Genomic DNA, 55,455 nt, shown 5'->3' with positions numbered 1-55,455 from the left:
CGCTCGACCTCGTCGGCCAGCAGCATCACCCCGACCTCGCGCTCGACGGCGTCGGCGGCCCGCTGCTTGGCCCGGTCGCCCAGGCGCAGGTGGGCGAAGCTCGTGTCCGGCCCGATCTCCTCCGGTGCCACCTCCGCGCATCCGGCGACCACCCTGCGCACGATCCCGGCGACGTCCTCGGCCATGTCCCTCTCCCCTCCGGTGCGGTGACTGCCCGATACGTCTACCCCGCCGAACGGCGCAGGACCGCACCGGCGCGCCGGGCCGCGCGGCCCCGCCCCCACCCGTACCCGGTGACCGTCACGGCCGGCGCGGCCGGCCCTGCGCGTAGGGCGCGAGGACGTCGGCCAGCGTGCGGTTGCGGGGCGTGGGGACGCCCAGTTCGTGCCCGAGGTCGGCGACGTCTCCGCTGAGCCAGGGCAGTTCCAGGCGGTTGCCCTGCTCCAGGTCGTTGTGCATGGAGGAGGTCATCGTGGCGGGCAGAGTGTCGCAGAAGGCCAGCTGCCCCTCGACGAAGGACTCGTCGAGGTGGACGCCCGCGGCCCGGCCGACGGCGACGGCCTCCGTCATCACGTCGCGCAGCAGCCCACGCGTCGCGGGATCCGCGCGGACGACGCCGATCGGCTGGCGCACGGCCGAGGTGGTGCCCGACAGGGCCGTGAGGAACACGAACTTCTCCCACACCACCCGCGCGATGTCGGCACTGACCTCCGCCTCGACGCCGGCCTTCTCGCACGCCTCGCGGAACTCCTCCGCGCGGGCGGTGCCCTCCTGGTCGTAGGGGCCGAAGACCAGCTTCTGCATCGTGCCGCGGTGGGAGACCACGCCGGGCTCCTCGATGACGGCGGAGATGTAGCAGACCCCGCCCCACACGGCCTCGTGCGGCAGGTGCCGGCGCAGGACGGTGTCCTTGCGGACGCCGTTCTGCAGGGAGATCACCCGTGCGCCCCCCTCGGCGAGCCCCCGCAGCCCGGCGGCGACGTCCTCGGTGTCCCACAGCTTGACCGCGACCAGCACGACGTCGACGGGGCCGAGGTCGCCGATGTCCGGCACGAACCGGTCGGTCGGCGCCCGGAACTCCCCCAGCGGGCTGTGGACGACCAGGCCGCCGTTCGCGCGGATCGCCTCCAGGTGCCGGCCGCGGGCCACGAAGGTGACCTCCTCGCCCGCCTCCGCGAACCGCGTGCCGAAGTAGCCCCCGACCCCGCCCGCTCCCACGACCGCGATGCGCATCGCGTGCTCCCTTCCCGGTCCGACCGCCTTGATAACCGTCTTCAGGGTTACCATCGTCACATGAGCGAGCCCGCAGCGGCCACCCCCCGCCCCCGTGTCACGGCCAGGGTCCGTGAACTGCGGTTCGACGCGGGCTCGTTGTCGCTCGATCTCGTCGCCACGGTGGGCCGCCGCCCGAGCACCCCCGTGGAACGGCTCGGCGATCACGAGCGGCTCCGCGCCTGGTGCCGCGGCGTCGGCCTGTGCCTGCGCGAGCGTGAGGACGCGACGGCCCTGCTCGGAGCCCTCCACGAGCTGCGCTCCGCGGCCACCGACGTCGTCACCGCGGCCGTGGAGGCCCGCGCGCCCAGGCAGGCATCCGTCGGTCTGCTCAACGACCTGGCGCGCGTCGACCCACCGGCGCCGCGCCTCCGTCTCGGTCCCGACGGGCGCCCGGACGGCGGCACGGAACCGCTGTCGTCCGCCCAGTTGCTCTCCGTCGTCGCCCGCGACCTGATCGCGCTGGTGACCGACCCGCGCCTGCGGGACCGGCTGCGCACCTGCGCGGCCGGGATCTGCGGCATGGTCTACCTCGACCCCGGCAACGGCAGGCCCCGCAAGTGGTGCTCCATGGAGCGCTGCGGCAACAACGCGAAGGCCGCCCGGCACCGGCGGCGCGCCTCCGCGCCGGCCGTCCCGTCCGCCTCCCCCAGGTAGCGGGCCGTTACGGCGACGCCGGCTGCTCGAACGCGGCGATGAAGTGGCCGAGGTCGCGCCGGCGGCAACTCGACGGCCACACGGCCCACGTCCTGCGGACCAGGGGATCCCCGATCAGCGGCCACCACGTCACGGTTGCGGGGATCGGCTGCACCCAGTTCGGCGGCGCCAGCGCGAAGGCCCGTCCCGTCACCACGGCCGCCAGCTTGACCTCCGCGATCAGCGGATCGCCCGCGCCCGTCTCGGGACCCACGTCCAGCCCGTGGCTGCGCAGTACCGCCGTCAGCTCGTCCCACCAGGCGGGGCTGCCGTCGCGGGGGAAGCCGACCCACTCCAGTCCCGCCAGGGACTCCAGGCGCACGCCGCGCGGTTCCGCGAGCTCGGCCGCCTGCTCGGCCGCCAGCAGCACCCCCAGGTTCTCCCTAACCACCAGCATCGCGTCGAACTCCGGCCCGGCCGGGCGCTCACGCACCAGGCCGACGTCGAGCTCGTCCGCGTGCAGCGCCTCCAGCTGGGCCGCCGTGGACAGGTGACGGGCCTGCACCCGGGTGTCCGGGTAGGCCCGGGACAGCTCGGTGAGCACGGGGGTCAGCAGGTCGGGCGGCAGCTCCAGGGGGACACCCAGACGCAGGGTGCCCTCTCCGTGCGCCGTCATCGCCGCCATCGCCCGTACGGCCTGGTCGTGGCGGGCGAGCACGGCCCGCGCCTCGGAGAGCAGCACCGCCCCGGCCTCCGTCGTCCGCACGCCGGAGCTGGACCGCACCAGGAGCTTGACGCCGAGCTGCCGCTCCAGGGCGGTGACGGTCTGTGACAGCGCCGACTGGCTCACGTGCAGGCGCCGTGCCGCGGCGGACATCCCGCCCTCCTCCGCCACGGCGACGAAGACCCGCAACTCCCGCAGTTCCATCCGGTCATCTCACCCAACGCGGCACGGCGGGGGCGCCCCGACAGGCCGTACGGGTTCCTTATGGCCGAACGCGCCGCCCCCTGGGGGTGACGCGCCGGGCCGGCGGGCTCCCGGGAGGCGTCCCGGGGGCCCGCCGCGGCTCAGTGCGCGGCCGCCAGTTGCGGCAGGACGTTCACCAGGGGCTCGCCCTGCGCGTAGCGGTGCAGCTGCTGCGTGATGAAGGCGAGGGACGCGGGGGTGAAGGCGTCGGTGAAGGCCCCGACGTGCGGGGTGATCAGGATGCCGGGCAGGTACCACAGCGGGTGGCCGCTGGGCAGCGGCTCGGGCGCGGTGACGTCCAGGGCGGCACGCAGCCGTCCCCGTCCGGCCTCGCGCACCAGCGCCTGCGTGTCGACCAGTTCCCCCCTGGCCACGTTGACCAGGACGGACCGGTCCTTCATCAGGGCGAGGCGGGGAGCGTCCATCAGGTCGCGGGTCTCGTCCGTCAGGGGCGCGCACAGCACGACGGCGTCGGCGGAGGGGAGCAGCCCGGGCAGCTCGGCGAACCCGTGCACGTGGCCGTCCGCGGTGTCGCGCGCGGTGCGGGCCAGCCGGACCACCCGGCAGCCGAACGGGGCGAGCCTGGCCGCCACGGCCCTGCCGACCGCGCCCTGGCCGACGACCAGGACCTCCTTGCCGGAGAGCGTGGGGAAGACGCGGGGCCGCCACTCGCCCTGGGCGTGCCGGCGGGTGAAGTCGTCGAGGCCGCGCTCGGAGGCGAGCAGCAGCGTCACCGCCAGCTCGGCCGTGGCCTCGCCGTGCACGCCGTTCGCGGTGGCGACGCGGGTGCCGGGGGGCAGCAGCCCGAGGAAGGGGGCGAGGTAGTCGTGCCCGGAGCTGAGGAGCTGCAGGACCTCCAGCCGCTCGGTGGCGCGCAGCAGCCGGTCCAGGATCTCGTGCTGCTTGGCGGGGACGGGCGGGACGACGGCGAACGTCACGTCCCGGGGATCGGAGGGGAAGGCCGAAAGGCCGTCCCAGAAATGGTACGAGAGGCCGTCGGGCAGCGGTCCGGGGAATTCACCGGACCGGTACGGGAGCCAGACCGCGTGGCTTTCTTGCATGATTCGCAGTGCTTTTCTGTGGAACTCGGAGAACGGGCGTGCCACGCCGCGCCCCGGGAGGGCCACCCTGCCGAGCAGGGGCTTTTCCATCGCGGACGGATCACGTCCGTGGGCCCGGAGCGTCTGACATCGTTGTCACACGTGAACCACAAAAACGCTAGCACACGCCCCGGCAACACAATCGGGCGGAGGGCGGCCGGAAATGGCGGTGCGTCAACGGGAGGTGAATTCCTCTGCCGGGAAAGGCAAAGCCGGGGTCACGGCACGGCAGCCGGAATCGAGGTCCCGGCACCGCTCGGCCGGTCCCCGCCGACCGCGGAAACCGGGCGCACAGGGGTCCTCCCCCGCGCCCACGCCCCGGCCGGGAGGACGCCGCGCTGTCAAACGCGTCACACACGATCCCGGCGGTCCCGCCCGAGGCCCCCATCCCGCACCGGTGCGGGGCCGCAAGGGGTGCCGGGGCCTCATCGGGGAGTCGCCGCAGGGGCGCGAGCGCGCCGGGCCCCGCGACGCGCCGGGCGAGCGGCCGTCCGGCCGCGGCGAGGCATCCCCCCGGTGCCCCGCCGCGGCGTTTCCGGCCCCCGTTCCCCCGTCCCACGGCGTCCGTACTGCGCGACACCGCCGGGCGGAAGTCACATGGGCGCGGAGATCAGCGCCCAGACGGACTTGCCCGCCTCGTCGGGCGGTGTCCACCCCCAGGACTCGCTGAGCGAGTCGATGATGTGCAGTCCCCGCCCCGTCTCGGCGAACCAGTCCGGCTCCTTCACCACCGGGATACCCGACCCCGGGTCGGCGACCGTGCAGAGCACGGACTCGTCGCGGCGGAGCAGCCCCAGCCAGACCGGCCGGCTGGACAGCGGTTCGTACGCCGCGTCGTCGAGGCCGTAGCGGACGGCGTTGGTCAGCATCTCCGACACCACGATCGAGGCGGTGTCGACGATCGCGAGCATCCCCCAGTTGCTCAGGGTGGCACGCGTGAACTGCCGTGCGGAACCTGCGGCATGGAGGTCGCCGCTCAGGCCGCACGCGGCGAAGCGTGACCCTGAGTCCTCGGTCAGACACAGGTCGAGGGGGATCACCGGATGCGTGGTCATCGGGAACTCCGCAGAGCTGTCGGGCGGGGGGCGCGGTGCTGTCTGCGTCCACCACTATCCCCGTCGGATCCCTACCCGTGCAAGCACATCTGCAATTACAGTCGTAAGTGCAAGGGTAAGTACATCTGCACGTGCATCTGCACGTGCAGATGGCCCGTCAAGGAGGCGTAGCCATGCGGGAGTTCGACAACGGCGTACCGGCCACCGACATCGAGGGCGCGGTCTGGAGGAAGAGCGGCCGGAGCAACCCCAGCGGCAACTGCGTCGAGCTGGCGGCGCTGCCCGGCGGGGGCTTCGCGATGCGCAACTCCCGCCACCCGGGCGGACCTGCGCTCATCTACACGCGCGCGGAGATCGAGGCCTTCCTCGGGGGCGTCAAGGACGGGGACTTCGACGACATGACGGACTGACAAAACGTCGGCATGCCATGGGATGCGGCTGTATTCGGGCGCCACTCGGTGAGACACTGGCGGTTCGCCCAGTCACCACGGGAGCCGGCATGACCGCGACGCGGCCGAGCAACGAACCGTCGATAAGGCAGTACCTGGAGCACCCGCGCGGTGGTCCGACGGTGCTGCGCATCGTGCTCGGCACCCAGTTGCGGAGGCTGAGGGAGTCCCGGGGCATCACCCGCGAAGCGGCGGGTGACGCGATCCGCGGCTCCCACGCCAAGATCAGCCGCCTCGAACTGGGCCGCGTCGGCTACAAGGAGCGCGACGTCGCCGACCTCCTGACCCTGTACGACGTGACCGACGAGACCGAGCGCGCGGACTTCCTCAAGCTCGCCCGGAACGCCAACACGCCCGGCTGGTGGCACCGCTACGCCGATGTGCTCCCCGGCTGGTTCGAGACGCTCGTGGGCCTGGAGGAGGCCGCGTCCGTCATCCGTACGTACGAGGTGCAGTTCGTCCCCGGTCTGCTGCAGACCGAGGAGTACGCCCGCGCCGTCATCCGGCTCGGGCACCCCAGGGCGTCCGGGGTCGAGGTCGAGCGCCGGGTCGCGCTGCGCATGGAGCGCCAGCACCTGCTGCACGGGGCCAACCCGCCGAGGCTGTGGGCGGTGGTGGACGAGGCGGCGCTGCGCCGTCCGCTGGGCGGCACGGAGGTGATGTCGCGCCAGCTGGAGCGGCTCATCGAGGCGGCCGCGCTGCCCAACGTGACGTTGCAGGTCGCGCCGTTCAGCGTCGGCGGTCTGGCCACCGCGGGCGGTCCGGTGACGATCCTGCGTTTCCTCGAACCGGACCTGCCCGACATCGTCTACCTGGAGCAGCTCACCAGCTCGCTGTACCTGGACAAGCAGGACGACGTCGACAACTACCTGGCCGTGATGGACCGCCTCAGCGCCGAGGCCGAGCCGCCGGTCCGCACGCCGGAATTCCTCGGGGACTTCCTCAAGCAGCTGTCGTGAGCCGACGCGGACGCCCCCCGGGCCGGCCCTGCCGGCCCGGGACCGTCGCGTGACTCAGGCCTTGCGGCCGACCCCGCCGAACTCGATCCACTCCTGGGTGGCCTGACGAGGTGCCAGATCGGTGTCGGGTCGCCACGTGGACACCTCGACCAGTCCCGGCTCGAGGATCTCCAGGCCGTCGAGGAAGCGGTGGACGTCCGCCTCCTGACGCACCCGGCCCCAGTTGCCCTGGGTGCTGGCGTCCATGAACTCGGTGACGAAGTCGCGCACCGACTTGTCCTCGCTGACCAGCTGGCACACCACCAGGAAGCTGCCCGGCGCCAGTCGCTCCGCGACGCGCCTGACCAGGGCTGCGGGGTCGTCCTCGTCGGGGATGCAGTGCATCACCGAGACGAACAGGGCCGCCACCGGCTGACCGAAGTCGATCAGCCGCTCCACCTCCGGGTTGCCGAAGATGCCGTCGGTGTCACGGAAGTCGGCCTGGATGACGGCCGTGTTCTCGTTCTCCTCCAGCAGCGCGCGGCCGTGCGCCAGCACGATCGGGTCGTTGTCGACGTAGACCACGCGCGCGGCCGGGTCGACGCGCTGGGCGACCTGGTGGACGTTGTCCTGCGTCGGGAGGCCGGACCCGTGGTCCAGGAACTGGCGTATCCCGTACTCGCGGGCGAGCACGCCCACGACGCGCTGCAGGAACCTGCGGTTGTTGACCGCGAGCTCCTTCGTGCTCGGGACGACCTTGAGCAGCTCCTCGGAGGCCTCGCGGTCGACGGCGTAGTTGTCCTTGCCGCCGAGCAGGAAGTCGTACATCCGGGCGACGCTGGGAATCCCGGTGTCGATCGCGGTCGGCAGCGGCTCTCGCTCCTGGCTCATCCGGTCCCTCACAGTCCTGCCCACGCCCTGGACGCGGGGTGATCGCGGAGCCTCCATTCTAGGCTCAAGTCACCCTGTTGCCCTGCGCTTTCACCCAGGGGAAGTGAAATTGATCGCCACCCCGTCCGGCTCCTGAAACGCCATCAGTCACCACGGAAACGGACCAATCCCCCCGCTTCCGGGACCCGTCGGTACGCTGGGGCGGTCTCGCCGCCCTCCAGGAAGAGGACCGACCCCATGGAGCTCGTCTTCGCCGGCCGCGTGATCGAGTGGCGCGGGCCCGCGCCGTACTACTTCGCGGCCGTGCCGGACGAGGAGTGCGCCCACATCCGCGAGGTGGCCGCGATGGCCACCTACGGCTGGGGCGTCATCCCGGTGGAGGCCCGCATCGGCGACACCGCCTTCACGACCTCGCTCTTCCCCAAGGACGGCGGCTACCTGCTGCCGCTGAAGGCCGCCGTGCGCCGGCCCCAGGGCATCACCGCCGGGGACGACGTGACCGTGGAGATGACGGTCCGGCTCTGACGTCCCCTGGGCGACGCCCTCCAGCGGGGCCCCCGAGGGACGAGCCCGCCGGCGAGCGGCGGACTGCGGAGTACCGACAACTGTTGGGCCGGTGAGCCGACGTGACACGCGCTCAGGTGACGCAGGCTGCCTGACCATTCGTCCTCAGAGAGGCATGTGGCGGCCCCAGCATCTGACGGACGTAGCGCGGCCCCAGGGCCACGGGACGACACAGGGTGCGGTGCCCGGCGGGCCGGCCCGAGTCTGTAGACCCTGAGCACTCCTCTCCGGTCAGAGTCGGTAGCGCTTAGCGTTTTCCGAGACCAGGGATATCCTGAGATTGAATCGCGCAATCGCGGACGCACCCCGACATTGCGACTGCCCCGAATGCATTTCATTCGTCAACTTCCCCAGCGTTGTGGATCGCCACCCGAGATGCGGGAGGTCGGCGGAAACATGCGGTACCGCTACAGCAATGGGGGTGTCGCCATGGACTCCCCTGGTCAAGCTGATCGGCCGGCACTTGCCGAGGTAGGTCACCATGCGAAATCGAAAGACGCTCGTAGCTACAGCGGCGATACTGACGCTGATGGGGAGCTTTCCCGCGGCATCAGCAGCTGCAACGCCTCGTACAACTGAAGAGGCAGCAGCGGCCGGGACCGCAGTCGACCTGGCGCTCCCCGCTGCAAAGCTCACCTCCGTGGGGCTCACCGTACGGAAGTCGACCGGCGAATGGTGGGAGGTGACAGCCAAGTGGAGTCTTAGCTACACCGCGTCAGATGTTGCGGCGCAAAACACATACAAGACTTGGGTGGAGCTATGGGAGAACGACAACATCTACGACGACTTCATCGCGAGCACCGCATCAAAGCCGGCATTCCCCACCGCGCGATCACAGCCGCACAGCATCACGCAGAAAATTCTCGTGACCAACGGCGCAATTGGCACCGAAATGGGAGACGAGGAACTTTACGTGAGGACTTATGCCCAAAACCGCAAAACCGGGTTTGAATTCGAGTTGTGGTCCCTCACGTTCGTCATCGACGACTGACTCCCGCCCAGGAGTCGTTGGGGCAGGCCAGCCCTGGGTCTCGCGTCCCCAAGGGGCCGGGTATCACCTGCGGTCCTGCCCGGCGCGGACGCGGACGATCTCCGCCACGGCCCGGATGCCGACAACCGTTGAGGAGCTTGTCGGCCGCCCCATCAACTCCCTGGCGAGCCGCCACTTCGAGCGAGCATCGAGCGAGCAGACGATCTTCGAAGAGGGTGCCCCCGAATTCCTGGAGCGGCAGGAACCAGGCCCACCCAGGTCCCCGGGCTGGGGCCGCGTCATCGTCTGCAGGGGCGGCAGGATTTGAACCTGCGGCGTGCGGGTTTGGAGTCCGCTGCTCTGGCCGGGCTGAGCTACGTCCCTTCGGTGGCTCCACCTTGGCACCTACGGCGACGGACAGGCCACGCATTTTCCGGGGCGGCTGTCAGACTCGTGCCCGTGGAGGAAGCCATCCCGCTCGGCCGGGGCGATGTGCACTGGGTGTTCCCCGATCCGGAGGCCGCCGGCGCCGTACGCGCGGCACTGGCCGAGGCCGATGAACACGTCCGCCGACTGGCCCGGCACCTCGGCGTCGAGGCCGGTCGCACCGGCGGCGGCCTGGAGTTCCGCCGCCTCGACGGCTTCCCGCTCGCTGGGGTCTTCGGCTCCGTCGAGGTGCCCGAGGTCTCCTTCCATGCGCGGCTGTACGTCCCGAGGCGCGCTGCCTCTGGGATCGGCGCCAGGGTCCGCCGTGGGAGGTCGAGGCGGAGGTCGGTGTGCCGTGCGAGCGCGAGCCGGACTGCGGCGGGCACACCGTCGCCGAGACCTCGCGCTCCCACCACTCCCCCCTCGACTCGGCACGCGGCCTGGCCGGGGCCACGACATGGCTTCTCGCTCACGGCCTGAGCCGGCCGCCGGGCGCGTGGCGCTCCCGCGACCCCGGATGCCCCGCCTACCCGGCACGATGAGAACGCGGCCCCGGCACCTCAGGGCTTGAAGTACTCCGACATCAGGCGGCCGACCCTTTCGGGCTGCTCGACGTTCTCCGGGCGGAACTCCCGCATCGTCGGCTTCAGGTCGATGACCGGGGTGCCCGAGACCGCGTCGAGGCCCACCACCGTCAGTTCGCGACCGCGGACGGACTCGATGGCGCAGGACGTCACCCCGATGCGGTTCGGTCTGCGGGGGCCGCGCCCGGCGAAGACACCGACGGGCGGCAGGTCGGAACGGCCGCGGTAGGGGCGGGGTTCGCGGTGGTCATCACCGTCCTCCGGGAAGCGGTCGAAGACGAAGAGGACGTCCACGTGGGAGAAGCCCTCCAGGCCCTGGAGGCATGCCTCGCCGAAGCGCTCGTCGACGGTGATGGTGCTGCGGACGGCACCCCAGTTGTCGGTGTGCTGCACGTCCGTCCGGTCGTTGCTGACCGTGCCTATCGGGGTGATCTCGAAGCTCGGCATGGCCCGAGGCTATCCCCGCCGCTCCCCGCCCGCGCCGGCGTCGGGACGACCGACCGGGCCCAGCCGGGCATCCGGACCGCAGGGGGAGATCCCGGTGTGCCAGGATCTGCTGCCGTGACGGAAGACGATCCTCTCGCCGGCCTGTACGACGTGCCCTGGTCCCGGTTGTGGCACTCCTACGGCGCGGCGGACGACGTCCCCGGACACCTCCGGGCCATGCAGGCCGGGGTGTGGGAGGGCCCGTACCCACCACATGTGCTGCTCGCCGGCCGCATCGTGCACCAGGGCACACGCTCGCAGGCCGCGGTGCACACCGTTCCGTTCCTCGTGCGGATGGCGCTCGACCCGAGGATCACCGGCAGGCACCGGATGGTCGGACTGCTGGGCGCCATCGCGATCGGACTGGACAACAACCACCTGCCGAACGGGTACGACCCCGCGGAGGACCGCGCCGAACTGGAGAACCTGCGCGGCGAGGCCGACAACTGGGCCCGTTGGATCGGCAAGGCGGCGGACGATGAGCAGCGCCAGGACCGTGCGGAGACCTGGGAGCACATCCTCAGCGCCGCCGAATCGGTGGTGCGTTGCTACGACGCCGTCCGGGAAGCGCTTCCAGCGCTCTCCGTCCTGCTCGCCTCCGACAGCCCCGAACTGCGGGCCGGGACGGCGAACCTGCTGGCATGGTTCCCCGAGTCCGCCGCCACGTCGGTACCGCTCCTGAAGGCGTTCGTCGCCGATGAACGCTCACCGGGAGCGGCGGCGACCGGCCTGGTCGCCCTCGGACTGCTCGGCGAGCCCGCGGCCGTCCCCTTCATCGGGCGCCACCTGGACAGCCCGGTCGCCGAGCTCCGTTGGGCCTCCGCCTTCGCGCTGACCCGGTTCGGCATCGCCGGCCCGGACGTGGTCGACGCACTGACGGAAGCCTCCGCCCGGCCGCCCGGGAAGACCGGGACCATGTCGTTCCTGAGCGGCTCCTACATCGGCCTCGCGGCGATGGCCCTGGCCGAAGCGTCCGGAACGTCCGAGGCCCCGCCGCTCCGGGCGGTCGATGCCATGCTGACCGGCCTGGCCGGCTGCACGGGCCGCGAAGGGTTCCAGGACAGGTACTACACGGCGCAGACGCTGTTCACCCTGGTCTTCCCGGGTGATCCCGCCGAACCGCCGCAGTCCTTCGGCGACCTGAGCGAGGCGCAGCAACGTGTCGTGCGTTTCGTCGCCGAGCAGGAGGCGACCGCGTGGCCGGACGGTGCGAAGGACGCGCTCCGCCGATGGAAGGTGCCGACCGGACCCTCCGAACTGCGCCTCTACGCGGGGATCGTCCGGCCCGGCCGGTAGACCGACGGCAGGCAGCCTCCGCACGGACCGGACCGGAGGCCGCCTCTTCCTCCTCCCCCGGCAGAGGCGGCTCCGTTCGGCGGGGCCCCGGGGTCAGTCGCTCACCCGCGCGCCTCCGGCCCGCGTGGGCGGGACGACGCAGAAGGTGAAGTCCTCCCGGACCCTGGCGTCCACGGCGCCCGGCAGGCGCAGCCGCCCGGACGCGGCCATGCCGCGCACGGTGGACCGGCTCAGGCCGAAGCCGGCCGTGAGGAGCCTCTCGACCCGGATGGGCGCGGGGAGTTCGAACCTGACAAAGACCTCGAGCGGCACCGGGAGTTCAGGGTCGGTCTCATGGAACGGCATGTCGGTCTCCAGCTCCCAAGTGCCGCTCCAGTCGAGCCGGTACGAGGCCCTGCCGGCCGGCGCCCCGTCCATCACCAGTCGGCGCACCATGGCCGGGTCGTTGTTCTCGAACATCAGCAGCCGCTCGCTGTCGAGCGCCTGCACGTGGACGCGCTCGTGGACGGGGAGCTTCGACGTACGGCCGCACAGCTCGCAGCAGATCAGCAACCAGACGTCGAGGAGTTTGCCGTTGGCGTTCACGCGGATCTTCCCGGTGGGACGGTGACGCGTGGACCTGCACGAGACGCACGCCTTGAGGACGGCGGGCAGACCGAGTTCCCGGACCACCCACAGGGCTTTCCGGTCGATGTCGACGTCGACGACGCCGCCGGCGTCAGCGGGCACACGGGTACTGCGGATACGGGATCGACTCATGGCTTCGGCGGGCTCCAGGGCATGCGCGGGAGGCATCGCGCTTCGCCGTGCGGCGTTGTGGGATGCCTTCCGGAATCAGTGGCGTACGGCCGGCGCCGCGGAACGCGGCACGCCGGCCGGCGCGACGTCGTGGATCACGTCGCGTGAAGAAGCCCGCAGGCCGCGTCGGTCACGCGGTGCGGGCTTCGAGCGGTATGGCGGAGCGGGACGGGGAGTGACTCGACCCGTCCTCGTTCCGCACATGCGCCACTGGTCACAGATCCATGCCGGAGATGATGGGCGAAGGGCGGGCGGTGGGGCAACGGGTTTTCCGGGAGGCGTGGGGGCCGGGGTCGCCGCAGCCGGGTGGGTGGCGGGACGGCCACGGCCACCCCACGCCCCGGCCTGGCAGGCCCACTTGTGGGGGCAACGGGGCGCCCCGTACCGTCCCGACGTGTCGGCCCGGCACATCAGGACGACGCTTGCGGTCACCCGGCTGACGCGGGAGAAGCGATGAGGCCGATCGACTACGACAGGGAGCAGTACCGGGACTACGCGCGCGGCCGCGCCCTGTCCGCGCACCAACTGCGGGTGTGGACCGACGCCTTCGAGGCCGTGCTGCCCGAACGGCGGCCCTTGGCGGGGCTGGACGTGGGCTCGGGGACCGGCAGGTTCACCCCCGCGCTGGCACGGACGTTCGGGCCGGTCGTCGGCGTCGAGCCGTCCGTCCGGATGCGCGAGGTCGCGCGGACCCGGTCCGGGCATCCCGGCGTGCGGTATCTGTCCGGCAGCGCGGAGGAGATGCCCGTCCCGTCCGGGAGCGCCGACTACGCCCTGATGTTCCTCTCCTGGCACCACGTCCGGGACAAGCCCCGGGCGGTCCGGGAACTGGCCAGGGTGCTCAGGCCCGGCGGTCGGCTGCTGCTGCGCGGGAACTTCAGCGACCACCATCCTCGGCCCTGGTGGCTGGAGCACTTCCCTCGCGGCTACGAGGCCGACGCCGCGATCTTCCAGCCGCTGCACGAGGTCATCGCGATGTTCACCACGGCCGGCTGGAAGGTCGTCGGCTACCGCACCGTCACCGAGCCGTCCCCGGGCACCCGCGGCGACGTGCTGGAACGGCTGCGCCTGCGCACCCTCTCGTTCTTCGCCCAGCTCACCCCCGAGGAGGTGGAGGCCGGCTTCGGCCGCCTCGAACAGGCCGTCGCCGCGGATCCCGACGCGCCGTCGCCCGTGTTCGCCGAACCGCTGCTCACGCTCGAACCGCGATGACGCGGTTCCCCGCCCCGCGGGGAACCGGGACGCCTCGTGGTGGGCGACGGCTCGCGGGAGGTCCGACGGGGCGGCACGGGCGCGGGCCGTACGGCGGGCGGGGTGGTCACGGGGTGCGTAGGGTGGGGGGCGCCGGGACAGCCGGGCCGACGGGAGGCTGGGATGAGCGCACGGGGCACGGACACCTACACCGACGGCAACGCGCTGGCCGGACCGCTCCGGGAGATCTTCGCGGTGGACATGACGGCCGCCGAGGGCCGCTGCACGGGCTGCGGGCTCACCGGGCCGGTGGCGGGCCTGCGCGTCTACGACCACGCCCCGGGGCTGGTGGCGCGCTGTCCCGGTTGCGACACCGTGGTCCTGCGGCTGGTCCGCGGGCCGTCCGCCGCGTGGCTGGACCTGCGGGGCTCGGTGAGCATGCGCATCCCGCTCCCCGGGTGACCCCGCGGGGCACGTCGTGGCGCGTTCCGTCCGCCGCACGTGTCTTGGCTCTTCGCGCCGGGTGCCCGACACTGTGCCGATGACGACGCGAGCGCGGTGGGAGACCCTGCTGGACCGGCTGGCGGTGGACGAGCTGATCAGCGGTTACGCGGCGGCCGTCGACGACGGCGACTGGGCGGCGTACGTCGCGCTGTTCACCCCGGACGGCCGGGCCGACTACACCTCCGCGGGCGGCATCGCCGGTCCCGCCGTCGAGGTCGCGGACTGGCTCGCCTCGACGATGCGGCTGTTCCCCGTGCGCCAGCACCTGATCGTCAACCGCCGGATCACCCTGGCCCCGCCGTCGGCCGGGGCGGAGGCCGAGGCGGAAGCCGAGGCGGACTACGTCAACCCCATGCGGCTCGCCGGCCCGGGGACGGAGTCGACCGCCCCCGATTTCGTGTGCGGCGGCCGTTACACCTTCGGCCTGCGCCACACCACGTCGGACTGGCGCGTCCACGCCGTGGTCGTCCGGGAGAAGTGGCGTTCCTGAAGACGCCGGACGCCGCGGGCGGGCAGGGCCGCGGACGCGGGTGTATCCAAGAGTCATGGACGTTGCACGACGCCTCGAGCAGTGGGGGCGGTCGGGTGGCGGCCCGGGCACCTGCTGGTGGCCGCCATGCTCGTGCTGGTCCTGCTGGTCACCGTCGTCGACGTCATGGCCCCGCCCGAGGTCCATCTGGGCCCGTTCCTGGTGGCGGCCCCCGCGATCACCGCGTCGTTCGCGGGGGTCCGGACGACCATGGTCGTCGGCGGGGTCGCGGTCGCCGCGCAGATCGTCGTGGCCGGGTTGCGCACGACGCCGCTGGACCTCAACCACTCCGCGCAGATCGCCGTCCTCGCCCTGATGTCGGTGCTGGCGACGTTCTTCGCCCATCTGCGCGTCACGCACGAACGGCAGGTGACACGGCTGCGATCGGTGGCCGAGACCGCGCAGCGGGTGCTGCTGCGTCCCATCCCCGGGCGCATCGGACCGCTGCGCATCGCCTTGGTGTACCTGGCCGCGGAGGAGGAGGCGCAGATCGGCGGGGACCTGTACGCGGCGGTGCGGACGGACTCCGGGACCCGGGTGATCGTGGGGGACGTCCGCGGCAAGGGCATGGAGGCGGTGAACGAGGCCGCGCTGAGCCTCGGCGCCTTCCGGGCCGTGGCCCATCGGCAGGCGGAGTTGCCGGCCCTCGTGCTGTGGCTGGAGCAGGCCCTCTCCTCGGAGCTCACCGATCCCGCAGAGGAGGCCGCTCCCGCCGGGGACGAGGCGGAGTCGTTCGTCACCGCGGTCGTCGCCGACATCCCGGACGACGATCCGGTGGTCCACGTCGTCACCTGCGGTCATCCCCCTCCGCTGCTGCTGCGCGACGGCGGGGTGAGCTCGCTGGACATGCCCGCGCCGGCCCCGCCGCTGGGGCTCACGCACTTCGCCGGCGGGGACGGCCGCGAGCCCACGGTGCGCACGTTCGCCTTCCAGCCGGGCGACACCCTGCTGCTGTACACCGACGGGGTCGTCGAGGCGCGCGACGTGTCCGGGACGTTCTACCCCCTCACCGGGCACCTGGCGGGACAGCCGCCCGGTGATCCCGAGGCGCTGGTGGAGCGCCTGTGTGCCGACCTCCTCGCCCACGCGGGCGGCTGCCTCGGCGACGACGCGGCCGTCCTGGCGATCAGCCGGGCGCCCGCCCTGGTGCCGGCGACGGGACGTGCGGGCGGTGGCCCGCGCCCGGCGCCACCGCCGCCTCCTCAGCAGGCGGCGCCGCCGAGTTGACCGACACGGGGTGGCGGTCACCCGCATTCCGGGGGGCGCTCGGGGTATCCGGTCTGTGACACGGGGAGACCACGACCGGAATGACCACAGGAGGGGGAAGTCGGTGGCTCGATGGGCGGTGCGCGGGCGTGCGCCGGAACGAACGGAAGAGGTGCGGCGGTCACCACTGGCCGCGCTCGTCCGATGGGCGGCGATGGCGCTGGCGTTCGTGGCGATGGTGGCGTTCGGGGCGGTGCTGGCCCGGGCGACGCTGGCGCCGTCGTACGCCTCCGAGGGGCTCGCGCACGCGAACCTGCAGCCGGGTGCCTCGCTGCGGCAGTACTACGAGCGGTACACGGTGGCCGGTGCGGTGCGGCAGGTCGGCGGGAACGTGCTGCTGGGCATGCCCTTCGGCGTGCTGCTGCCGGTGCTGGCCCCGAAGGCGCGCGGGGCACTGCGCGTGGTGGTGACGACCGGCCTGGTGATGGTCCTCGTGGAGCTGGCGCAGGGGGCGGTGGTGCAGGGCCGCGCCTTCGACGTCGACGACGTGATCATGAACACCGCGGGAGCGCTGCTGGGCTACCTGCTCTTCGGGCGGCGTCTCGCCCGGGCCGTGCACGCCGTCCGCCCGGCGGCCCCCGCCGAGGCCCCGGCGGCGAAGACCGCGGGCGGCGGCAGGACGTCGAGGATCACGAAGCGGTTCCGGGGCCGCCGAGCCGGCACGGACGGGACGTCCGGGAAGACCGGCGGGAGTGGGCGGACCGCGCGGGCCGGCAAGCGGACCGAGGCCGCGGAGCCGGCCCCGCGCAAGCCGTTGCTGTCCTTCGGGACGGTGCGCCGCAAGGCCGCCCGGCGCTCCTGAGCGGCAGCCGGGACCCGGGCCCCGGCCTGACGGCCGATGCCCGGCCCTGGCGCCCGGCCCCCTGGCGCTCCGCCGCTGGTACGTCCCTGACCAGCGGCGGAGCCGCATGGAGTTCGTCACATCGGGACCGCAAAAGCTTTCCCCCGGGCACGACACTTTGTTACACAGAGTGGATTCATCCCCGATTGCCCCGGGAGCGGGCGACATGAACGACGACGACACCCCGGACCGCCTCCACGCGTTCGAGCTGGACTTCACCGACCACGAGACCCGGCGCCGGGCCGAGGTCCTCGCCGCCCTCGGCGACGACTGGGACCCGGTGGCCGTGCTCCGCGAGGAGGACGCGGCGTACCGGCTGCTCTACTCCGGCCTCGACGAGGAGCAGGAGGCGGTGTACCGCACGCTCGTCGCCGCCGGTGTGCTGCTGCCCCGCGAGACGCCCGGGGAGGACGACGGTGCTGATTCCGATTGACCCCACGGCCGACCCCGGCCGGCGGGCGTGGGTCCCCTGCCCGCGCTGCGCGGACCACCGTGAGTGCGCCACCTGCGCCGCGGGCCGCAACTGCCCGGACCACTGGCGGTACTTGCTGTCGAACAAGGGGCCCGTGGTGCATCTGCAGTGCCCCGGCTGCACCCACATGTGGGCGTGGGACTCCGGATTCGGCGCGCAGCACCGCAACGGCGCCTGAACGCCGCTCCGCCCGGGCCGTCCCCGGCAGGCGGCGGCCCGGCTGGTGTGCGAGTCTCGGAGTGTGGGCCGCACCCGTCCGCGGGGAGCGACCGCGGACCCCTCAGGGAGGCGATCATGGAAACCGATGCCCTGACGGTCGGGGCCCTGCGAGAACTGCGCGCGACCAGGCCGTATCCGGCGGTGTCGCTGACCATGCCGACGCACCGGCGCGAACCGGACAACGCCCAGGACGCCGTGCGGCTGCGCAATCTCCTCGCCGAGGCCGAGCGCCGGATCGAGCATGACCCCGAGGCGTCCCGCCGGGCCCGGATGGCGATCAAGACCCAGCTCAAGGCGGCCGCCGCCGAGGTCGACCTGCGCTACTCGCTGGACGGGCTCGTCATGTACGCCACCGAGCGGGACCACCAGATCTGGACGCTGCCCCGGGCCGTGCCCGAGCGGGTGGTGCTCAGCGACAGCTTCCTCACCCGCAACCTGGTGGCCGCGAAGGCCAGGGCACGCCCGTACTGGGTGCTCACGGTGGCGGCCGACCGGGCCACCCTCTGGAGCGGCACCGGCCAGGCGCTGCACCCCCAGGAGGCACAGGGCTTCCCGCTGGAGCCCGATCCCGTGCAGTGGGACCCCGAGCGGCAGGAGCAGGTCGGGGACCACCCGAGCACCTTCCGGGACGAGGAGACGCGGCGCTTCCTGCGGTCCGTCGACAGCGCGCTCGCCTCGCTGCTGGCCACCGAGGACCGGCCGCTGTACGTGGTCGGGCTGCCGGACGCGGTCGCCCTGCTCAAGGAGGTCGGCAACGCCGCCGACGCCGCGGTGGCGGTCGTGCACAAGGGCGGTCTGGCGAACGGCCCCGTGCAGGCCCTGCTCCAGGAACTCGCCCCGGCACAGCGGGAGTTCGCCGAGCGGGAGGCGGAACGGATCGGCCGCAGGCTGGTGGACGCCCGCAGCCGCAGGACCTTCGCGGCCGGGCTGGACGAGGTGTGGGAGTCCGTGTGCGAGGGCCGCGCCGAACTGGTCGTGGTCGAGGAGGACTTCCAGCGCGCGGTGCGTCTGAGCGAGGGTCACCTCATCCCGGTGGACGGTGACGCGCCCGAGGCGGGCGGCTTCGAGGAGGGCGTCCGCGAGGACATCGTGGACGAACTGGTGGAGAGCGCGCTCGACAAGGGCGCCGAGGTCCACTTCGTGGCGCCGGACAGCCTCGTGGAGCACGACCGGATCGCCGCGGTGCTCCGCTACTGAACCTTCGCGTGGACCTTCGCGCCTCCCGGCCACCGGCAGGCGCGGGCGGGCGGGCGCGAGCGCCGAGTACGTCACCCGGGTCCGCTGTCGGCGGCGGGCCCGGGTGACCCGTGCCCGCCGCCGGCGGCGACGCGGCCGGGCGGCGGCGGACGAACCGGAGGGCGGGGTCAGGAGGCCTCGACGGCGGCCTTGATCCGCTGACCGAACGCCGGGGCGTCCTTGCGCGCGGCGCTCAGGGCCAGTCCCACCAGCAGCTTCCCGAGGCCGTGCCCCTCCAGGTGGTTGAAGATCCGCACCCGGGTGGTGGTCTCGGACACCGCCTCCAGGTCGTAACCGCCTTCCGCGGTGACCAGGTTCTTCGACTGCTCGGTCCAGCGGATCCGGTGGGACGCGTCGAACTCGGTGATGCGGAACTCCCGGCGGGACTTCATACCGGCGTCCTTCACGGTGCTGGTGAACACCGTGCCGACCGCGGTCGGCGCGTCCGGCGTACGCACGATCTCCTGGACGCGGGGGCTGAACTTGGGGTCGTTGCGCCCGTCCGCGAGGAAGGCGAAGACCTCCGCCACGGGTCGCCCGACCTCGACGACCGCCTCGAACTGACCGCCCATGCCGCTCCTCGATGGCTCGATGGATCGCCGGCTCCGGCGACGCAGCCACGATAGGGCCGTTCCCCGCCCCCGGCACCCGGGCGCGTTCCGCATCCTCGCCGCGAGCGGTGAGCACCGCGGCTCCCCCGCACGTATGGAAGGCCGGGTCCCCGCTCGGGACCAGCGGCAGCGGATGCCGGTGACTGCAGGTACGGAAGCGGATATTGGGGGCACGGTGAGGCGCAAACGGCGTCAGGTGCAGCGCGCGCTGCGGCTCGTGGCCGTCGCGGGAGTCGTCTGCGGCGGAGTGTTGATGTCGCAGGCCTTCGGGGCGGCCCCCGACGGCACGCGGACCGGGGGCGGCAGCCAGGTGCTGGACGCCCCGGACGGCGCGCGGGGCGCGACGGACGCGGCGGGCCTCGCCAGGGACCTGGCGGCGCGCCTCGGCGAGGCCCGGACGGGCGGGAGCTGGGTGGACGACCAGGGCCGCCCGGTGGTCGCCGTGACCGACCAGGCGACCGCGGCCGAGGTCGCCGAGGCGGGCGCCCGGGCGGAGGTCGTCCGCTACAGCACGCGCGACCTGCGGGACGCGGCGGGCGAGCTGGGCGAGGCGCCGCGCGTGCCCGGCACGGCCTGGTCGGTCGACCCGGTCTCCAACGAGGTCCTCGTGCTGGCCGACAGCACGGTCTCCGCCGAGGAGTGGGCGCGGCTGAAGTCCGTGGCGGACGGCATCGGCGGGCAGGTGCGCATGGAGCGCACCGAGGCGTCCTTCACGACCAGGACCGCGGGGGCCGCGCCGATCCTGACCCGGGGCAGCCGCTGCTCCGCGGGCTTCAACGTCACCAACGGGACGACCGACTTCATCCTGACGGCCGGTCACTGCGGCCCGCCGGGCACCGGCTGGTTCGCCGACAACCAGGGCACCAAGCCCGTCGGCACCACCGTCTCGACCTCCTTCCCCGGCGGCGACTTCTCCCTCGTGCAGTACCAGAACGACGGCTCCGACCACAGCAGCGTGGTCGGGGTGGGCGCCGGCCGCGTGGTGCGGATCACGGGCGCCGCCGATCCGTTCGTGGGGCAGGAGGTCTTCCGCAGCGGCAGCACCTCGGGGCTGCACTCCGGTCAGGTCACCGGGCTGAACGCGACGGTCAACTACCCCGAGGGAACGGTCGGCGGTCTCATACAGACCTCAGTGTGCGCCGAGCCCGGCGACAGCGGCGGCCCGCTCTTCGCGCAGGGCTTCGCGCTGGGGATCACCTCGGGCGGCAGCGGTGACTGCACCGCCGGCGGCATCACCTTCTTCCAGCCGGTGACCTCGGCGATGGCGGCGCTCGGTGTGAACCTGCCGCGCGCCGCGGACAGCGGCGACGCGGCGACGCCGGCCGCCGGCGGCGGGACTCCGGACGGCGCGGCGCCGCCCGCCTCCGCCGGCGCGCCCACCCGTGCGGCGGCCGGGGGCGCCGGAGGCGGTACCGGCGGCGCCGGAGGCGGCCAGGGTGGGCAGCAGGCGGCCCCGGGCGTGCCGGCCGCCCCGACGGCTCCGGGCGGCGCGCCGGTGTACCCGGGTACGGCGAGCGATTCGACGTCGCTGGGTGCGATCGGCAGCGGCGGCGGCATCGGCCCCGGACTGCTGATCGTCGCCGTCAGCTGCCTGGCGTTCCTGGCCACGCGGTGGATCCGTCCCGCCGCGGGGGCCGGGGGCCACGGCTCGGCAGGCTGGGACTGACCGGCCGCCGCGGGCGGCCCGGGGCGGGGGATCATGGGGGCATGAGCAGTTCACCTCGTGCCCGCTCCTTCGACCGGGCCGCCGGACGGTACGCGGCGAACCGGCCCTCCTACCCGCCGGCCCTCCTCGACGCCGTCGAGGAGCTGGCGGGGCGGCGGCTGAACGGTGCCCTGGTCGCCGACGTGGGCGCGGGCACGGGCATCGCCACGGCACTGCTGCACGGGCGCGGCGCCCGGGTCGTGGCCGTGGAGCCGGGCGACGGCATGGCCGCGGAGCTGCGCCGCAACCTGCCGGACGTCGGCCTGGTCCGCGGCGACGGCGACCGGCTGCCGCTGGCGTCCGGCACCTTCGACTTCGTGACCTACGCCCAGGCGTGGCACTGGACCGATCCGCGGCGGTCGGTTCCGGAGGCCTTGCGGGTGCTGCGGCCGGGCGGCGCGTTCGCGCTGTGGCGCAACGACCCCGACACCTCGGTGCCGTGGATCGCCGCCGAGCAGGCGCGGCTGCGCGGCTTCTTCGCGGCGCTGTCCCATCCCCGCTCGGGGCGGCTGCCGGACGGGCCGGGGTTCACCGAGCTCCAGGTGCCGTGGTCACGGCGGGTGCCCGTCGAGGTGCACCTGGCGAACATCGGCACCCAGTCGGCGTTCCTGGTGATCGGCGAGGAGCGCGCCCGGGCCTTCCTCGCCACCGAACGGGACCGGCTGACCCGGCACTTCCCCGACGGCACGGTGGAGGAGCACTACGTCGTGCACCTGGTCCTCGCGATCCGCTGACGCGGGGCCCGGGCGCGGGTCCGCCGGAGCCTTGGGTGGCCGTGGCGGGGCGACGGGCCTAGCGTGGGCGCAGGGGCGCCGCGGGCCGCGGCCGCCGGGCAGAGGAGACCGAGGGAGCACGTATGAAGAGCGCGGAACTGCTCGCCGACGCCTTCGGCAGGATCCAGGAGGCCGTGCACGAGGCCGTCGAGGGCGTGCCCCTGGAGGGCCTGCACGCGCGTCCCGACGAGGGCGCGAACTCGATCGCCTGGCTGGTCTGGCACCTGACGCGCATTCAGGACGACCACGTGGCCGACGTCGCGGGCACCGGGCAGCTGTGGACCGACGCCGGCTGGGCCGACCGCTTCGACGTGCCCTTCGCGCCGTACGACACCGGGTACGGCCACCGCCCCAAGGACGTCGCAGCGCTGCGCGTTGACTCGGGCGAGCTGCTGACCGGCTATCACGACGCGGTCTGCGAGCAGACCCTGGGCTATCTGCGGACGCTGCGCGAGGCCGACTTCCCCCGGGTCGTCGACACCAGCTGGGACCCGCCGGTGACGCTCGCGGTGCGGCTGGTCAGCGTGGTGTCGGACGACCTGCAGCACGCCGGGCAGGCCGCGTTCCTGCGCGGCTGCGTGGAGCGCGGCGCGCTCTAACGGCCGGATCCCGCGCCGGTGGGGTCCGCGTCGGCCCGCTCGTACCGCAGCAGCACGACCCCGTTGCCGAAGGTCTCGGTCCCGGTGAGCCGGAGGGCGGTGAGGGCGCCGGCGTCCGGGAAGGGCGACCTGCCCCGGCCCAGCAGGACGGGGTGGACGTAGATCCGGAACTCGTCGACCAGGCCCAGCCGGAGGAAGGACGCGGCGAGGTCGGCCCCGCCGAGCGCCAGGTCGCCGCCCGGCCGCGCCTTGAGCTCCATGACCTCCTCGGCGACGACGTCGCGCACGATCGTGGTGCCCCAGTCGGCCCGTTCCAGCGTCCGCGAGTAGACGACCTTCGGCATGTCGCGCCAGATCGCGGCGAACTCCGCCTCGGCGGGACTGCTCTGCGGGTCGGCGTCGGCGGTCGGCCAGTGGGCGGCCATGAGTTCATGGGTGACGCGGCCGCTGAGGAAGCCGCCCATCACCTTCAGCCGTTCGTTCATGTGGAGGTGCAGTTCCTCGTCCACGAGGTGCCAGTCGATCTCGCGGTCGGGACCCTCGAAGTAGCCGTCGAGGGACACCGACATCTGCATGATGATCTTTCGCACGGACGTCCTCACTCCGGTCGGCCACGACCCGTCGGACGATACGCCTCCCGGCCCGCCGGTGAGGCGCTTCAGGGCCGCGCGCCGGTCGTACCGCTCGTACCGCCCTTCCCGCCGCCCGCACCGGGGGCTCCCGCCGGTTCCTCGACGGCGCTCAGCGGGGTGGCGAGCGACTCCAGGCTGCGCCGCTCGGCGCGGACCCCGATGGCCGCCTCGACCAGCCCCGCGAGGATCATCACGGCGGCGCCGAGACAGAAGGCGAGGGTGGTGTCGGCCGGCTCGCCGCTGCTGACCAGGCCGTTGAAGAGCAGGGGGCCGGTGATGCCGCCGAGGGCGGTGCCGACGGCGTAGAAGAAGGCGATGCACAGCGCCCGTGTCTCCAGCGGGAAGATCTCACTGACCGTCAGGTAGGCCGCGCTGGCACCCGCGGACGCGAAGAACAGCACCGCCGTCCAGCAGGCCGTCATCGTCACCGCGCTGAGGACCCCCTGCTGGAACAGGTAGGCGGTGCCGAACAGGAGCAGGCCGGAGCCGACGTAGCTGCCGGTGATCATCGGCTTGCGGCCCACGGAGTCGAAGAGGTGGCCGAGCAGCAGCGGGCCGAGGAAGTTGCCGACCGCGATCACGGCGAAGTAGTAGCCGGTTTCGCCGTTCGGCACGTCGAAGAAGGTGGTGAGGATGACCGCGTAGCCGAAGGTGACGGCGTTGTAGAGGAAGGCCTGGCCGGAGAAGAGCGCGAGCCCGAGCACGGTGCGGCGCGGGTAGGCTCGGGTGACGGTGCGGGCGATGGTGAGGAAGCCCAGCTCGCCGCGGGGGCGGATGAGGATGCTCCCCTCCGGCTCCGGCAGGGGCTTGCCGCTCTCCTCGGTGACCGTGCGCTCGACGTCGGCGACCAGGCGTTCGGCCTCGTCGGCGCTGCCGTGGGTGAACAACCAGCGCGGGCTCTCCGGCACATGGCGGCGGACCAGCAGGATGACCAGGCCCAGCACGACGCCGATGCCGAAGGCGAGCCGCCATCCGACGTCGGTGGCGAACAGCGAGGTGTCCAGCAGGGCGATGGACGCGAACGCGCCGAAGGCGGCGCCGATCCAGAAGCTGCCGTTGATGATCAGGTCGATCCGGCCGCGCACCCGGGCCGGGATCAGTTCGTCGATCGCCGAGTTGATGGCGGCGTACTCACCGCCGATGCCGAACCCGGTGAAGAAGCGGCACAGGATGAAGAACCAGGCGGTCCACGACACCGCGGTGACGGCCGTGGCCGCGAGGTAGACGGCGAGGGTCACCATGAACAGCTTCTTGCGGCCGAGCCGGTCGGCCAGCCTGCCGAAGAACAGCGCGCCCAGGCACGCCCCTGCGACGTAGACCGCGGCCGCCAGCGTGGTGACCTGGGCGGTGCTGATGTCGATGCCGCTGCCCCGCTCGGCCAGCCGGCCCGCGATGTTGCCGACGATGGTGACCTCGAGGCCGTCGAGGATCCACACGGTGCCCAGGCCGATCACGATGCGCCAGTGCCAGCGGGTCCACGGCAGCCGGTCCAGGCGGGCCGGCACATCGGTCCGCAGTGCTCCCGGCGGGTCGGCGTGCGCCGTGGACGCTGACATGGCCACCTCCGTGAACGATCCGTTCGGTCCGGAGGCGCGCCTTCCCCCGGCCGCGGCGTTCATGCTGCGGGCGCCCGGTCGCGGGGGCCGGCCGGGGCCGCCCGGCGCCGGCCGGTCAGCCGTAGAAGTTGCGCTCCCAGCGGTGCCGGGCCAGGACGGCGAGCTGCTCCGGCGTCAGCGGGCGTCCGTCGCTCAGCGCGGTGTTCCGCTCGACGTTGCGCACCGACCGCATGCCGGGGATGACGGTGGAGACCGCGGGCGCGCTCAGCACGAACCGCAGGGCGGTCTCGGCCATGTCGTCCCGTTCGATGCCCAGGTCGGCGACGATGGCGCCCACGTGCCGCTCCACCTGCGCGGGGCGGTCGTCGCGGAAGTAGCGGTTGCGGAAGTCGCCTTCGGGGAAGGTGGCCCCGGCGGCGATCCGGCCGGTGAGGCCGCCCTCGTCCAGCGCCACGCGGACGATGACGCCGACGCCGTGCTCCTGGCAGGCGGGCAGCAGCGCGTCGGCGGGCGCCTGGTCGAAGACGTTGTAGATCACCTGCACCGTGTCAACCAGCCCGCTGCGGACCAGGGCGAGGGCGTTGTCCGGTTCGTGGTCGTTGACCGACACGCCGAAGAGCCGGATCTTGCCCTGCTTCTTGAGGTCGGTGACGGTCTCCGCCCAGTCCCCGCGGCCGACCCACTCGTCGCTCCAGACGTGGAACTGCAGCACGTCGACGTGGTCGAGGCCGCTCGCCCGCAGGCTGGTGTCGAGGCTCTCGCGGATGTGGTCGCCGGGGAAGGCGTCCGCGGGGTCGACCCCGTCGGGGGCGGGCCACAGCCGGTTCCTCGGCGGCACCTTGGTGGCCACGAGGACCTCCTCGCCGGCCCGGGCCCGCTCGCGGACGACGCGGCCCACGATCCGCTCGCTCTCGCCGTAGCCCCGGGCGGTGTCGACGAGGTTCACCCCGAGGTCGACGGCCCGGTTCAGGGCGCGTACGGACTCGTCCTCCGTCGCGCCCACCCAGGCCGACTCGCCGATCCCCCAGGCTCCGTAGCCGATCTCCGACACACGCAGCCCGCTGCGTCCCAGTTCCCGGTAGCGCATGCCCGTCCTCCACTCGGTCCCGTCGTCCGCGGAGCGCTCTCCGCAGCCACGACGATAGGCGACCGGCCCGCCCGGGGTCACCGGGCCTCCGCGCCGGCGCCGGCGGAGGCGGCCCGCCGCATACCCCAACGGGTCCCGGGCCGCGCCGCATTCGGCGATTCCGGGCCTTCTCCCGGCGACACGGCCTAGCGTGGTCGGCCCGTAACGGATGACCGGGGGGAGAACAGGGGGACCGCTGTGCCGAATCCGTCCGGCGGAGGACCGTCACGGCGCCGCATGATCGAGCCGACGCGCGTCATCCCCGCGCGGGAGACGCCGGGAGGACCGGACGAGCCGTGGGAGGAGTCCCTCGACCTGTTCCGCCCGACCGGCGGCTCCGTCCCGCCCCCGGAGGACGGCCCCGACACCCAGCCGATGCCCCGCACCGTACCGCCCCCACGGCGGCCCGCACCGCCGCCCACGGACCCCCGGGCCGGGGCCCGTACGGCACGGCCCTCCACCCGCACCGCGCGCGCCCTGCGCGTCGCCGTGCTGACCGGCACGGGAGGTGCCGCCGGATTCGCCCTCGCGCTCGCCCTGTTCTCCCCCGGGGTCCTCCACCCCGGCGCGCCGCGGGACGCCGCCCCCACCGCCACCGGCACGCCCACGGCCGCCGCTCCGGGCTCCCCCGGCACGGGCGCCCGCCGCGGGGTGCTCCGCGAGGGGGACACCGGACCGGCCGTCAGCGAACTGCAGACCCGGCTCCTGCGGATCCCGGACGTGTACACGGGCGGTGCCGTCGACGGCCGCTTCGACGGGCGCCTCACCGCGGCCGTCGCCCGCTTCCAGGTCTGGTACGGCGTCCGCGGCGACGAGAGCGGCGAGTACGGCGACGCCACGCGCCGCGACCTGGAGTCCCGTACCCCGCTCGCCTCGGGCTGAGCCCGCGGCGACGGCGGGTCCCCGGGCACCGCCGGGCGCCTCCCGTTCGCGACAGGTGAGGACGCCGGACGCCTTATAGATTGGTGGGATGGGCCTGCCCGACAGGGGGGACGACCAGCAGCACGCCGTGGCGGCACCGCGGATCGACTACGCGGCACTGTTCGCGGCGACGCCCAGCCCGTACCTGGTACTGGACGAGGCGCTGGTCATCGTGGGCGTCAACCGGGCGTACCTGAGGGCGACCCGGCGCACCCGGAACGACCTGATCGGCCGGTACATCTTCGACGCGTTCCCCGACAACCCCGCCGACCCGCTGGCGGACGGGGTGCGCAACCTCAGCGCCTCCCTGCACCGGGTCCTGGCCTCCCACGAGCCCGACACGATGGCACCGCAGAGGTACGACATCGAGCTGGTGGCCGAGCCCGGAACGTTCGAGGAGCGCTGGTGGAGCCCGATCAACACCCCCGTGCTCGGCGCGGACGGCACCGTGGCGTGGATCATCCACCGGGTGGAGGACGTGACGGCGTTCGTCCAGGCCCGCCGGCACCGGCACGGGCTGCAGGGCGCCGACCTCAGCGAGCGGGAGCAGGCGATGGAGGCCGAGCTGTACGCGCGGGCCCGCGAGCTGCAGCGCCTCAACGAGCAGTTGCGCGAGGCCCACTCCCGGGAACGGCAGGTCGCCTTAACACTGCAGGAGGCCATGCTCCACTCGCCGGACCTGGCCCAGCACGAGGACATCGCGGTGCGCTACCTGCCGGCCGCCGGCTCGCTGAACGTGTGCGGCGACTGGTACGACGTGGTCAACCTCCCCGCGGGCTGCTACGCGGTGGCGGTCGGTGACGTCGTGGGCCACGGCCTGGAGGCCGCCAGCGTCATGGGGATGCTGCGCAGCGCGCTGAGCGCGGCGATGCGGACCGTGGAGGGGCCCGCGAAGGCGCTGGAGGTCGTCGGGCAGTACGCCCGCTGCGTCGAGGGCGCGCTCGCCACGACCGCCGTCAGCGCGCTGATCGACAAGGAGCGGCACACCATCAGCTACAGCAGCGCCGGGCATCCGCCGCCCGTGCTGCTGCACGGCGACGGCCGCTGCGAGCTGCTCGACCAGGCCACCGACCCGCCCCTGGGGGCCCGTCCGGCCCATGTCCCGCGGCCGCAGGCGGCCGTGGCGTACCGCCCGGGGGACACACTGGTGCTCTACACCGACGGGCTGATCGAACGCCGCAAGGAGGACATCTACACGGGCCTGGCCCGGCTGACCTCCGTGCTCGCCGAGAAGCCCGGACTCGGCGCGGAGCCGCTCGCGGACACCCTGCTGAACCGGCTCGGGGTCATCGGCGGCTCGGCGGACGACATCGCGCTGGTCACCGTCCGCCTGTGAGGCACGCGGGCGGGCCCGGGCCGCGCGGTGGCCGGGCGGTGCGGCCCGTCCTACGGTGATCTGAGGGGGTCCGGCGTGTCGCGGACCCGAGCAGCGAGGAGGCCGCGGGTGCCCGGTCGCGGTGGGCTGGAGTGGGTGCGGGCCCGTGATCCGGGTCTCCGGGCGGTGCGCCGTTCCGCGCGGGTGACGCTGGTGGCGTGCCTGAGCTTCTACGTGGCGCGCTACGGTTTCGGCGACCCCGTCGTCGCGATCTACGCCCTCTTCGGCGCGGTCGCCTCCGGCGCCCTGTCGTACGTGCCCGGTACACCGCGCGATCGGGCCCGCACGCTGCTGGCCGCGCTGCCGGTGGCCGCCCTGCTGGTGGCCCTGGGCACGGCGCTGGCCGTGAGCGACTGGACGGCGGCACTGGGGATGCTCGGGGTCGGCTTCGCCGTGACGTACGCGGGGGTGGGCGGACCGAAACTGCTGGGGCTCGCGAACGGCCTGCAGTTGTTCTACATCCTGCCGTGCTTCCCGCCGTACCAGCCGGAGACGCTGGGACTGCGGCTGTGCGGACTGGTGGTCGGCGTCCTGCTGATGGCGGCGGCCGAGCTGTGGGTGTGGCCGGATCCCTCGCCGGGCCACTACCAGGACCGGCTCGCCCACGCGTGCGAGACCGCGGCGGAGACCCTGCGGGGGCTGGCGCTGGATCCGCCCGTGGTGCGCGAGCGGTCGGCGGCCCTGCTGGAGACGGCGCAGCAGCTGCGCATGAGCCACGTACCCAAGGACGAACGCCCGGTGTCGGCGGGCGCGCGCGACCGGGCGCTGTGCCAGGGCGCCGCCTACCTGCGGCACCTGCTGGCGCAGACCGGGCAGTTGGCGGACGACGCGGCGGAGCGCGCGCCGGCACCCGACGCGGCGCGGTCACGGATGCTGCTCGCCTCGGCCACCGCCTGCCACGGCGCCGCCCTGGCCCTGCGCGGCAAGACCTCGGCGCCCCCGGTCGCCCCGTGCGCGGCCGCCGCGACGGCCTTCGAGGAGCACCGGGCCCGCCGGCCGGTGTCCGGGGCGGCCTCCGCGACGACGGTGCGGGACGGGGCGATCGCGCTCGACATCGCGTACACCACGGCGTTCCTGGTGACCTCCGTGCGGATCGCGCTCGGCGCCCCGGTGCCGCCCGACGCGACGCGGCCCGCGGAGGGGCCGGGGCCGTTCTGGTACGCGGGGCAGTCGCCCCTCGCGCTGTACGGGCACCGGCTGCGGGCCCATCTCACGCCGCGCTCGGTGTACTTCCAGAACGCCGCGCGGATCGCGCTGGCCCTGGCCGCGGCGCGGCTGATCGCCGGCGGGCTCGACCTGTCGCACGGCTTCTGGGCGCTGCTGACCACGCTGACGGTGATGCGCACCAGCGCCGCCGGCACCCGTACGACCGTGGTCCCCGCGGTGCGGGGCACCCTGGTGGGGGCCGGGCTGGCAGCGGTGCTGCTGCTGTTCGTGGCCGACCACACGCTGGTGTACGCGCTCGCGATGCCGCCGGTGTTCTTCCTGGCGTTCACCGCGGTACCGCTGCTCGGACTCGGCTGGGGCCAGGCGTTCTTCACGATCGCGGTGGCCACCGCCTTCACGCAGATCGCCCCCGCGGGTCCGGAACTCGCCGCCTTCCGGATCGCGGACGTGGTCACCGGCGCCCTGACCGGCACCCTCGTCGGGCTGCTGGCCTGGCCGCGGGGCGGCACGGGCGAGCTGGGGCGGGCCTGTTCGCGGCTGCTCGACCAGGGCACCCGGGCGGTCACCCAGATCACCGACTGCATCACCGGGACCGGCGCGATGGGCGACGCGCTGTCGAGGGCCCGGCTCGCCCAGCTGATCGCGGAGGCGAGCTACGCGCAGTTCGCGACCGAGCGCGACACCCCCGGCGCGGGGCCCGTGCTGCCGACGGACTTCCAGGCGATCATGCTGGCCGGGAACCGGGTCCTGACCATGGGACAGACCCTGGTGGACCACTGCCCGCCGGGCGCGCTGGCGGCGTGGCCGCTGAGCGCCGCGCACCTGCGGGACGCGGCGCACCATCTGCGGCTGACCACACTGCCGCTGACGTACGACCTGCGCTCGGGGACGATGCGTCCGGCGCCCGCCGAGTCCCCGGACCGGAGCGTGCCGACGGACCGCACGGTCATCGCCGACGTCTGCGCGGCCTCGGGCGGCCGCGCGCCCGACCCGCTGCTGTACTACGCCGTCGACGCGGCGATCTGGCTCGCGAGCCTGCAACGCGTGGTCACCGCGGTCCGCCGTCCCGCGAACGACCATGCGGTGGGGCCTAGTTAACGCCCCCGCCGCCCACCGACGGACCGGAGCGCGCCCACAGGGCGCGCGGCCTCGGCCGACCGGACGCCCGGCCCGCGCTCCCCCGGACAGTCGGGCAACCGACCCCCCGCCCCACCGCCCCGCCGGCCGGCCCGCGACGCGCGGTCACATCGGTCCCCCGACCCACGGAACGCCGGGCAGCAGCGCCGAGTTGACGCCCACACCCGCACCGCCCGTCGACCGACCCGGATGCACCCACAGGCCGCGCTGTCCCGGCCAACCGGACGCCCGGCCCGCGGAAGAGCAGCAACGCCGGGACGACCGCGACACCGTCACGCACCGAACCCGCTGCCGGACCACCGCGCCGGCCGGCCCGCGACGCGCGGTCACCGCGGTCCCCCGGCCGGCGGGAGACCCGCCAGCAGCGCCGGGTTGACGACCACGCCCTCACGCACCGCGGCATACCCACCGACCGCCCGCGCCGCGCCACCCGAGCATCGCGCCGGCCGGCCCGCGACGCGCGGTCACCGCGGTCCCCCGGCCGGCGGAAGAACCGCCAGCAGCGCCGGGTTGACGACCGCCAGGATGACCGCGACGTCCTCGCGGGGCACCGCGGGCCACAGGATGTCGCGGGCGCGGCGGTACTTGGCGGCCAGCCGCAGCCGCTGTGCCTCGTCGAGACGGGCGGCCCGGTCCGGGTGGCTGTTGTGGGCGTTGTCGGCGATCTTCACCAGGGCCGCGTCCCGGTCGGCGGCGATCCGCCGCAGCTTGTCCCCGTAGGCCACGCCCGGCTGATTGGTGACCCGTTCGACGACGGCGACGACCCGGTCCGGGACGCCGGCGGCACGCAGCCCGCCGGCGGTCCACGGGGTGTCCTCGATGACGTCGTGCAGGAGCCCCGCCATCTGCAGTTCCGGCCCGAACGCGGCGAGGCCCGCCGCGACCGCGCGTACGTGCTCGACGTACGGAACGCCGATGCGGTCGGTCTGGCCCTCGTGCGCCAGGCGGGCCAGCGCGTCGGCGTCGGCCACGCTGTTCACCTTCATGGCACCCCATCCTCGGGGGCGCCGCCCGGGCCGGTCCAGCCTCAGCCCAGCGCGGCGAGCAGGCGCTCGGCCAGCGGGCCGGAGGAGGCCGGGTTCTGGCCGGTGATCAGGTTGCGGTCGGTCACCACGTGGGGCGCCCAGGGCTCACCCTCCTGGAAGTCCGCCCCGAGGGCGACCAGTCGCTCCTGCAGGAGCCAGGGGGCGTGGGCGGCGAGCCCGCCCTGCTTCTCCTCGGTGTCGGTGAAGGCGGTCAGCCGGTAGCCCGCGAACGGCCAGCCGCCGTCCGGGCGTTCGGCCGCGAGCAGGGCCGCGGGGCCGTGGCAGACGACGCCGAGGGGCTTGCCCGAGTCCAGGGCGGCGGTCAGCAGGCGTCCGGAGACCGGGTCGACGGCGAGGTCCTCCATCGGGCCGTGCCCGCCGGGGTAGAACACGGCGGCGTAGTCGTCGAGGTCCGCCTCCTCCAGCTTGACCGGGTGCCGCAGCGCGGTCATCGCCTCCAGTTCGGCGGCGATCGCCTTCGCGCCCTCCTCCCCGCCGTTGTACTCGGGGGCCAGACTGGCCCGGTCCACGGCCGGGACGACGCCGCCCGGGGTGGCCACGACGACATCGTGCCCCGCGGCGGTCAGGACGCGGTGCGGGGTCACAGCCTCCTCGGCCCAGAAGCCGGTGGGGTGCCCGGTGCCGTCGGACAGCGTCCAGGACGACGCGCCGGTCAGGACGAACAGGATCTTCGCCATGTCAGGTCTCCTTGGGGTGCTCGGTTGCCGCCGCCCGTCTTCGGAACGGGCGCGGACCTCGACGGTAGGACGGGAGAGCCATCGACTTCCAATAGGATCGCCACCATGAGCCATACGGATTCCAATGGATCGCCGGGACTGCGCACGGCGCGCGGGGGCGGCGGCCCGTCAGGGGGGCCGCTGGACCTGACGCTGCTGCGCACCTTCCTGGCGGTGCACCGCGCGGGTTCCTTCACGGCGGCCGCGCGGCTGCTGGGGCTGTCCCAGCCGACGGTGACCACCCAGATCCGTACGCTCGAAGGGCAACTGGACGGGAGCTGTTCGAACGGCTGCCGCGCGGGGTCGCCGCCACGCCCTTCGCCGACGAGCTCGCCGGACGGGTGGCCGAGCCGCTCGACGCGCTCGCGGCCGTCGCCGACCGCGGGCACGGCGACCCGGACGTCCTGGCCGAACCGGTCCGGCTCGGGGGCCCCGCGGAGGTGCTGGGCGAGCGCGTGCTGCCGACGCTCGCACCGCTCGTCGAGCGCGGCGTGCGGCTGCGCGTCGGCACCGGGCTCACCGACGACCTGCTGGCCTCGCTGCGCGCCGGACAGCACGACCTGGTGATCTCGACCCACCGGCCGCGCGGCCGTCTGCTCAGTGCCGTACCCCTGATGGACGAGGAGTTCGTGCTGGTGGCCGCGCCCTCGCGGGCCGCCCGGCTGGACGTGGCGTCCGACGGGCCCGGCGCGCTGAGCGGCGTGCCGCTCGTCTCGTACGCCGAGGACCTGCCGATCGCCCGCCGCTACTGGCGCCACGTCTTCGACCGGCGGCTCACCGGCCGGGCCGCCGTGACCGTTCCCGACCTGCGCGGCGTGCTGGCCGTGGTGGCGGCGGGCGCGGGCTTCACCGTCCTGCCCCGCTACCTGTGCGCCGCCCTCCTCGCCGAGGGGACGCTCGTGCCGCTGCTGGAACCCGACGACCCGCCCATCAACACGGCCTACCTCGTGCAGCGCCCGGGGGCCGACCACCACCCGCACCTCGGCCTCGTCCGCGACCTCCTGCTGCGCGAGGCCCGCGCCTGGTGACACGGGACGAGCGCCCCCGCGAGGCACCCGGGTGCGGGCGGGCGGAGCGCGTGCTTGAGTCTCCCGCGACGGGAGACCCCAGGATGGCGGACATGGACGACGACACCCTCCAGGACACCCTCCACACCATCGGTGACCTGGCCCGGCTGACCGGTCTGACCGTGAAGACCATCCGGTACTGGTCGGACACCGGACTGGTGCCGCCGACCGACCGGACACCCGCCGGCTACCGGCTCTACGACCGGGCCGCGCTGGACCGCCTGGCCCTCGTGCGCACGCTGCGCGACCTCGGCATCGACCTCGCGTCCGTCCATTCCATCCTGGACCGCGAGGTCACCGTCGCCGAGGTCGCCGCCGCCCACGCCGAGGCGCTGGAGGTGCAGATCCGCACCCTGCGGATCCGCCAGGCGGTGCTGCGGACGGTCGCGGTGCGCGGGGCCTCACCACAGGAGACGGAACTGATGCACCGACTCGCAACCCTCTCGGACCGTGAACGCCGCCGCCTCGTCGACGAGTTCGTCGACCACATCGTGAGCGGCATCGACGTCGACCCCGGTTTCCCGGCCATGATGCGCGCCGCGATGCCCGAACTGCCCGAGGACGCCTCCGCGGAACAGGTCGACGCCTGGGTTGAGCTGGCCGAACTGATCCAGGACGAGGACTTCAGGGCCGGTGTCCGCCGGGCCGTCGCCGACCAGAGCCGCTCGCTCGCCGAGGACGGGCAGCCGGACCCGGAGCTGGCGCGCCGGACGGCCGACCTGCTGCGCGAGCGCGCCGGGGGCGCCGCGGCGGCGGGCATCGACCCGGCCTCGCCGTCGGCCCGGCCGGTCGTGGCCGAACTCGTCGCGGCCTACGCCGAGTTGTCGGGCCGTACGGACGGTCCGGAGTTCCGCGCGTGGCTGGCCGAACGGCTGGAGATCTCGCACGACTCCCGTTACGAGCGCTACTGGCACCTGCTGGCGCGGGTGGGCGGCCAGGAGGCAACCCCGGCCCTGGCGCCGGCCGTCGCCTGGCTGACGGCCGCCCTGCGGGCCGGATGAGGCGCGCCGCACGGGACGGGCGGGACGAGCCGCGCGCGGCCTGCCCTCAGCGTTCCTCCGCGACCCGGGCCCGCTGCCGCAGGACCTCGGCGACCCGCCGGCACCAGTCCCGGTTGCCCTCCTCGAAGGCCAGGCCCCGCAGACAGGTGAGGTAGGGGCCCACACGGCGGCCGCGGCCGAGGAACTCCTCCTCGGTGCGGCCGCCGCGCATCCGCGCGAGCAGCCGTTCGAACAGCTCGATCTTGGCGTCGGCGAAGGCGGCCCTCTCCCCCAGCCGGGCGATCAGCTCCCCCGCGTCGACGACGTCGGCGGCCTGCACCGCCACCAGCAGGTCGTCGCGGATGAAGGAGGGTTTGCCGACCGCGGCGGCGAAGCGTTCGAGCTCGGCGAACCCGCCCTCGGTCACGTGGAAGAGCCGCTTGTTGGGCCGGCTGTCCTGGACGACCTCCCGGCCCGCGATCAGCCCCTCCTTCTCGAGCCTGGCCAGTTCGGCGTAGAGCTGCTGGGGCAGGGCGTGCCAGAAGTTCGCCACGCCGATGTCGAACGCCTTCGTCAGCTCGTAGCCGCTGAGTTCGCCGTCCAGGAGCGCGGCCAGGACCGCGTGCCGCAGGGCCATCCCGGCTCCCCTTCCGTCCGCCCGTTCCGGCGTGCCGTGCCGGGCCCTTCCGCGTGGACGCCCACCATGATACTCAAGGAACTGACTAGTCAACTTTCTGAGTATCGAGCGTCCGGAGCCGGACGACCACAGGAGGAGCCATGGAAGCCGCCGACCGCTTCAGGGCCGCCGTCGAGCGCGGCGATCTCAGCGCGCTGGAGGAGCTGTTCCACGACGACATCCGCCTCCACAGCCCCGTGAAGTTCACGCCGTTCGAGGGCAAGCCCATGGTGATGGGGCTCTTCGGCGTCCTGCTGCGCACCTTCGAGGACTTCCACTACGTGGGGACCCTCGACGGCACGGTCGAGAGCGGCGCGGACGGCACCGGGGCGCCGTCGACCGTGCTGGTGTTCCGCGCCACCGTGGGCGGCAGGAGCATTCACGGCATCGACCTGCTGCAGGTCGACGAGGCGGGCCTGATCAAGGAGTTCACGGTGATGGTGCGCCCGCAGTCCGCGGTGCACGCGCTCGGGGAGGCCGTCCTGGCCGGCCTCGTCGCCGACGGCCTCGTCCCGGCACCGTAGGGCGGCCCCGGAGGGGGCGACGAGCGAACCGCCGCGCGGGGCGGCCGCCCGCGGGACGTCAAATGCCGGCGCGGACCAGGCGGCCCAGGGCGGGCAGCACGGCGCGCAGGTCCCCCGCGTCGACCGCGACGGTGGCCGCCTCGCGCGCACCGGCCGAGGCGTTGAACGCCACGCTCACGCCCACGGACGCGAACAGCGGGAGGTCCGAGCGGCTGTCCCCGACGGCCGCGCACGAACGCGGAGCGAGCCCCGAGCGCCGCGCCTGCGCGAGGGCGACGTCGCGTTTGTCGTACTCGTCGAAGTGCCGGGCCACCCGGCCCGTGAACCGGCCGCCGGCGGTCTCCAGCCGGGGCCCGCCGAACGCGTGGAAGCCGAAACGGCCGGCCAGGTGGCTGCCGACCGGCGACCAGGCGAGGGTCGCCAGGACGGGCAGCAGGCCGTTCCGCCGGCACCAGGTCACGGTCTCCTCGATGCCCGGCACCAGGGGGAGTCCGTCGAGCCAGCCGGCGACCCGCTCCACGGGAACCCCCGCCCAGCCCGCGGCGTCCAGTTCGGAGACCTGGCGGTTGTCCAGGTCACCGGCGGCGTACGCGTCCTCGGCCCGGGCCAGCTCGTCGCGGTGGCCGAGGAAGCCGGCCAGGTGGACGGACGAACTCGTCCCCGGGACGAGAGTGCCGTCGACGTCGAAGAACACGGCGCCCGCATGATCCGTGGAGAACACCGGGCAAGGATGGCACAGCCGATCAGCGGCGCCGGGCACCGGGCCCGCGGCGCAGCCGGAACAGCAGGGCGACCGCGGCCATGCCGCCGAGCAGTGTGGCGCTGCCGAGGGCGAGCAGGGTCCGCCCCGGTCCCTCGCTCTCGGCCGCCACGGGCTGGGTCGCCGGGGTGCGGACGGCGTCCCGCGGGGAGGCCTGGGCGGCCGCGGCGGATGCGGAGGTCCGCGCGGCGGACGGGGACTCCGCGCCGCGGGAGGCCGTGGCCTCGGGGCTCGCGGAGGTCGCGGCCGCCGACGGCCTGGCGGGCTTCGCCGGCTTCGCGGTCCTGGCCGGCGCCTTGGCCGCGGCGGCCGGGAAGACGACGTCGGAGCAGGAGTAGTACGTGTCGGGCGTCGAGGAGTTCTGCCAGATCGTGAAGAGGACGTGCCGCCCGGTGCGGTCCGAGGGCAGCCGCCCGGCGATGCGGTAGGCCCCGCCGGACACGGGCGGGTCGGTGACCTTCGCGAAGGGGTCGCTCGCCAGCGCCGACCAGGTCAGGGGCCGGGTCGGGTCGTAGCCCTCCTTGGTGAGGTACAGCCGGAAGGTGCCCTGGTGCGGGATGGTCGTGCCGTACGCCATCGTGAAGGCCGCGCCCGGCGTCAGCCGGGTGGCCGGCCAGTCGGTGCGCGGCAGGTCGAGGCCGCGGAAGGCGGCCAGGCCGCCGCTGCACAGCTTCCCGTCCGGGATCACCTGGCGGTCGCGGCCCGCGACCCCGGCGACCCGGAGGTTGTCCCAGTCGGCGAAGGGCCGGCTCCCGCCGTTGGCGGCCGCGGCGGCCCGGCAGGCGGCCGTCCCCACGTACTGTCCGCTTCCGGCCGCGCACGCCGCGGCGCGGCTGACCGGGGACACCGGCGCGCCGTGGGCGGCCGCCGGTCCCGCCAGGGCCAGCGGCAGCAAGGCGGCCGTGCCTGCGACGACGGAGCTGAGCACGTGGCGCGATGGGGCCATGCCGGCCGCCTTCCCTGTTGCCGTTCGGTGGATCGGAACGCACGTCTCCCCCGTACTACGGACGGTCGGCGGGGGGTGTTCAGCCGGGTGGGGGGTTCCCCGGGAACCGGCCGTGGAGGAATCGTGTCTGTTGAGGAAAAGTCGACGCGGTCGCCGGCACCGCGCCACATGCAGGGGGGACAAGTGAATGAGCGGCTGGAGGGTGCCCGGTTACACCGAGGCCCGGGAACTGGGCTCGGGTGGCGGCGGAAGAGTGCTGCTGGCGTTCCATGACGCCACGTCAACGCCCGTCGCGATCAAGTACCTGAGCGACGAGCTCCGGGCGGACCCCGGGTTCCTCCAGGAGTTCCGCGCCGAAGCACAGCTGCTGGGAGGTCTCGAGACACCGTATGTCGTCAGTCTCTACGAGTACGTGGAGGGTCCCCACGGCGCCGCCATCGTCATGGAACTGGTGGACGGCATCGCGTTGAGGGCGCTGCTCCGCCAGGAAGGAGCCACCGGGCCCGAGGCAGCGCTGGTGGTGCTCAAGGGGTCGTTGCTCGGCCTCGCCGCCGCCCACCGCACCGGAATGGTGCACCGCGACTACAAACCGGAGAACGTCCTGGTCGCGGCGGACGGGTCGTCCAAGCTGGTCGACTTCGGCATCGCTTTGCGCAGCGGGACCAAGGGGGCCGTGGTGGGAACGCCCGCCTACATGGCCCCGGAGCAGTGGAACGGGCGGACGGCCTCCCCGGCCGCGGACGTGTACGCGGTGACGGCCACGTTCTACGAGTGCCTCACTGGCCGAAAGCCGTTCCGCGGCGAGAACTTCGCCGAGCTGGCCGTGCAGCACATCGAAGCACCCGTGCCGGTGGAGGAGGCGCCGGAGCCCGTGCGGCAGCTGATCCTCCGCGGGATGGCGAAGGACCCGGCACAGCGCCCGGCGGACGCGGAGGCGTTCGTCGCGGAACTGGAGGTGATCGCGGGAGCGGCCTACGGAAGCGACTGGGAGGAGCGAGGTCAGCGCAGGCTCGCCGCCCTCGCGGCGTTGCTGCCGCTGCTCTTCCCGTCGGCGGGACCGGCGGCCGGAACGGCCGACCTGGCCACCACCCTCGTCCGTGGCGGCGCACGCCGCCTGACACGTCAGGGCATGCTCGCCGCGGTGGGCGGGGTGGTCATCGCCGGGCTGCTGACCTTCGCCGCGGTGGCCTCGGGAGAGGGCCCACGGCAGACGACCGCCAACTGGACAGGGGAAACGACGAGAGCGACCCCGCGCGGCAACTCCGCCACACCGGGGACGACGTCTCCACCGGGCAGTCCCTCGCCCGGCACGACGAGTGCGTCGCCCTCGCAGCCGGAGAGCGCCCCGGCCTCCACCGGGGCCACCGCCGTCACCACGCCGACCACGCCGCAGGCACCGACGCCGACCACGACGGCCTCAGCCTCGGCCACGGCTTCCGCGTCCGTGACGACCACGCCGCCGGCGTCGCCCTCCACGTCACCGGAACCCCCGGTGAGCGTGAGCGAGGTCGCCGTCACCTCGCTCGGCCAGACGGGTGCATTCAGCGCCGCGGCCACCATCCGGCTGCGGACCGGGGACGCACGCCCCGTGACCGTCACGGTGACCTGGTACGTGAGCGACGCGAAGGGGGAGCGGGGCACCGCCGACGGCGCGCAGACCTTCACGCGCAGCGGCTCGACCTCGTACTCCTTCACCGCCGAGCACACGTTCCCGCGGGGCAGCGGCTGTTGGTTCGGGGCGCTCGCCACCACCGACCCGGCGGCGGCCAACGGGCAGTCGTTCCAGCAGATCCTCACGCGCGGGTGCGTGATCACGTGAACGGACCACGCGACCTCCCGCCGGAGGGGACGGAGCGCACTGTCCACCTCGGACCGGCGGACGCACCGCCGGACGAGGCGATTGCGCGGGACGCCGTCCCCCAGGACGCCGCGCCACAGGACGCCGAACCCGTACGGCCGGCGGCCGATCACGACTACAGCGCCACCGTCCTCGCCGAGCACTGGGCGCCGTCCACCCTGCCGACGGCACGGCTGGAACCGCAGGTCAGCGCCGAGGGCGCGACCCCGACGGTGAAGGCCGGCCCCACCGTCGTCCTCCCGGACCGGGTCGAGGGCGACGTGATGCGCTTCGGGCCCGGTGTCACACCGGTCGCGGCGGCCCGGGCGAACGTCGCCGCCGAGGTGTGGCGGGGCACGCTCACCCCGCCCCGGCAGCCTCCCCCGCGACGGCGGCGATGGCCGCGGCGGTACGCACTGGCCGCGTCGGTGCTGGTGGCGGTGCTGCTCTTCCTCGCCTGGCAGCGCTTCGGACCGGGCCTGCGGGTGCAGCGGGTGACCGTCACCCCGTCCCCGTCGGGGCCCGCCTGCGACACCACCGTCGACCTGGTCGCGGTGGTCACCACCAACGGCCGCCCGGGCACGATCAGTTACCGCTGGCTACGCAACGACGGCACCTCCTCCGAGGTGCTGTACGAGGAGGTCCCGCGCGGCCGCCACGAGGCCCGGCTGCACCTGCTGTGGACCTTCCGCGGCCACGGCACGTACGGGGCGCGGGCCGAACTGCGCATCACCACCCCCGGCCACCGCTCGGTCACTACGGGTTTCACGTACGACTGCCCGTGACCGCCGAGCCCGCCCGCGCGGCCTGCGCGCGGGCGGGCTCCGCCATATGACGAGGCTTCAGCGAATGCCCGTCGTCTTTTAACTCTCTTGACCGGGACGAACACTCTCGGTAGCGCTTATCGCATCTCCGCGACTTTCCCGCAACCTTGCGAATCGATGGTTTTTCCGGCTTTCCAGAACGGTACTCGTCGATTCGTCGCGACTTCTCGAGCATTTGCGCAGTCCAGGGCCGCGACATGCCACTTCGATCATCTTCGAGTGGCAGTCCGTACGAGGACGGCGGAGACTACGAGGAGCGACATATGGTTGTATGGCGAGAGAAGAGCTCACGACCGCATGGCTTCCGGATTACTCGCTCCGGCCCAGCCGGGGCGCGAGGGACACCGGGTACCGGCCTTACCGGCCGCCCGTGGTCGACTTTTCCTCAAGGAGCTCACATCGTGGAAAAATCTGCAGAGGTCCTGGCGTCGGATCCCGCTTCGGATCCCGATGAATCTTCAACCACCGGGCGCCCTTACGCCGCCCCGGCCGACGGCACGGAAAAAACACTCGCCGACATCCTGGCGGGCATCGTGCACACCGACCGGGTATCGGCCGACAGCCATTTCTTCACGGAAATGGGTGCCGACTCCCTGGTGATGGCGCATTTCTGTGCCCGGGTGCGGAAGCACCAGGACCTGCCGTCGGTGTCGATGAAGGACATCTACCGGAACCCGACGATCAGGAGCCTCGCGGCGGCCCTGGCGGAGGCCCCGTCCCCCGCCGCGCAAGGCACGGCCGCGTCCGCCCTCGCCGACGTGCCGGTCCCGGAGGCGATCGAGGCGGCGGCCGCGCGGGGCACCCCGCGCTACGTGCTGTGCGGTGTGCTGCAGGCCCTGTTCTTCCTGGGCTGGTCCTACCTCGCCGCGCTCGTCGTCACGAGCGGCGCGGAGTGGATATCCGCCGCCACGGGCCCCTTCGACATCTACCTGCGGTCCGTGGAGTTCGGCGGCGCGGCCTTCGCCGGCGTCTGCGTCCTGCCCGTCGTGGGCAAGTGGCTCCTGGTCGGGCGGTGGAAGCCGCAGGAGATCCGCATCTGGAGCCTGGCGTACTTCCGGTTCTGGTGCGTGCGGACCCTCATCCGGGCGAACCCCATGGTCCTGTTCGTCGGTTCACCGCTGTACGTGCTGTACCTGAGGGCGCTCGGCGCGCGAATAGGCCGCGGCGTGGCCATCTTCTCCAAGCACGTCCCGGTCTGCACCGACCTGCTGACCATCGGCGACGGCGCGGTCATCCGTAAGGACTCGTACTTCTCCTGCTACCGGGGACACTCGGCGGCGATCCAGACCGGCCCGGTCACCCTCGGCAAGGACGTGCTGATCGGCGAGGTGACGGTGCTCGACATCGGCACCTCCATGGGCGACGGCGCCCAACTCGGCCACGCCTCCTCGCTCCACACCGGCCAGTCGGTCCCGGCCGGCGAGCGGTGGCACGGCTCCCCGGCCCAGCCGGGCGCGGCGGACTACCGCTCGGTCGCGCCGGTGGAGTGCGGCAGGGGCCGCCGCATCGGCTACTGCCTGTCGCAGCTGCTGATCCTCCTGGTTATCTGGGTCCCCCTCGCGGTCGGCGGGGTGGCGATCCTGCTCGCGGTGGTCCCGCGCCTGGACCCGCTGCTGGAGCCGGGCCCGGTGGCCCTGACGACGTGGGCCTTCTACGCCGACGCCATGGCCGCCGCCTTCGTGCTCTTCTGCGGGGCGCTGCTGCTGGGCCTGCTGTCCGTGGCCACCGTGCCGCGGCTGCTGCACCCGCTCGTGAAGCCCGACACCGTCCATCCGCTCTACGGGTTCCGCTACGGGGTGCACCGGACCATCGGGCTCCTCACCAACCGGAAGTTCTTCCGCGTCCTGTTCGGCGACAGTTCGGCCGTCGTGCACTACCTGCGCGCCATCGGCTACGACCTGTCGCCGGTGGAACAGACCGGCTCGAACTTCGGCACCGAGGTGAAGCACGAGAATCCGTTCCTGAGCAAGGTGGGCAGCGGCACCATGGTCGCCGACGGACTGTCCATCATGAATGCCGACTACTCGAGCACCTCTTTCCGCGTCACCCGGACGGCGATCGGCCCGCACAACTTCCTGGGCAACCACATCGCCTATCCGCCCCAGGGCAGGACGGGCGACAACTGCTTGCTGGCGACGAAGGTCATGGTCCCCGTCGAGGGGCCGGTCCGGGAGAACGTCGGACTGCTCGGCTCGCCCAGCTTCGAGATCCCGCGCACGGTGGACCGCGACAGCAAGTTCGACCACCTGAAGGACGGCGACACCTTCCGCCGCCTGCTGTCGGACAAGAACAGGCACAACACCGGCACAGCGGTGCTGCACCTGCTGCTGCAGTGGCTGCTGCTCTTCCTGGTGCTGCTGACGGCGTCCTGCGCGGCCGACTTCTACCCCGCGTACGGGGCCGCCGCGGTCGCCGTCGCGAACGTCGTGGTCCTGGTGGTCACGGTCACGTACATCGTGCTCGGCGAGCGCGTCGTGACCCGCTTCCGCGGTCTGCGGCCGCTGTACTGCTCGATCTACGACCTCGACTTCTGGCGGCACGAACGCTACTGGAAGGTGACGGCCGCGACGGAGTACCTGAACGTCCTCAACGGCACCCCGTACAAGAACGTCGTCTGGCGCCTGCTCGGCGTGCGGATCGGGCGCCGGGTCTTCGACGACGGCCTCTTCCTCCCCGAGCGCTCGCTGGCCGCCATCGGCGACGACTGCACGCTCAACGCGGGCACCGTCATCCAGAGCCACTCCCAGGAGGACGGCGCCTTCAAGTCCGACCACAGTTCGCTGGGTGCCGGCTGCACCCTCGGGGTCGGCGCCCTCGTCCACTACGGCGTGACCGTCGGCGACGGTGCCGTGATCGCCCCGGACTCCTTCGTGATGAAGGGCGAGGAACTCCCCGCGCACGCCCGGTGGGGCGGCAACCCCGCCCGGGAGATGCCCGAGAACCCGAAGGACCCGAAGAACCCCGACAGCGGCGGCGAACGCGCCACCGCGCTGACCAGCGGTGTGTAGCCCCGTGGAAACCGCGAGTGGAGGAAGGTCGATGGACAAGGCAGCGGACGCCGGACGGGAGTTCTGGCGCGGAGAACTCGTCAAGGGCGGGTTCACCGCGATCCCCCGCTGGACCTCCGAACCGGTCAGCGGCGCCGCCGAGCACGTGGTGGCGGTCCCCGACGGCCTCACGGCGTCGGTGCGCCGGGTGGCGGACGAGGTCGGGGTCCCGCTGGGTTCGGTGCTGCTGGCCGCGCACGCCAAGGTGCTGGCCGCGCTCTGCGGCGAGGCCGAGGTCGTGACGGGTTACGTGGCCGCGGGCGGCGCGGTGCTGCCGTGCCGGCTGTCGGCGGGCCCCGGCTCGTGGCGCTCCCTGCTGCTGGACACGCGCGGCGCGGAGTCCCGGCTGCTGGCCCACCAGGACGTCCCGGTCGACGCGCTCCGCAAGGAACTCGACCTGGCCGAGCCGCTGTTCGAGACGGTCTTCGACCTGTCCGGCGGCGGCGTCGAACTCGCCCCGGGCACGGTGCTGTGGGTCGGCGCGTCCGACCGCGACGGCCGGCTCTCGCTGCGGCTGCGCTACGCCACCGACGTCATGGACGAGGACGCCGCGGCCCGCGTCGCCGGCTACCACCTGGCCGCGCTGGCCCGGATCGCCGCCGACCTGGACGCCGAGCACACCCGCAAGAGCCTGCTGTCGGCGGAGGAGAGCCGGCTGCAGCTCACCGGGATGGCCGGACCGCGCAGGAAGCTGCCGGACCGGCGGATGCACGAGCTGTTCGAGGAGCGGGTCCGGGCGCACCCGGAGGCCGTCGCGGCCGTCCACGGGGACCGCCAGTGGACGTACGGCGACCTCAACGCCCGCGCCAACCGCCTGGCCCACGCCCTCCTGGCGCGCGGTCTGGAGCGCGAGGGCGTGGTCGCGGTGGTCACCGAGCGGAACCTGGACTGGCTGGCGGCCGTGCTGGCCGTCTTCAAGGCCGGCGGCGCCTACCTGCCGATCGAGCCGCACTTCCCGGCCGGCCGGATCAGGAACACCCTCAGCCGCGCCGAGTGCCGCCTGGTGCTGACCGAGCGCGGCAGCACCGCCACCCTCGACGAGGCCCTATCCGCGCTCCCCGAGGTGCAGCGGCTGCCGGTCGAGGACGCCTACGCCGAGGACCACCCGAGCGAGGACCCGCAGGTGGCCGTCGCCCGGGACCAGCTGGCGTACATCTACTTCACCTCCGGCTCGACCGGGGAGCCCAAGGGCGCGATGTGCGAGCACGCGGGCTTCCTCAACCACCTCTACGCCAAGATCGACGACCTCGGCATCTCCGAGGGGCAGGTGGTGGCGCAGACCGCCCCGCAGTGCTTCGACATCTCGCTGTGGCAGCTGGTCTCGGCGCTGCTCGTCGGCGGGCGCACGCTGCTGGTGGAGCAGGAGACGATCCTGGACGCCGACCGCTTCCTCGAAAAGGTCGTCGAGGGACGGGCGAACGTCGTCCAGCTCGTCCCCTCCTACCTGGACGTCGTCCTGTCCGCCCTGGAGCGCGAGCCGCGCGAACTGCCCGACCTGCGCTGCGTGTCGGTGACCGGCGAGGCCCTGAAGAAGGACCTCATCGGACGCTGGTTCGCCGCCCGGCCCGGTGTGAAGCTGGTCAACGCCTACGGGCTGACCGAGACCAGCGACGACACCAACCACGCGGTGATGGACCGCGTCCCGGACACCGACTGGGTGCCGCTGGGCCGGCCCGTCAACAACGTCCGCGTGTACGTCGTCGACGAGCACCTGTCGCCGGTGCCGCTGGGCGCGCCCGGCCTGGTCGTCTTCTCCGGGGTCTGCGTGGGCCGCGGCTACGTCAACGACCCGGAGCGCACCCGGCAGGCGTACCTGACCGACCCCCACCACACCGGCGAGCGGCTGTACCGCGGCGGCGACTACGGTCGCTGGCACCCGGACGGCACGCTGGAGTTCCTCGGCCGCAAGGACCACCAGGTCAAGATCCGCGGTTTCCGCATCGAGATCGGCGAGATCGAGAACACCCTGGTCCGGGCGCCGGGCGTGCGCGACGGCGCGGTGGTCGTCAGCGAGGACGGCGACCAGCTCGTCGCCTTCTACTCGGGCCCCGCGCCCGTGGCGGCCGACGCGCTGCGCGAGCACCTGGCGCAGTCCCTGCCCGCCTACATGGTGCCCGCGGCCTTCCACTGGAAGGAGAGCCTGCCGCTGACCGCCAACAGCAAGATCGACCGCAAGGCGCTGACGGCGCTCGCCGCGCGGGAGGACTCCGGAAGGGCCTCGGACCGGCCGGACGGGCAGGTCCCCGGCACCGCCGCCGAGCGGCGCCTGGCGAAGGCGTGGTCGACGGTGCTGGGCGTCCCGCAGGAGCGGATCGGCCGCCGGGACCACTTCTTCGACCGCGGCGGCACCTCGCTGTCGGCGGTACGCCTGGCGATCCTGCTGGACCGCGCGATCTCCCTCAAGGACGTCACCGCCCACCCGGTCCTCGCCGACCTCGCCGAGATCGTCGACGGCCGCACGGAATCCCGTCCCGGGCTGCTGCGGACCCTGTCGGAGCCGGACGGCGAACCGCACGGCGCCCTGGTGTGCTTCCCGCACGCCGGGGGCGACGCGGTGGACTTCCGGCCACTGGCGGCGGCCCTGCGGCCCGCGGGCTGGGCGGTCCACGCCGTCGAACCGCCCGGCCACGACCCGACCGCCCGCGGCGAGGCCTTCGCCCCGCTGGAGCAGGTGGCCGCCTCGGTGGCCGAGGAGATCGCCGGCCGCGGACCGTCCCGGATCCTGCTGTGGGGCCACTCGTCGGGCACCGCCCTCGCGGTGGAGACCGCCCGGCGGCTGCAGGAGAAGGGCGTGGAGGTCCAGCGCGTCTTCCTCGGCGCGCAGTTGCTCGGCGACTCCGCCGGGCGGCGTGCCGCGGCCGAGGCGCTGGCCGGCCGTGACGACGCCGCGATCGCCGCCGAGCTCGGCGCCGACGGCGGTGACGGCCGGCCCGCCGGGCCGGACACGGCGCGTGCCGCGCACGTCGCCGCCGCCTACCGCCACGACTGCGTGGCGGCCCACCGGTACTTCGCCGACGCCCTGGACTCCGCACCGCCGGTGCGGCTGTCCGCGCCGGTCACCGTGGTCGTCGCCGCCGACGACCCGTACACGGCGGACCACTCCCGCCGGTACCACGAGTGGCTGCTGCTGGCCGAGCACGTCGACCTGTACGAGCTCGCCCGCGGCGGTCACCACTTCCCCCGCACCTGCCCGGACGAGGTGGCGCAGGCGGTCCTGCGCGCCGCCGAACTCCTGGCCTCCCCATGAACGCGAACCGAGAGGAGACGCAGTTGTCGACCTCAGCTTCCCCACAGTCCCTGCTCGACCTCGAGCTGCGGCCCGGCTCACCCCCGATCCTGCGTGCCGGGGCCGTCGAGGACCCGGCGGGCTGGGCCGACGGGCACCGCGACGCGCTGCGCGCGGTCGTCGCCGAGCACGGCGCGATCCTGATCCGCGGGCTCGGCCTGACCGACGCGGACAAGGCCGCGGGCGTCGTACGGCGGCTGGCCGGCCGGCTGACCGCCGAGAAGGAGGCCTTCGCGTCCCGGCGGACCTACGCCGAGGGCCTGTACTCCTCCTCCAACTGGCCGCCCAACCAGCCGATGTGCATGCACCACGAGCTCAGCTACCGGCTCGAGTTCCCCGGCATGATGATGTTCGCCTGCCTGACCGCGCCGGAGAAGGGCGGGGCGACGGCGGTGGCCGACGCGCTGTCCGTGCTCGAGGCGCTGCCGGCCGAACTGGTCCAGCGCTTCGAGCGGGAGGGCTGGCTGCTCACCCGCAGCTACAACGACGAGATCGGGGCGACCGTCGCCGAGGCCTTCGGCACGGACGACCGGTCCGCCGTCGAGGACTACTGCCGCGCCAACGCCATCGCCTTCGAGTGGCAGCCGGACGGGGCCCTGCGCACCCGCCAGCGGCGCAGCGCCGTCGTCCGCCACCCGGTCACGGGACGGCGCTGCTGGTTCAACCAGATCGCGTTCCTCAACGAGTGGACGATGGACCCCGAGGTGCACGAGTACCTCGTGGACATGTACGGCGCCGAGGGCCTGCCGTTCAACACCCGCTTCGGCGACGGCGACCCGATCGGCGCGGACGTCGTCCAGCTGCTCAACACCGTGTACGAGGCGAACACCGCCCGCGAACCCTGGCAGACGGGCGACCTGATGCTCGTCGACAACATCCGCACCGCCCACAGCCGCGAGGCCTACGAGGGCTCCCGTGAAGTGCTGGTCGGCATGGCCGACGCGGTGCGCCTGGCCGACTGCTCCCCGACCGTCGAGGTGACGACCGCATGACCAGCAACCGCTCCGCCGCCAAGGGTTCCGCGCCCGCCGGGCCGCTCGCCGTACCGCCGTTCGCGGTGGTGCCCGGCGTCCAGGTCCAGCACGCGCTGCACGGGCGCGAGAAGCAGATCACGGAGCTCGTGGAGACCACGTACCGGCTGCACTCCGCCGGTGACTCGGTGAACCCGCCGTCCTACTTCCTGCGTTTCCCCGACCGTCCCACCGCCCGGATCATCGCCCTGCCCGCCTCCATCGGCGGCGAGGTGCGCGTGGACGGCCTGAAGTGGATCTCCAGCTTCCCGGAGAACGTGGCGGCGGGCATCCCCCGGGCGTCGGCGGTGCTGATCCTCAACGACCACGACACCGGGTACCCCATCGCGTGCCTGGAGAGCTCCATCATCAGCGCCACCAGGACGGCCGCGATGGCGGCCCTGGCCGCCGACCGGCTGAGCCGTCCCGACCGCCGCCCGCGGCGCGTGGGGTTCTTCGGGACGGGGCTGATCGCCCGCTACATCCACACCTACCTGGTGGGCACCGGCTGGCACTTCGACGAGATCGGCGTGCACGACCTGTCGGCCGAGAGCGCGAAGGGCTTCCAGGGCTACCTGGAACAGTCGGGCGCCCCGGGACGCGTCACGCTGTACGACGACCCCGAGCAGATCATCCGCGCGAGCGACCTGGTGGTCTTCGCCACCGTCGCCGGCGAGCCCCACGTACGGGACATGACCTGGTTCGGGCACAAGCCGCTCGTGCTGCACATGTCGCTGCGCGACCTCACGCCGGAGATCGTGCTCGGCTCGACCAACGTGGTCGACGACGTCGAGCACTGCCTCAAGGCGGACACGTCGCCGCACCTGGCGGAGCAGCGCACGGGCAACCGGGACTTCCTGGCCGGCACGCTGGACGACGTGATCGCCGGCCGGGTGGCGCTCCGCGAGGACCGGCCCGTGGTGTTCTCGCCCTTCGGCCTCGGGGTCCTCGACCTCGCGGTCGGCAAGTACGTCTACGACGAGGTGGCGCGCTCCGGCGAGCTGCACGTCGTCGACGACTTCTTCCACGAACTGCGCCGGTACGGATGAACGGCCGCGGCCCCGCCCCCACGACACCGGGCCCCAGGACCTGGGCCCGGGCCCCCGACGACGGGGCGGGCACCACGGCGACCGACCACAAGGAGCCGCATGCGGAAGTACCTCCGGGACAGACCAACGGTCCAGCCACGCAAGCTCACCAGTGCAGGACACAGCGGCCGCTGACGCGCTGCTCCCCCGTCTGGACGGGACAGGCGCTGCAGATGAGGAGGCCATCGTGACAGTCATATCCGTTCCCCAGGCCTTCAACGAGGAACAGCTCTTCGTCGACCTCAAGTCGATCTTCGGGCAGTCGCTCTTCCTCAAGTGCGAGGGCTTCAACTTCGCCGGTTCGATCAAGCTCAAAGCCGCGACCGAGATGGTGGAGACCGCCGAGCGGGAGGGGATCCTGACTCCCGATTCGATCCTGGTCGAGTCCTCGTCCGGCAACCTGGGCGTGGCCCTGAGCATGATCGCCGCCAGCAAGGGCTACCGGTTCCTGTGCGTCACCGACGCGCGGTGCAACCTGTCGACCCGGCTGCTGATGAAGGCCCTGGGCAGCCAGGTGCACATCATCTCCGGGCCGGACGCCCACGGCGGCTACCTGGGCGCGCGCCTGGACTTCGTCCGCGCGCTGTGCGCCTCGGACGACCGGTACGTCTGGCTCAGCCAGTACACGAACCCGGGCAACTGGCGGGCGCACTACCGGACGACCGCTCCGGAGATCGCGCGGCAGTTCCCCGAGGTCGACGTCGTGTTCGTCGGCGCCGGCACCACGGGGACGCTGATGGGCTGCGCCCGCTGGTTCCGCGAGTGGTCCCGGCCGGTCAAGGTCGTCGCGGTGGACAGCGTCGGCTCGGTGACGTTCGGCGGGGCACCCGGCCGCCGGATGATCCCCGGGCTGGGCATGAGCGTCCATCCGCCGCTGCTCGACGAGTCCTTCGTGGACGAGGTCGTCCTGGTCGAGGAGGCCGACACCATCCGCGCCTGCCACCGGCTGGCCCGTCGCGGGTTCCTGTTCGGCGGCTCGACGGGCACGGTGGTCAGCGGCGCGACGAACTGGCTCGAGAAGAACGGCGCCCCCGGCCTCACGTCGGTGGCGATCGCGCCGGACCTCGGCGAGCGCTACCTCGACACGATCTACCAGAGCAACTGGCTCCAGGACCTGTACGGCGAGGACGTCCTCGAACCGGACGAACGGGCCGACACCTCCTGGGCCGACCCCGCGTGGGCGGCGGCGGCCGAGGCCGCCTGGGCCAGTGCCCCTCCGGCGCCCCCCGTCGAACCGGCGACGACGCCGTCCGTCTCCCCCGACGGTCAACTGCACTGACGCCGGGCGGCGACGCCGCCCCCGTCGACCACATGCTGCTGCGGCGGTCACCGACCGCCGCAGCAGCACGTCCGCGCCCGGAGCGCAATGGCCGGATCCGGCGGACGGGGGTGAGTACGGGTACTCATCCGCGCCCGGGGCGCCCGCCCGTAGCCTCGTCACACGGTCGGGAACGACACGTGGGACCAAGGGGGAACCGATGACGATCCGCCGCACCGCCACCGCTCTGGCACTGTCCGCCGCCACCTTGCTGATCGCCGCGGGAGCGGTCACCGCCGCGGACCCGGCGCCCGCGGCCCCGGCACGGGCGTGGGTCGGCCCCGGCGTCGTCCGCGCGTGGGTGGGCCCCGGCGCTGCCACCGACGCCTGGGTCGGACCCGGCACGGTCAAGGCCTGAGCCGGGCAACGCGCACCGCGGGCCGGTGACGAGCCGGTCCGCACCCCGCGGGAACAGGGGCCGGAGCGACACACCCCGCAGACGCCGGGCGCGACCACGCGCGGGCCCTGGCCCCGGCACACCCCGTGGACGACCCGGGCCCGGCATCACCAACGCATGAGCCCGTCAGCGCGCATCCCTGGCCCGCGACGGGCCGGCCCAGACACCGCGGGAACAGGGGCCGGAGCGACACACCCCGCAGATGCCGGGCGCGACCGCGCGCGGGCTCCGTGCACGAGCCGAAGCTCATCGTCGCCAACCCCTGCACGGACCGCCGGACCACCTCCCGGACCCCGGCGCCGCACGCCCCCCGGACCACCGCGCGACACCCGCGCGGCCGTGACCCGAGGGGCACCCCGCACCCCGTCCAGGACGCCCTTACATGGCAAGCGTTACCGGTGGTATGTCATGCGCATGACTACCTCTCGGAGCAATCGCTTCGTCTCCCTCCCCCGCGCCGGCGCCGTAGCGGCCGCGGTCGTGGCCGCGACCGTGGCCCTGCCCGGGCTTCCCGCGGGGGCCGCCGCCGTCGCCGCGCCCGGCGGCACCCTCTACGTACAGAGCGCCGTGAACGGCCTCAACGCCTCCGACAGCGGCGGCACCGTGGCACTGCACCGGCCCAAGGGTAACGAGGACCGCCAGCAGTGGGCGGCCGTCACCGTCCCCGGCGGGCAGGAACTGCGCAGCACCGACGACGCCGGCCGCTGCCTCGGCCGCTCGGGCGCCGACGCGGCGATCGTGGCGTGCGGGGGCGCGAGCGCCGCCTGGGAGATCACGGCGGCCGGCGACGGGACCTACTCGCTGGGCGTACCGGGCACCACGGACCGCCTGACGCTGGCCGAGGCGCCGGCCGGAGGCGTGTACCCGGAGCGGCCGCGCGTGGGCGCCGCGGGCCCGCTGTCCCGGTGGTACCTCACGCCCGCCCCGCTCCCCCGGACCGGCATGCCGCCCGCCGACGCGCGCACCCTGGACCAGGTCACCTTCCTGACCGCGCACAACGCCTTCGCCAACGGCGTCGACGGCGGCTTCGCGCCGCCCTTCGTCAACCTCTTCCCCAACCAGTCGCGCGGCATCTCGCAGCAACTGGACGACGGCGTCCGGGGCTTCATGATGGACATCCACCAGACACCGGACGGCGCGATCCTCTGCCACAACAGCTGCACGCTGGTCAGCCGCCCCGTCGCGCTCTGGGTGGACCTGCAGCGGATGGTCGACTTCCTCCGGCAGCACCCGGGGCAGTTCGTCACCGTCTTCCTGGAGGACTACGTCTCCCCCGAGGTGCTGCGCTCCGAACTCTCCCGGGTCGACGGCCTCTACGACGTCCTCTACCGCCCCGACCAGGACGGCGTGCGCGAACACGGCTGGCCCGCCATGGGCGACCTGGCCGCGCGCGGCAAGCAGTTGATGGTCTTCACCGACCGGACCCGTGGCTCCGACACCGGCCTGAAGCGCGACAGCTTCGGCGTGATGTACCAGCAGGAGTGGACCGTGGAGAACTACTGGTCGATGGGCTCCGGGGCGAGCACCTCCGACTGGTCCTGCTACAGCCGCTGGTACGGCGCCGGGGCCAACGTGCCGCTCACCCGCGAGGAGCCCGGGTTCCGGCCGCTCTTCGTGATGAACCACTTCCGGGACACGACCCTCGCCGGCACCGCGGCCACCGACAACGGCAAGCTGCTCAACCGCGCCCGGAACTTCTGCGAGCCGGCCGCCCGCAAGAAGCCGACGTACGTGGCCGTCGACCGCTACGACCTCGGCTCGCCGATGGCCGCGGTCGACCAGCTCAACACCTCCGTCGTGGTGCCGTAGCCGTGGCCGCGACGTTACCGCGCCGGCCCCTCACGGCCGTGGCCGCCGCGCTCGTCACCCTCATCGGCCTGCTCACCCCCACGACTGCCCTCGCGCGCGAACCCGGGCCCTCGGCCCCGTCCGCCCCCGCCGCGCCGGCCACCGCACTCGCCGCGTCCTGGACCCCGCCGCTCAGCACCCGCGGGCGCTACATCGTCGACGCCGACGGCGACCGCTTCAAACTCAGGTCCGGCAACTGGCACGGCGCCAGCGGCACCTGGAACGGCTCGGGCGATCCCGCCGACCCCGCGGGCCACCACGCGGGCGAGGACTCCGGCCGCATGCCGCTGGGCCTGGACCGGGCGCCGATCGCCGACATCCTCTCCGGCTTCACCGAACTCGGCATCAACAGCATCCGGCTGCCCTTCTCGAACGAGATGATCCACGACACCGTCACCGTCACCTACGCGTCCGTCGCCGCCAACCCCCAACTGCGCGGCAAGACGCCCCTGCAGGTGTACGACGCCGTGGTCGCCGCCCTCACGGACGCGGGCTTCGCCGTCGTCCTCAACAACCACACCAACACCACCCGCTGGTGCTGTGGCGTGGACGGCAACGAGCGCTGGAACGCCTCGCAGTCCACCGGGACGTGGGAGGAGGACTGGCTGTCCATGGTCCGCCGCTACCGCGACAACAACCGCGTCGTCGGCGCCGACCTCTACAACGAGGTCCGCCGCTCCGTCTGGGACGACCCCAACTGGGGCCTCGGCGACGACCACGACTGGTTCGCCGCCTCGCAAGCCCTTGGCGACCGCATCCTCGCGGAGGCCAACCCCGACCTGCTGGTCATCGTCGAGGGCATCAACTGGACCGGCCTGCCCGTCGACGGCCTCCCCCACGACCGCCCCACCCTGGAGCCCGTCCAGCGCCTCTCCCACACCCTCGTCCGGTCCGGGAAACTGGTGTACTCCGCGCACTTCTACGGCTACACCGGCCCACGGCACAGCGGCGCAACGGGGATCGGCGAGACCCATGACCCGCGCTACAGCGACCTCGGCCGCGACGAACTGTTCGCGGAGCTGCGCAGGCAGGCCTTCTACGTGTCCTCGGACACCGGACGGCACTACACCGCCCCGCTGTGGATCAGCGAGTTCGGCGTCGGCGGCCGGGAGGAGACGAACGAGAGGACCCGCGCCTGGTTCGCCGACTTCACGGACTTCCTGATCCAGAACGACACCGACTTCGCCTACTGGCCCCTCGTCGGTTGGCACGAGAACCGCCGGGGCAACGGCTGGGCGCTGCTGCACTGGGACTCCGCCGGTCACCGCATGGGCCTGTACGACGGTGACGACTGGCGGGCCGACGCATGGTCCCGGCTGGTCGGCAGCCCCGGCCGCACCGGGTACGTGGCCCCCGTCGGCCGCTGGTCGATGCTCGCTCCGGACCACGGCGACTTCGTGCAGAGCCTGCGCATGCGCGCCCGCCCCGACTGGGACGTCGGCGCGCGCAAGGCCGCGTGCCCGGACGGGCAGCGGCTGATCGGGCTGGCCCACACCGGCAACCGCGGTCTGTGCACCGACACCGGCGCCGGGGACCTGTGGGCCTCCTCCGGGGCGTACCAGGTCGTCACCGACGAGCGGTACGTGCCTTCCGGCGGCGACTGGGCCTCGGGCTACACCAAGTACCAGTGCCCGGCCGGGTCGTTCCTCGCCGGCTACGCGGTCCGCGGCGCCGCCGTCTCCAGCGCGCTGTGCGCCACCGCGGGCACGGCCCTGGGCGGTGCCGGGCGCACCGTGTGGTTCGACCGGGGCGACGACCGTCCCTCGTCGGGGGCCGGCGGGGACTTCGCGTACGGCAGCTACAAGGGGCAGTGCGCGGACGGCGAGTACGCGGCGGGCATCGCCTTCACCGGCCGCTTCGGCTCCTCCCGTACGCCGGACGCGCTCTACTGTCGGTCGCTTCCGTAGGCCGTGCCGCCGCCCACCGCGCCCCTGTGGCGGTGGGCGGCGGCACGGGGGCCGGTCAGCTGCCCGGGACGGTGTCGGTGAAGGCGGTGCCCGCGGTGCGGTAGGCGGCGACCTTCGCGGCGACCTGGGCCGGGGTCAGTTTCTGGTCCTTGACGAAGTAGACGTAGTCCACCTGCTGGTTGTACGAGCGCGGGGTGCTGCCCGTCTGGCCCGTGAGGTCGATCAGCCAGTGGTTGAAGTCGATCCACTGGCTGGTCTCCGGCAGGTAGGGCTCGCCGTGGGTGCCGAAGACCTGGCCGTCGATGTAGTAGGTGATGGCGCTGTTGTCGATGGTGATCTGCAGGTCGTGCCACCCCTCGTAGCTCTGGCGGCTCTCCGAGTGGGTGTTGACCGCGTTCCACGGGTCCGGGTTGTAGGTCTCCCAGGACGTCGTGTACATGATGTTGCTCGGCTCGCCCCAGCCGCCGTTCGGCAGGTACTCGAAGTCCTGCTCGCTGTAGTTCGGGTCCATCGGCGCGTTGAGCGGCGTGAAGGCGAAGAAGGTCTGGACGACGTGGTCGCCGTCGGGGCCGCCGGTCGGGGTGTCGTTGAAGCGCACGCGGGCGGCGTAGGTGCCGTTGCGGAACTTGCGCGCGGTGGTCTGGATCTCGCTCTCCTTGGTGCCGGCGGCGGTGCCGTCGGTGGTGAGGCGGAGGTTCATGACCTTGTTGCTCCCGGTGCCCGCCACGAAGGTGACGTCCTGCGGGGACCAGGTGGCGCCCGGCACGCCCGGGCCGCCCTGGCCGGACTTCACGGTCCACCCATGGTTCTGCAGCGCGGGGTCGCTGCTGGAGGTGTAGCTGAAGTCGTCGAAGAGCGCGGGCGCGTCGGGGTCGGTCGGCGGGTCAGTGGGCGGGTCGGTCGGCGGGTCCGTGGGGTCGTTGCCGGCGGGCGCGGAGCCCCAGACGACGGAGCCGCCGCGCTGCACGGTGACCTTGTCCCAGTCGGCGTACGACGTCCGGGAGCCGTTGAAGGAGTAGTCGTCCGACTGGGTCAGGCGCTGCCAGTCCGCACGGTAGAAGCGCAGCTGCATGTCGCCGGTGTTCTGCCCGGGGGCGAGCGAGCCCGCGCCGGAGGTGAAGCCGATCTCCAGGTAGCGGTCGGCGGTGGCGGTGGGGTTGGCGAGGTTGCCGAAGGTGCCGGTGATGTTGGCGCACCCCTTGACCGCCCAGGAGCAGGCGAAGCGGTACGCGGTGGTGGGGCTGTCGGCCTTGAAGTAGTAGCGCAGGGTCACCTCGCTCAGCGGGACGGAGGAGGTGCCCCGGTTGGTGATCTCGAGCCAGGGCTCGGCCTGGTCCGCGGTGGCCCCGGACGCGCTCGTCCGGTACTGGGCGGCGAGCGTCGTCGTCGCGGCGGACGCGGGCAGCGCGACGAGCCCGGCACAGGCGAGGCCCGCCGTCGTACAGGCGGCTATGGCGGTGCGGACCCGGGCGGTGGTGCGGAACGGTCCTGACATGGGGACCCCTTCCAGTCGGGTGGAGCGCGTGGGGGAGGGCTTACCACTTGGCAACTGGTCTTCCACTGGTAAGGGAAGGTGGCATAGACCAGATGAGGGGTCAAGTCCCCTGACAGGAAGGGAATTCTGGGCTCAGGCATCCCATGCGAGTGTCGGAAACGCTGGAGAACTGGTCAGCAACTGGATAGCCTCGTGGGCACGGACGGCATTCACCGCACGGCCACGGAGAGGGGGCGGGGCACATGACGGGCGAGGCACCGCGGTCGCCGCTGAAGCGCGAACGGGTCCGCGACCACCTCCTGGAACTCGTCGAGTCACAGGCACCGGGCACCCCGATCCCCTCGGAGCGCGCCCTGTGCGAGCAACTGGACGTCTCCCGGCCCACCGTGCG

52 protein-coding genes, 1 tRNA gene and 1 pseudogene (2 of these 54 only partly in view) are annotated in these 55,455 nt (G+C 73.3%); 34 read left to right on the top strand and 20 right to left on the bottom strand.

Translation table 11 applies throughout. The annotated features are described in order from the left end of the window. Both ACFZAU_RS29430 and ACFZAU_RS29425 read right to left on the bottom strand, forming a co-directional pair. Nucleotides 1-185: the 5' portion of an acyl carrier protein gene (locus ACFZAU_RS29430; RefSeq protein ID WP_499611320.1), read on the bottom strand. 76 nt of this gene lie to the left of the window's left edge; only the first 185 of its 261 coding nucleotides appear in the window; its start codon is at nt 183-185; the stop codon falls past the left edge of the window. Between the two features lie 115 nt (nt 186-300). Further along, nucleotides 301-1,233: a 2-dehydropantoate 2-reductase gene (locus tag ACFZAU_RS29425; RefSeq protein WP_500554622.1), complete on the bottom strand. Its 933-nt coding sequence runs from the start codon at nt 1,231-1,233 to the stop codon at nt 301-303. Between the two features lie 60 nt (nt 1,234-1,293). On the opposite strand from ACFZAU_RS29425, the gene ACFZAU_RS29420 reads away from it, so the two are divergent. Then, complete coding sequence (locus ACFZAU_RS29420) at nt 1,294-1,929, top strand: CGNR zinc finger domain-containing protein (protein ID WP_500554621.1); 636 nt, start codon at nt 1,294-1,296, stop codon at nt 1,927-1,929. Nucleotides 1,930-1,936: 7 nt separating this feature from the next. On the opposite strand, the gene ACFZAU_RS29415 is transcribed toward ACFZAU_RS29420, so the two are convergent. The 3 genes from ACFZAU_RS29415 to ACFZAU_RS29405 form a co-directional block, all read right to left on the bottom strand. Beyond that, nucleotides 1,937-2,836: a LysR family transcriptional regulator gene (locus ACFZAU_RS29415; RefSeq protein WP_500554620.1), complete on the bottom strand. Its 900-nt coding sequence runs from the start codon at nt 2,834-2,836 to the stop codon at nt 1,937-1,939. A 140-nt stretch (nt 2,837-2,976) separates the two neighbouring features. Beyond that, nucleotides 2,977-3,936: a 2-hydroxyacid dehydrogenase gene (locus ACFZAU_RS29410; RefSeq protein WP_500554619.1), complete on the bottom strand. Its 960-nt coding sequence runs from the start codon at nt 3,934-3,936 to the stop codon at nt 2,977-2,979. Between the two features lie 632 nt (nt 3,937-4,568). Continuing rightward, complete coding sequence (locus ACFZAU_RS29405) at nt 4,569-5,030, bottom strand: ATP-binding protein (protein WP_500554618.1); 462 nt, start codon at nt 5,028-5,030, stop codon at nt 4,569-4,571. Nucleotides 5,031-5,203: 173 nt separating this feature from the next. On the opposite strand from ACFZAU_RS29405, the gene ACFZAU_RS29400 reads away from it, so the two are divergent. Continuing rightward, nucleotides 5,204-5,440, top strand: coding sequence for a DUF397 domain-containing protein (locus ACFZAU_RS29400; RefSeq protein ID WP_499611337.1), 237 nt, complete (start codon nt 5,204-5,206; stop codon nt 5,438-5,440). 89 nt (nt 5,441-5,529) lie between these two features. Beyond that, nucleotides 5,530-6,438 (top strand): Sco1979 family transcriptional regulator, encoded by a 909-nt coding sequence (locus ACFZAU_RS29395; protein ID WP_500554617.1) that lies wholly within the window; start codon nt 5,530-5,532, stop codon nt 6,436-6,438. A gap of 54 nt (nt 6,439-6,492) precedes the next feature. On the opposite strand, the gene ACFZAU_RS29390 is transcribed toward ACFZAU_RS29395, so the two are convergent. Next, nucleotides 6,493-7,308, bottom strand: coding sequence for an SAM-dependent methyltransferase (locus ACFZAU_RS29390; RefSeq protein ID WP_500554616.1), 816 nt, complete (start codon nt 7,306-7,308; stop codon nt 6,493-6,495). Nucleotides 7,309-7,545: 237 nt separating this feature from the next. Here ACFZAU_RS29390 and ACFZAU_RS29385 point away from each other — a divergent pair, with 237 nt between their 5' ends. Continuing rightward, nucleotides 7,546-7,833 carry a DUF1905 domain-containing protein gene (locus ACFZAU_RS29385; protein WP_499611345.1) on the top strand — a complete coding sequence of 96 codons (288 nt, stop codon included), beginning with the start codon at nt 7,546-7,548 and terminating at the stop codon, nt 7,831-7,833. A 520-nt stretch (nt 7,834-8,353) separates the two neighbouring features. Further along, a complete protein-coding gene (locus ACFZAU_RS29380; protein ID WP_500554615.1) occupies nt 8,354-8,863 on the top strand; it encodes a hypothetical protein in 510 nt (169 codons plus the stop codon). A gap of 288 nt (nt 8,864-9,151) precedes the next feature. Here ACFZAU_RS29380 and ACFZAU_RS29375 read toward each other — a convergent pair. The 3 genes from ACFZAU_RS29375 to ACFZAU_RS29365 all read right to left on the bottom strand — a co-directional run bounded on the left by ACFZAU_RS29375 (nt 9,152) and on the right by ACFZAU_RS29365 (nt 10,299). After that, a tRNA-Trp gene (locus ACFZAU_RS29375) sits at nt 9,152-9,226 on the bottom strand. A gap of 21 nt (nt 9,227-9,247) precedes the next feature. Further along, nucleotides 9,248-9,538, bottom strand: a complete 291-nt coding sequence (locus ACFZAU_RS29370; protein ID WP_500554614.1) for a hypothetical protein — start codon at nt 9,536-9,538, stop codon at nt 9,248-9,250. A 290-nt stretch (nt 9,539-9,828) separates the two neighbouring features. After that, complete coding sequence (locus ACFZAU_RS29365) at nt 9,829-10,299, bottom strand: SAM-dependent methyltransferase (protein WP_500554613.1); 471 nt, start codon at nt 10,297-10,299, stop codon at nt 9,829-9,831. Between the two features lie 114 nt (nt 10,300-10,413). Between ACFZAU_RS29365 and ACFZAU_RS29360 the strand changes: the two genes are divergently transcribed. Further along, entirely contained in the window at nt 10,414-11,634 is a 1,221-nt protein-coding gene (locus ACFZAU_RS29360) for a HEAT repeat domain-containing protein (RefSeq protein WP_500554612.1), read from the top strand. Between the two features lie 93 nt (nt 11,635-11,727). On the opposite strand, the gene ACFZAU_RS29355 is transcribed toward ACFZAU_RS29360, so the two are convergent. Continuing rightward, nucleotides 11,728-12,363, bottom strand: coding sequence for a DUF1062 domain-containing protein (locus ACFZAU_RS29355; RefSeq protein ID WP_500554611.1), 636 nt, complete (start codon nt 12,361-12,363; stop codon nt 11,728-11,730). 522 nt (nt 12,364-12,885) lie between these two features. Between ACFZAU_RS29355 and ACFZAU_RS29350 the strand changes: the two genes are divergently transcribed. From ACFZAU_RS29350 to ACFZAU_RS29315, 8 genes are all read left to right on the top strand, one after another. Then, entirely contained in the window at nt 12,886-13,644 is a 759-nt protein-coding gene (locus ACFZAU_RS29350) for a class I SAM-dependent methyltransferase (RefSeq protein ID WP_500554610.1), read from the top strand. Between the two features lie 162 nt (nt 13,645-13,806). Continuing rightward, nucleotides 13,807-14,085 carry a DUF6510 family protein gene (locus tag ACFZAU_RS29345; RefSeq protein ID WP_499611367.1) on the top strand — a complete coding sequence of 93 codons (279 nt, stop codon included), beginning with the start codon at nt 13,807-13,809 and terminating at the stop codon, nt 14,083-14,085. A 79-nt stretch (nt 14,086-14,164) separates the two neighbouring features. Continuing rightward, on the top strand, nt 14,165-14,617 hold the full coding sequence (locus tag ACFZAU_RS29340) for a nuclear transport factor 2 family protein (protein WP_500554609.1): 453 nt from the start codon (nt 14,165-14,167) through the stop codon (nt 14,615-14,617). Nucleotides 14,618-14,743: 126 nt separating this feature from the next. Further along, on the top strand, nt 14,744-15,883 hold the full coding sequence (locus ACFZAU_RS29335) for a PP2C family protein-serine/threonine phosphatase (protein ID WP_500554675.1): 1,140 nt from the start codon (nt 14,744-14,746) through the stop codon (nt 15,881-15,883). Nucleotides 15,884-16,034: 151 nt separating this feature from the next. Further along, nucleotides 16,035-16,724, top strand: a complete 690-nt coding sequence (locus ACFZAU_RS29330) for a VanZ family protein (protein ID WP_500554608.1) — start codon at nt 16,035-16,037, stop codon at nt 16,722-16,724. A gap of 205 nt (nt 16,725-16,929) precedes the next feature. Further along, nucleotides 16,930-17,196, top strand: coding sequence for a DUF6400 family protein (locus ACFZAU_RS29325; protein ID WP_500554607.1), 267 nt, complete (start codon nt 16,930-16,932; stop codon nt 17,194-17,196). Beyond that, complete coding sequence (locus ACFZAU_RS29320; RefSeq protein ID WP_499611394.1) at nt 17,183-17,413, top strand: hypothetical protein; 231 nt, start codon at nt 17,183-17,185, stop codon at nt 17,411-17,413. The genes ACFZAU_RS29325 and ACFZAU_RS29320 overlap by 14 nt, the downstream gene beginning before the upstream one ends. A gap of 116 nt (nt 17,414-17,529) precedes the next feature. Next, nucleotides 17,530-18,651, top strand: coding sequence for a baeRF3 domain-containing protein (locus tag ACFZAU_RS29315; protein WP_499611379.1), 1,122 nt, complete (start codon nt 17,530-17,532; stop codon nt 18,649-18,651). 167 nt (nt 18,652-18,818) lie between these two features. Here the strand turns inward: ACFZAU_RS29315 and ACFZAU_RS29310 are convergent, their stop codons facing one another. Further along, on the bottom strand, nt 18,819-19,262 hold the full coding sequence (locus tag ACFZAU_RS29310; RefSeq protein WP_500554606.1) for an SRPBCC family protein: 444 nt from the start codon (nt 19,260-19,262) through the stop codon (nt 18,819-18,821). A gap of 172 nt (nt 19,263-19,434) precedes the next feature. Between ACFZAU_RS29310 and ACFZAU_RS29305 the strand changes: the two genes are divergently transcribed. The 3 genes from ACFZAU_RS29305 (at nt 19,435) to ACFZAU_RS29295 (ending at nt 22,378) form a co-directional block, all read left to right on the top strand. Next, nucleotides 19,435-20,967: a S1 family peptidase gene (locus tag ACFZAU_RS29305; protein WP_500554605.1), complete on the top strand. Its 1,533-nt coding sequence runs from the start codon at nt 19,435-19,437 to the stop codon at nt 20,965-20,967. Nucleotides 20,968-21,008: 41 nt separating this feature from the next. Further along, nucleotides 21,009-21,740, top strand: a complete 732-nt coding sequence (locus tag ACFZAU_RS29300) for a class I SAM-dependent methyltransferase (protein ID WP_500554604.1) — start codon at nt 21,009-21,011, stop codon at nt 21,738-21,740. A 122-nt stretch (nt 21,741-21,862) separates the two neighbouring features. Continuing rightward, entirely contained in the window at nt 21,863-22,378 is a 516-nt protein-coding gene (locus ACFZAU_RS29295) for a mycothiol transferase (RefSeq protein ID WP_500554603.1), read from the top strand. Here ACFZAU_RS29295 and ACFZAU_RS29290 read toward each other — a convergent pair. From ACFZAU_RS29290 to ACFZAU_RS29280, 3 genes are all read right to left on the bottom strand, one after another. Beyond that, complete coding sequence (locus ACFZAU_RS29290; protein ID WP_500554602.1) at nt 22,375-22,968, bottom strand: dihydrofolate reductase family protein; 594 nt, start codon at nt 22,966-22,968, stop codon at nt 22,375-22,377. The genes ACFZAU_RS29295 and ACFZAU_RS29290 overlap by 4 nt on opposite strands. Nucleotides 22,969-23,036: 68 nt before the next feature. Beyond that, the gene (locus tag ACFZAU_RS29285) at nt 23,037-24,566 is read right to left on the bottom strand and encodes an MFS transporter (RefSeq protein WP_500554601.1); all 1,530 of its coding nucleotides are present in this window, start codon (nt 24,564-24,566) and stop codon (nt 23,037-23,039) included. A gap of 115 nt (nt 24,567-24,681) precedes the next feature. Beyond that, on the bottom strand, nt 24,682-25,653 hold the full coding sequence (locus ACFZAU_RS29280) for an aldo/keto reductase (protein WP_500554600.1): 972 nt from the start codon (nt 25,651-25,653) through the stop codon (nt 24,682-24,684). 276 nt (nt 25,654-25,929) lie between these two features. On the opposite strand from ACFZAU_RS29280, the gene ACFZAU_RS29275 reads away from it, so the two are divergent. The 3 genes from ACFZAU_RS29275 (at nt 25,930) to ACFZAU_RS29265 (ending at nt 30,253) form a co-directional block, all read left to right on the top strand. Then, entirely contained in the window at nt 25,930-26,574 is a 645-nt protein-coding gene (locus ACFZAU_RS29275) for a peptidoglycan-binding domain-containing protein (protein WP_500554599.1), read from the top strand. A gap of 88 nt (nt 26,575-26,662) precedes the next feature. After that, entirely contained in the window at nt 26,663-27,949 is a 1,287-nt protein-coding gene (locus ACFZAU_RS29270; protein ID WP_500554598.1) for a PP2C family protein-serine/threonine phosphatase, read from the top strand. A 108-nt stretch (nt 27,950-28,057) separates the two neighbouring features. Then, nucleotides 28,058-30,253: an FUSC family protein gene (locus tag ACFZAU_RS29265; protein ID WP_500554597.1), complete on the top strand. Its 2,196-nt coding sequence runs from the start codon at nt 28,058-28,060 to the stop codon at nt 30,251-30,253. A 503-nt stretch (nt 30,254-30,756) separates the two neighbouring features. Here the strand turns inward: ACFZAU_RS29265 and ACFZAU_RS29260 are convergent. Both ACFZAU_RS29260 and ACFZAU_RS29255 read right to left on the bottom strand, forming a co-directional pair. Further along, nucleotides 30,757-31,278 carry an HD domain-containing protein gene (locus tag ACFZAU_RS29260; RefSeq protein WP_500554596.1) on the bottom strand — a complete coding sequence of 174 codons (522 nt, stop codon included), beginning with the start codon at nt 31,276-31,278 and terminating at the stop codon, nt 30,757-30,759. Nucleotides 31,279-31,319: 41 nt separating this feature from the next. Beyond that, complete coding sequence (locus ACFZAU_RS29255) at nt 31,320-32,015, bottom strand: type 1 glutamine amidotransferase domain-containing protein (RefSeq protein WP_500554595.1); 696 nt, start codon at nt 32,013-32,015, stop codon at nt 31,320-31,322. A gap of 105 nt (nt 32,016-32,120) precedes the next feature. Between ACFZAU_RS29255 and ACFZAU_RS29250 the strand changes: the two are divergent. Continuing rightward, a pseudogene (locus ACFZAU_RS29250) lies at nt 32,121-33,082 on the top strand (LysR family transcriptional regulator). Between the two features lie 92 nt (nt 33,083-33,174). Further along, a complete protein-coding gene (locus ACFZAU_RS29245) occupies nt 33,175-34,122 on the top strand; it encodes a MerR family transcriptional regulator (RefSeq protein ID WP_500554594.1) in 948 nt (315 codons plus the stop codon). Between the two features lie 46 nt (nt 34,123-34,168). Here the strand turns inward: ACFZAU_RS29245 and ACFZAU_RS29240 are convergent, their stop codons facing one another. Next, on the bottom strand, nt 34,169-34,738 hold the full coding sequence (locus ACFZAU_RS29240; RefSeq protein WP_500554593.1) for a PadR family transcriptional regulator: 570 nt from the start codon (nt 34,736-34,738) through the stop codon (nt 34,169-34,171). A gap of 140 nt (nt 34,739-34,878) precedes the next feature. On the opposite strand from ACFZAU_RS29240, the gene ACFZAU_RS29235 reads away from it, so the two are divergent. Further along, nucleotides 34,879-35,301 carry a nuclear transport factor 2 family protein gene (locus ACFZAU_RS29235; RefSeq protein ID WP_499609744.1) on the top strand — a complete coding sequence of 141 codons (423 nt, stop codon included), beginning with the start codon at nt 34,879-34,881 and terminating at the stop codon, nt 35,299-35,301. 58 nt (nt 35,302-35,359) lie between these two features. Here ACFZAU_RS29235 and ACFZAU_RS29230 read toward each other — a convergent pair whose 3' ends face one another. Next, nucleotides 35,360-36,022: an HAD family hydrolase gene (locus ACFZAU_RS29230; protein ID WP_500554592.1), complete on the bottom strand. Its 663-nt coding sequence runs from the start codon at nt 36,020-36,022 to the stop codon at nt 35,360-35,362. Nucleotides 36,023-36,044: 22 nt separating this feature from the next. Beyond that, on the bottom strand, nt 36,045-37,007 hold the full coding sequence (locus ACFZAU_RS29225) for a lytic polysaccharide monooxygenase auxiliary activity family 9 protein (RefSeq protein WP_500554591.1): 963 nt from the start codon (nt 37,005-37,007) through the stop codon (nt 36,045-36,047). Nucleotides 37,008-37,194: 187 nt separating this feature from the next. Between ACFZAU_RS29225 and ACFZAU_RS29220 the strand changes: the two genes are divergently transcribed. From ACFZAU_RS29220 to ACFZAU_RS29175, 10 genes are all read left to right on the top strand, one after another. Continuing rightward, nucleotides 37,195-38,826, top strand: coding sequence for a serine/threonine-protein kinase (locus ACFZAU_RS29220; protein WP_500554590.1), 1,632 nt, complete (start codon nt 37,195-37,197; stop codon nt 38,824-38,826). Next, nucleotides 38,823-39,629: a hypothetical protein gene (locus ACFZAU_RS29215; RefSeq protein ID WP_500554589.1), complete on the top strand. Its 807-nt coding sequence runs from the start codon at nt 38,823-38,825 to the stop codon at nt 39,627-39,629. The genes ACFZAU_RS29220 and ACFZAU_RS29215 overlap by 4 nt, the downstream gene beginning before the upstream one ends. Before the next feature lie 572 nt (nt 39,630-40,201). Next, nucleotides 40,202-42,676: a Pls/PosA family non-ribosomal peptide synthetase gene (locus ACFZAU_RS29210; protein WP_500554588.1), complete on the top strand. Its 2,475-nt coding sequence runs from the start codon at nt 40,202-40,204 to the stop codon at nt 42,674-42,676. Nucleotides 42,677-42,707: 31 nt separating this feature from the next. After that, complete coding sequence (locus tag ACFZAU_RS29205; protein ID WP_500554587.1) at nt 42,708-45,962, top strand: non-ribosomal peptide synthetase; 3,255 nt, start codon at nt 42,708-42,710, stop codon at nt 45,960-45,962. Beyond that, nucleotides 45,959-46,993: a TauD/TfdA family dioxygenase gene (locus tag ACFZAU_RS29200; protein WP_500554586.1), complete on the top strand. Its 1,035-nt coding sequence runs from the start codon at nt 45,959-45,961 to the stop codon at nt 46,991-46,993. Before ACFZAU_RS29205 ends, ACFZAU_RS29200 begins: the two co-directional genes overlap by 4 nt. Then, a complete protein-coding gene (sbnB, locus tag ACFZAU_RS29195) occupies nt 46,990-48,060 on the top strand; it encodes a 2,3-diaminopropionate biosynthesis protein SbnB (protein WP_499609758.1) in 1,071 nt (356 codons plus the stop codon). The genes ACFZAU_RS29200 and sbnB overlap by 4 nt, the downstream gene beginning before the upstream one ends. Nucleotides 48,061-48,286: 226 nt before the next feature. Next, entirely contained in the window at nt 48,287-49,378 is a 1,092-nt protein-coding gene (gene sbnA / locus ACFZAU_RS29190) for a 2,3-diaminopropionate biosynthesis protein SbnA (protein ID WP_500554585.1), read from the top strand. A gap of 199 nt (nt 49,379-49,577) precedes the next feature. Beyond that, complete coding sequence (locus tag ACFZAU_RS29185) at nt 49,578-49,775, top strand: hypothetical protein (RefSeq protein ID WP_500554584.1); 198 nt, start codon at nt 49,578-49,580, stop codon at nt 49,773-49,775. A 453-nt stretch (nt 49,776-50,228) separates the two neighbouring features. Further along, nucleotides 50,229-51,623, top strand: coding sequence for a phosphoinositide-specific phospholipase C-related protein (locus ACFZAU_RS29180; protein WP_500554583.1), 1,395 nt, complete (start codon nt 50,229-50,231; stop codon nt 51,621-51,623). 2 nt (nt 51,624-51,625) lie between these two features. After that, nucleotides 51,626-53,569, top strand: coding sequence for a glycoside hydrolase family 5 protein (locus ACFZAU_RS29175; protein WP_500554582.1), 1,944 nt, complete (start codon nt 51,626-51,628; stop codon nt 53,567-53,569). Nucleotides 53,570-53,624: 55 nt separating this feature from the next. On the opposite strand, the gene ACFZAU_RS29170 is transcribed toward ACFZAU_RS29175, so the two are convergent. Further along, nucleotides 53,625-55,064 carry a cellulose binding domain-containing protein gene (locus ACFZAU_RS29170; RefSeq protein ID WP_500554581.1) on the bottom strand — a complete coding sequence of 480 codons (1,440 nt, stop codon included), beginning with the start codon at nt 55,062-55,064 and terminating at the stop codon, nt 53,625-53,627. A 242-nt stretch (nt 55,065-55,306) separates the two neighbouring features. Here ACFZAU_RS29170 and ACFZAU_RS29165 point away from each other — a divergent pair, with 242 nt between their 5' ends. Further along, nucleotides 55,307-55,455 carry the 5' portion of a GntR family transcriptional regulator gene (locus tag ACFZAU_RS29165; RefSeq protein WP_500554580.1) on the top strand. It continues 694 nt past the right edge of the window, so 149 of the gene's 843 nt are visible here — the first part of the coding sequence; the start codon lies at nt 55,307-55,309; its stop codon lies beyond the right edge, outside the window.

The organism is Streptomyces sp. NPDC008238, assembly GCF_042956445.1.
GTDB lineage: Bacteria > Actinomycetota > Actinomycetes > Streptomycetales > Streptomycetaceae > Actinacidiphila.
The sequence above is the reverse complement of the archived record's forward strand: the minus strand, read 5'-3'. Positions and strand labels throughout refer to the sequence as shown.

Bases quoted from the DNA above. Each gene is read 5' to 3' on its own strand.
- ACFZAU_RS29425 (WP_500554622.1), bottom strand. From the start codon at position 1,233: ATGCGCATCGCGGTCGTGGGAGCGGGCGGGGTCGGGGGCTACTTCGGC.
- ACFZAU_RS29420 (WP_500554621.1), top strand. From the start codon at position 1,294: ATGAGCGAGCCCGCAGCGGCCACCCCCCGCCCCCGTGTCACGGCCAGG.
- ACFZAU_RS29415 (WP_500554620.1), bottom strand. From the start codon at position 2,836: ATGGAACTGCGGGAGTTGCGGGTCTTCGTCGCCGTGGCGGAGGAGGGC.
- ACFZAU_RS29410 (WP_500554619.1), bottom strand. From the start codon at position 3,936: ATGCAAGAAAGCCACGCGGTCTGGCTCCCGTACCGGTCCGGTGAATTC.
- ACFZAU_RS29405 (WP_500554618.1), bottom strand. From the start codon at position 5,030: ATGACCACGCATCCGGTGATCCCCCTCGACCTGTGTCTGACCGAGGAC.
- ACFZAU_RS29400 (WP_499611337.1), top strand. From the start codon at position 5,204: ATGCGGGAGTTCGACAACGGCGTACCGGCCACCGACATCGAGGGCGCG.
- ACFZAU_RS29395 (WP_500554617.1), top strand. From the start codon at position 5,530: ATGACCGCGACGCGGCCGAGCAACGAACCGTCGATAAGGCAGTACCTG.
- ACFZAU_RS29390 (WP_500554616.1), bottom strand. From the start codon at position 7,308: ATGAGCCAGGAGCGAGAGCCGCTGCCGACCGCGATCGACACCGGGATT.
- ACFZAU_RS29385 (WP_499611345.1), top strand. From the start codon at position 7,546: ATGGAGCTCGTCTTCGCCGGCCGCGTGATCGAGTGGCGCGGGCCCGCG.
- ACFZAU_RS29380 (WP_500554615.1), top strand. From the start codon at position 8,354: ATGCGAAATCGAAAGACGCTCGTAGCTACAGCGGCGATACTGACGCTG.
- ACFZAU_RS29370 (WP_500554614.1), bottom strand. From the start codon at position 9,538: ATGGAAGGAGACCTCGGGCACCTCGACGGAGCCGAAGACCCCAGCGAG.
- ACFZAU_RS29365 (WP_500554613.1), bottom strand. From the start codon at position 10,299: ATGCCGAGCTTCGAGATCACCCCGATAGGCACGGTCAGCAACGACCGG.
- ACFZAU_RS29350 (WP_500554610.1), top strand. From the start codon at position 12,886: ATGAGGCCGATCGACTACGACAGGGAGCAGTACCGGGACTACGCGCGC.
- ACFZAU_RS29345 (WP_499611367.1), top strand. From the start codon at position 13,807: ATGAGCGCACGGGGCACGGACACCTACACCGACGGCAACGCGCTGGCC.
- ACFZAU_RS29340 (WP_500554609.1), top strand. From the start codon at position 14,165: ATGACGACGCGAGCGCGGTGGGAGACCCTGCTGGACCGGCTGGCGGTG.
- ACFZAU_RS29335 (WP_500554675.1), top strand. From the start codon at position 14,744: ATGCTCGTGCTGGTCCTGCTGGTCACCGTCGTCGACGTCATGGCCCCG.
- ACFZAU_RS29325 (WP_500554607.1), top strand. From the start codon at position 16,930: ATGAACGACGACGACACCCCGGACCGCCTCCACGCGTTCGAGCTGGAC.
- ACFZAU_RS29315 (WP_499611379.1), top strand. From the start codon at position 17,530: ATGGAAACCGATGCCCTGACGGTCGGGGCCCTGCGAGAACTGCGCGCG.
- ACFZAU_RS29310 (WP_500554606.1), bottom strand. From the start codon at position 19,262: ATGGGCGGTCAGTTCGAGGCGGTCGTCGAGGTCGGGCGACCCGTGGCG.
- ACFZAU_RS29305 (WP_500554605.1), top strand. From the start codon at position 19,435: ATGCCGGTGACTGCAGGTACGGAAGCGGATATTGGGGGCACGGTGAGG.
- ACFZAU_RS29300 (WP_500554604.1), top strand. From the start codon at position 21,009: ATGAGCAGTTCACCTCGTGCCCGCTCCTTCGACCGGGCCGCCGGACGG.
- ACFZAU_RS29295 (WP_500554603.1), top strand. From the start codon at position 21,863: ATGAAGAGCGCGGAACTGCTCGCCGACGCCTTCGGCAGGATCCAGGAG.
- ACFZAU_RS29285 (WP_500554601.1), bottom strand. From the start codon at position 24,566: ATGTCAGCGTCCACGGCGCACGCCGACCCGCCGGGAGCACTGCGGACC.
- ACFZAU_RS29280 (WP_500554600.1), bottom strand. From the start codon at position 25,653: ATGCGCTACCGGGAACTGGGACGCAGCGGGCTGCGTGTGTCGGAGATC.
- ACFZAU_RS29275 (WP_500554599.1), top strand. From the start codon at position 25,930: ATGATCGAGCCGACGCGCGTCATCCCCGCGCGGGAGACGCCGGGAGGA.
- ACFZAU_RS29270 (WP_500554598.1), top strand. From the start codon at position 26,663: ATGGGCCTGCCCGACAGGGGGGACGACCAGCAGCACGCCGTGGCGGCA.
- ACFZAU_RS29260 (WP_500554596.1), bottom strand. From the start codon at position 31,278: ATGAAGGTGAACAGCGTGGCCGACGCCGACGCGCTGGCCCGCCTGGCG.
- ACFZAU_RS29255 (WP_500554595.1), bottom strand. From the start codon at position 32,015: ATGGCGAAGATCCTGTTCGTCCTGACCGGCGCGTCGTCCTGGACGCTG.
- ACFZAU_RS29245 (WP_500554594.1), top strand. From the start codon at position 33,175: ATGGACGACGACACCCTCCAGGACACCCTCCACACCATCGGTGACCTG.
- ACFZAU_RS29240 (WP_500554593.1), bottom strand. From the start codon at position 34,738: ATGGCCCTGCGGCACGCGGTCCTGGCCGCGCTCCTGGACGGCGAACTC.
- ACFZAU_RS29235 (WP_499609744.1), top strand. From the start codon at position 34,879: ATGGAAGCCGCCGACCGCTTCAGGGCCGCCGTCGAGCGCGGCGATCTC.
- ACFZAU_RS29225 (WP_500554591.1), bottom strand. From the start codon at position 37,007: ATGGCCCCATCGCGCCACGTGCTCAGCTCCGTCGTCGCAGGCACGGCC.
- ACFZAU_RS29220 (WP_500554590.1), top strand. From the start codon at position 37,195: ATGAGCGGCTGGAGGGTGCCCGGTTACACCGAGGCCCGGGAACTGGGC.
- ACFZAU_RS29205 (WP_500554587.1), top strand. From the start codon at position 42,708: ATGGACAAGGCAGCGGACGCCGGACGGGAGTTCTGGCGCGGAGAACTC.
- ACFZAU_RS29200 (WP_500554586.1), top strand. From the start codon at position 45,959: ATGAACGCGAACCGAGAGGAGACGCAGTTGTCGACCTCAGCTTCCCCA.
- sbnB (WP_499609758.1), top strand. From the start codon at position 46,990: ATGACCAGCAACCGCTCCGCCGCCAAGGGTTCCGCGCCCGCCGGGCCG.
- ACFZAU_RS29185 (WP_500554584.1), top strand. From the start codon at position 49,578: ATGACGATCCGCCGCACCGCCACCGCTCTGGCACTGTCCGCCGCCACC.
- ACFZAU_RS29180 (WP_500554583.1), top strand. From the start codon at position 50,229: ATGACTACCTCTCGGAGCAATCGCTTCGTCTCCCTCCCCCGCGCCGGC.
- ACFZAU_RS29170 (WP_500554581.1), bottom strand. From the start codon at position 55,064: ATGTCAGGACCGTTCCGCACCACCGCCCGGGTCCGCACCGCCATAGCC.